The organism is Catellatospora tritici (assembly GCF_019083965.1).
Lineage (GTDB): Bacteria > Actinomycetota > Actinomycetes > Mycobacteriales > Micromonosporaceae > Catellatospora > Catellatospora tritici.
This window is the reverse complement of the sequence record NZ_JAHRCY010000005.1, coordinates 482,201-539,871: the sequence shown is the minus strand read 5'-3', so window position 1 is coordinate 539,871 and position 57,671 is coordinate 482,201. Positions and strand designations below refer to the sequence as shown.

45 protein-coding genes (2 of these 45 running past the window's edge) are annotated in these 57,671 nt (G+C 70.4%); 26 read left to right on the top strand and 19 right to left on the bottom strand.

Features of this window, described 5'->3' with window-relative positions:
* Window positions 1–812, bottom strand: partial view of a polysaccharide lyase family 7 protein gene (locus KUA19_RS14705; RefSeq protein WP_217396595.1) — the 5' portion only. The gene continues 307 nt to the left of window position 1, outside the view; 812 of the gene's 1,119 nt are visible here — the first part of the coding sequence; the start codon lies at window positions 810–812; its stop codon lies off the left edge, out of view.
* Window positions 813–1,284: 472 nt separating this feature from the next.
* Between KUA19_RS14705 and KUA19_RS14700 the strand changes: the two genes are divergently transcribed.
* The gene (locus KUA19_RS14700) at window positions 1,285–4,998 is read left to right on the top strand and encodes a family 78 glycoside hydrolase catalytic domain (protein ID WP_254549332.1); all 3,714 of its coding nucleotides are present in this window, start codon (window positions 1,285–1,287) and stop codon (window positions 4,996–4,998) included.
* Between the two features lie 646 nt (window positions 4,999–5,644).
* Here KUA19_RS14700 and KUA19_RS14695 read toward each other — a convergent pair.
* Window positions 5,645–7,078: an L-fucose/L-arabinose isomerase family protein gene (locus tag KUA19_RS14695; RefSeq protein WP_217396594.1), complete on the bottom strand. Its 1,434-nt coding sequence runs from the start codon at window positions 7,076–7,078 to the stop codon at window positions 5,645–5,647.
* Between the two features lie 233 nt (window positions 7,079–7,311).
* Between KUA19_RS14695 and KUA19_RS14690 the strand changes: the two genes are divergently transcribed.
* Complete coding sequence (locus tag KUA19_RS14690; protein ID WP_217396593.1) at window positions 7,312–9,675, top strand: family 43 glycosylhydrolase; 2,364 nt, start codon at window positions 7,312–7,314, stop codon at window positions 9,673–9,675.
* A gap of 47 nt (window positions 9,676–9,722) precedes the next feature.
* Window positions 9,723–11,642, top strand: a complete 1,920-nt coding sequence (locus KUA19_RS14685) for a family 43 glycosylhydrolase (protein ID WP_217396592.1) — start codon at window positions 9,723–9,725, stop codon at window positions 11,640–11,642.
* 89 nt (window positions 11,643–11,731) lie between these two features.
* On the opposite strand, the gene KUA19_RS14680 is transcribed toward KUA19_RS14685, so the two are convergent.
* The 5 genes from KUA19_RS14680 to KUA19_RS14660 form a co-directional block, all read right to left on the bottom strand.
* On the bottom strand, window positions 11,732–12,418 hold the full coding sequence (locus KUA19_RS14680; protein ID WP_217396591.1) for a hypothetical protein: 687 nt from the start codon (window positions 12,416–12,418) through the stop codon (window positions 11,732–11,734).
* 77 nt (window positions 12,419–12,495) lie between these two features.
* On the bottom strand, window positions 12,496–13,122 hold the full coding sequence (locus KUA19_RS14675) for a LutC/YkgG family protein (protein WP_217396590.1): 627 nt from the start codon (window positions 13,120–13,122) through the stop codon (window positions 12,496–12,498).
* On the bottom strand, window positions 13,119–14,591 hold the full coding sequence (locus KUA19_RS14670) for a LutB/LldF family L-lactate oxidation iron-sulfur protein (RefSeq protein ID WP_217396589.1): 1,473 nt from the start codon (window positions 14,589–14,591) through the stop codon (window positions 13,119–13,121). Before KUA19_RS14670 ends, KUA19_RS14675 begins: the two co-directional genes overlap by 4 nt.
* The gene (locus KUA19_RS14665; RefSeq protein ID WP_217396588.1) at window positions 14,588–15,331 is read right to left on the bottom strand and encodes a (Fe-S)-binding protein; all 744 of its coding nucleotides are present in this window, start codon (window positions 15,329–15,331) and stop codon (window positions 14,588–14,590) included. Before KUA19_RS14665 ends, KUA19_RS14670 begins: the two co-directional genes overlap by 4 nt.
* A gap of 3 nt (window positions 15,332–15,334) precedes the next feature.
* On the bottom strand, window positions 15,335–16,360 hold the full coding sequence (locus KUA19_RS14660; RefSeq protein WP_217396587.1) for a LacI family DNA-binding transcriptional regulator: 1,026 nt from the start codon (window positions 16,358–16,360) through the stop codon (window positions 15,335–15,337).
* A gap of 244 nt (window positions 16,361–16,604) precedes the next feature.
* Here KUA19_RS14660 and KUA19_RS14655 point away from each other — a divergent pair, with 244 nt between their 5' ends.
* From KUA19_RS14655 to KUA19_RS14625, 7 genes are all read left to right on the top strand, one after another.
* Window positions 16,605–18,143: a sugar ABC transporter ATP-binding protein gene (locus tag KUA19_RS14655; protein WP_217396586.1), complete on the top strand. Its 1,539-nt coding sequence runs from the start codon at window positions 16,605–16,607 to the stop codon at window positions 18,141–18,143.
* Window positions 18,140–19,105 (top strand): ABC transporter permease, encoded by a 966-nt coding sequence (locus KUA19_RS14650; protein WP_217396585.1) that lies wholly within the window; start codon window positions 18,140–18,142, stop codon window positions 19,103–19,105. Before KUA19_RS14655 ends, KUA19_RS14650 begins: the two co-directional genes overlap by 4 nt.
* Window positions 19,102–20,118, top strand: coding sequence for an ABC transporter permease (locus tag KUA19_RS14645; RefSeq protein ID WP_217396584.1), 1,017 nt, complete (start codon window positions 19,102–19,104; stop codon window positions 20,116–20,118). Before KUA19_RS14650 ends, KUA19_RS14645 begins: the two co-directional genes overlap by 4 nt.
* A gap of 92 nt (window positions 20,119–20,210) precedes the next feature.
* Entirely contained in the window at window positions 20,211–21,188 is a 978-nt protein-coding gene (locus tag KUA19_RS14640; protein WP_217396583.1) for a substrate-binding domain-containing protein, read from the top strand.
* An 81-nt stretch (window positions 21,189–21,269) separates the two neighbouring features.
* Window positions 21,270–22,436 carry an L-rhamnose isomerase gene (gene rhaI, locus KUA19_RS14635; protein WP_217396582.1) on the top strand — a complete coding sequence of 389 codons (1,167 nt, stop codon included), beginning with the start codon at window positions 21,270–21,272 and terminating at the stop codon, window positions 22,434–22,436.
* 3 nt (window positions 22,437–22,439) lie between these two features.
* Window positions 22,440–24,482, top strand: coding sequence for a bifunctional aldolase/short-chain dehydrogenase (locus KUA19_RS14630; RefSeq protein WP_217396581.1), 2,043 nt, complete (start codon window positions 22,440–22,442; stop codon window positions 24,480–24,482).
* 3 nt (window positions 24,483–24,485) lie between these two features.
* Entirely contained in the window at window positions 24,486–25,955 is a 1,470-nt protein-coding gene (locus tag KUA19_RS14625) for a rhamnulokinase (RefSeq protein WP_217396580.1), read from the top strand.
* A gap of 18 nt (window positions 25,956–25,973) precedes the next feature.
* On the opposite strand, the gene KUA19_RS14620 is transcribed toward KUA19_RS14625, so the two are convergent.
* The 3 genes from KUA19_RS14620 to KUA19_RS14610 all read right to left on the bottom strand — a co-directional run bounded on the left by KUA19_RS14620 (window position 25,974) and on the right by KUA19_RS14610 (window position 30,517).
* Entirely contained in the window at window positions 25,974–26,636 is a 663-nt protein-coding gene (locus tag KUA19_RS14620; protein ID WP_217396579.1) for an MOSC domain-containing protein, read from the bottom strand.
* Between the two features lie 132 nt (window positions 26,637–26,768).
* On the bottom strand, window positions 26,769–28,082 hold the full coding sequence (locus tag KUA19_RS14615) for a family 43 glycosylhydrolase (protein WP_308167453.1): 1,314 nt from the start codon (window positions 28,080–28,082) through the stop codon (window positions 26,769–26,771).
* 311 nt (window positions 28,083–28,393) lie between these two features.
* Window positions 28,394–30,517, bottom strand: a complete 2,124-nt coding sequence (locus tag KUA19_RS14610; RefSeq protein WP_217396577.1) for a cellulase family glycosylhydrolase — start codon at window positions 30,515–30,517, stop codon at window positions 28,394–28,396.
* A 207-nt stretch (window positions 30,518–30,724) separates the two neighbouring features.
* Between KUA19_RS14610 and KUA19_RS14605 the strand changes: the two genes are divergently transcribed.
* Complete coding sequence (locus KUA19_RS14605) at window positions 30,725–31,741, top strand: LacI family DNA-binding transcriptional regulator (RefSeq protein WP_217396576.1); 1,017 nt, start codon at window positions 30,725–30,727, stop codon at window positions 31,739–31,741.
* A gap of 115 nt (window positions 31,742–31,856) precedes the next feature.
* Here the strand turns inward: KUA19_RS14605 and KUA19_RS14600 are convergent, their stop codons facing one another.
* A complete protein-coding gene (locus KUA19_RS14600) occupies window positions 31,857–32,921 on the bottom strand; it encodes a LacI family DNA-binding transcriptional regulator (protein WP_217396575.1) in 1,065 nt (354 codons plus the stop codon).
* Window positions 32,922–33,265: 344 nt separating this feature from the next.
* On the opposite strand from KUA19_RS14600, the gene KUA19_RS14595 reads away from it, so the two are divergent.
* From KUA19_RS14595 to KUA19_RS14565, 7 genes are all read left to right on the top strand, one after another.
* Window positions 33,266–34,585, top strand: coding sequence for an ABC transporter substrate-binding protein (locus tag KUA19_RS14595; RefSeq protein WP_217396574.1), 1,320 nt, complete (start codon window positions 33,266–33,268; stop codon window positions 34,583–34,585).
* 101 nt (window positions 34,586–34,686) lie between these two features.
* On the top strand, window positions 34,687–35,646 hold the full coding sequence (locus KUA19_RS14590; RefSeq protein ID WP_217396573.1) for a carbohydrate ABC transporter permease: 960 nt from the start codon (window positions 34,687–34,689) through the stop codon (window positions 35,644–35,646).
* On the top strand, window positions 35,643–36,524 hold the full coding sequence (locus KUA19_RS14585; RefSeq protein WP_217396572.1) for a carbohydrate ABC transporter permease: 882 nt from the start codon (window positions 35,643–35,645) through the stop codon (window positions 36,522–36,524). The genes KUA19_RS14590 and KUA19_RS14585 overlap by 4 nt, the downstream gene beginning before the upstream one ends.
* A gap of 198 nt (window positions 36,525–36,722) precedes the next feature.
* Complete coding sequence (locus tag KUA19_RS14580; protein ID WP_308167452.1) at window positions 36,723–39,092, top strand: glycoside hydrolase family 2 protein; 2,370 nt, start codon at window positions 36,723–36,725, stop codon at window positions 39,090–39,092.
* Window positions 39,089–39,973, top strand: coding sequence for an ROK family protein (locus KUA19_RS14575; RefSeq protein WP_217396570.1), 885 nt, complete (start codon window positions 39,089–39,091; stop codon window positions 39,971–39,973). The genes KUA19_RS14580 and KUA19_RS14575 overlap by 4 nt, the downstream gene beginning before the upstream one ends.
* Before the next feature lie 16 nt (window positions 39,974–39,989).
* On the top strand, window positions 39,990–41,090 hold the full coding sequence (manA, locus tag KUA19_RS14570) for a mannose-6-phosphate isomerase, class I (RefSeq protein WP_217396568.1): 1,101 nt from the start codon (window positions 39,990–39,992) through the stop codon (window positions 41,088–41,090).
* Between the two features lie 32 nt (window positions 41,091–41,122).
* The gene (locus KUA19_RS14565) at window positions 41,123–42,559 is read left to right on the top strand and encodes a glycosyl hydrolase (RefSeq protein WP_254549331.1); all 1,437 of its coding nucleotides are present in this window, start codon (window positions 41,123–41,125) and stop codon (window positions 42,557–42,559) included.
* A gap of 26 nt (window positions 42,560–42,585) precedes the next feature.
* On the opposite strand, the gene KUA19_RS14560 is transcribed toward KUA19_RS14565, so the two are convergent.
* Window positions 42,586–43,386 carry a class I SAM-dependent methyltransferase gene (locus KUA19_RS14560; RefSeq protein ID WP_217396567.1) on the bottom strand — a complete coding sequence of 267 codons (801 nt, stop codon included), beginning with the start codon at window positions 43,384–43,386 and terminating at the stop codon, window positions 42,586–42,588.
* A 233-nt stretch (window positions 43,387–43,619) separates the two neighbouring features.
* Between KUA19_RS14560 and KUA19_RS14555 the strand changes: the two genes are divergently transcribed.
* Both KUA19_RS14555 and KUA19_RS14550 read left to right on the top strand, forming a co-directional pair.
* Complete coding sequence (locus KUA19_RS14555) at window positions 43,620–44,879, top strand: cellulose binding domain-containing protein (RefSeq protein WP_217396566.1); 1,260 nt, start codon at window positions 43,620–43,622, stop codon at window positions 44,877–44,879.
* 106 nt (window positions 44,880–44,985) lie between these two features.
* A complete protein-coding gene (locus tag KUA19_RS14550; protein ID WP_217396565.1) occupies window positions 44,986–46,545 on the top strand; it encodes an SDR family oxidoreductase in 1,560 nt (519 codons plus the stop codon).
* On the opposite strand, the gene KUA19_RS14545 is transcribed toward KUA19_RS14550, so the two are convergent.
* A complete protein-coding gene (locus KUA19_RS14545) occupies window positions 46,464–47,375 on the bottom strand; it encodes an arginase family protein (RefSeq protein WP_217396564.1) in 912 nt (303 codons plus the stop codon). The two genes, KUA19_RS14550 and KUA19_RS14545, sit on opposite strands and share 82 nt — an antisense overlap.
* Before the next feature lie 144 nt (window positions 47,376–47,519).
* Between KUA19_RS14545 and KUA19_RS14540 the strand changes: the two genes are divergently transcribed.
* A complete protein-coding gene (locus tag KUA19_RS14540; RefSeq protein WP_217396562.1) occupies window positions 47,520–49,577 on the top strand; it encodes an FGLLP motif-containing membrane protein in 2,058 nt (685 codons plus the stop codon).
* A 57-nt stretch (window positions 49,578–49,634) separates the two neighbouring features.
* Here KUA19_RS14540 and KUA19_RS14535 read toward each other — a convergent pair whose 3' ends face one another.
* A complete protein-coding gene (locus KUA19_RS14535) occupies window positions 49,635–50,339 on the bottom strand; it encodes a Clp protease N-terminal domain-containing protein (RefSeq protein WP_217396560.1) in 705 nt (234 codons plus the stop codon).
* 106 nt (window positions 50,340–50,445) lie between these two features.
* Between KUA19_RS14535 and KUA19_RS14530 the strand changes: the two genes are divergently transcribed.
* The 3 genes from KUA19_RS14530 to KUA19_RS14520 all read left to right on the top strand — a co-directional run bounded on the left by KUA19_RS14530 (window position 50,446) and on the right by KUA19_RS14520 (window position 52,365).
* Window positions 50,446–50,859 (top strand): group III truncated hemoglobin, encoded by a 414-nt coding sequence (locus KUA19_RS14530; protein WP_217396559.1) that lies wholly within the window; start codon window positions 50,446–50,448, stop codon window positions 50,857–50,859.
* Between the two features lie 47 nt (window positions 50,860–50,906).
* Window positions 50,907–51,566, top strand: a complete 660-nt coding sequence (locus KUA19_RS14525; protein ID WP_217396558.1) for a TMEM175 family protein — start codon at window positions 50,907–50,909, stop codon at window positions 51,564–51,566.
* Between the two features lie 79 nt (window positions 51,567–51,645).
* The gene (locus KUA19_RS14520) at window positions 51,646–52,365 is read left to right on the top strand and encodes a sulfite exporter TauE/SafE family protein (protein ID WP_217396557.1); all 720 of its coding nucleotides are present in this window, start codon (window positions 51,646–51,648) and stop codon (window positions 52,363–52,365) included.
* Window positions 52,366–52,532: 167 nt separating this feature from the next.
* Here the strand turns inward: KUA19_RS14520 and KUA19_RS14515 are convergent, their stop codons facing one another.
* Window positions 52,533–52,817 (bottom strand): hypothetical protein, encoded by a 285-nt coding sequence (locus KUA19_RS14515; RefSeq protein ID WP_217396556.1) that lies wholly within the window; start codon window positions 52,815–52,817, stop codon window positions 52,533–52,535.
* Between the two features lie 133 nt (window positions 52,818–52,950).
* Window positions 52,951–53,256, bottom strand: a complete 306-nt coding sequence (locus tag KUA19_RS14510; protein WP_217396554.1) for an MTH1187 family thiamine-binding protein — start codon at window positions 53,254–53,256, stop codon at window positions 52,951–52,953.
* A 346-nt stretch (window positions 53,257–53,602) separates the two neighbouring features.
* Here KUA19_RS14510 and KUA19_RS14505 point away from each other — a divergent pair, with 346 nt between their 5' ends.
* Window positions 53,603–54,121, top strand: a complete 519-nt coding sequence (locus KUA19_RS14505) for a pyridoxamine 5'-phosphate oxidase family protein (protein ID WP_217396552.1) — start codon at window positions 53,603–53,605, stop codon at window positions 54,119–54,121.
* A 281-nt stretch (window positions 54,122–54,402) separates the two neighbouring features.
* Here KUA19_RS14505 and KUA19_RS14500 read toward each other — a convergent pair whose 3' ends face one another.
* Window positions 54,403–56,247 (bottom strand): arabinofuranosidase catalytic domain-containing protein, encoded by a 1,845-nt coding sequence (locus KUA19_RS14500; RefSeq protein WP_308167451.1) that lies wholly within the window; start codon window positions 56,245–56,247, stop codon window positions 54,403–54,405.
* A gap of 180 nt (window positions 56,248–56,427) precedes the next feature.
* On the opposite strand from KUA19_RS14500, the gene KUA19_RS14495 reads away from it, so the two are divergent.
* Entirely contained in the window at window positions 56,428–57,186 is a 759-nt protein-coding gene (locus KUA19_RS14495; protein ID WP_217396550.1) for a HEAT repeat domain-containing protein, read from the top strand.
* Window positions 57,187–57,191: 5 nt separating this feature from the next.
* On the opposite strand, the gene KUA19_RS14490 is transcribed toward KUA19_RS14495, so the two are convergent.
* Window positions 57,192–57,548 carry a hypothetical protein gene (locus KUA19_RS14490; RefSeq protein WP_217396549.1) on the bottom strand — a complete coding sequence of 119 codons (357 nt, stop codon included), beginning with the start codon at window positions 57,546–57,548 and terminating at the stop codon, window positions 57,192–57,194.
* A gap of 60 nt (window positions 57,549–57,608) precedes the next feature.
* Window positions 57,609–57,671: the final stretch of a hypothetical protein gene (locus tag KUA19_RS14485; RefSeq protein WP_217396548.1), read on the bottom strand. The gene runs 894 nt beyond the window's last position; the window shows 63 of its 957 coding nt (coding positions 895–957); its start codon lies beyond the right edge, outside the window; the stop codon is at window positions 57,609–57,611.

Sequence of the window (57,671 nt, the reverse complement as noted above, 5' to 3'; positions counted from 1 at the left end):
AGCGGCTTGGTGGACGTCCCGCCCGAGCCGAGATGGACCTGTCCCACGCAGACACTCTTGGTCACCGAGACGACCCGGAGTCTCGCGCTCAGCCGGTGGGTTCCGGTCAGCGCCCAGTCGGCGGCGCTGCCGTTCGGGTTCATCTCCCGCAGCTCGGTACGCGCGTAGTTCGAGTTCGGTGTGGTGACGCCCGCCTCGGGGTCCCAGAAGGTCATCGAGCCGTCGTTCTTGTCGGTCCAGAAGTACTGCGGGTTGGCGTAGCCGGTGGGTCCTTTGAGCTGCGCGGGCGGGATGGTGGTGGGTGAGCCCGGCGAGCCGATCGGCAGCTGGAGCGACCATACGGACAGATCGAAGTTGCCACCGGGGGCGACGTTCGGGTTCAGGCCGGTGACGTCGACGTCGATGTAGTCGATGTTGGGCGGGCCGTTGGCCGTGGTCGCGGTGACGCGTACCTTGCTGGTGCCGGCGTTGACCGAGGTGGTGACAGTCCGGTCGGCCCAGGTGTCCCAGTTGGCGGTGGCCGGGAAGGACAGCGCGGTGGCCACCGCGCTGCCGTTGACCGCCACGGTCGACGGCCGGTCCACGCCGGTGCCGTTGGCGTATCGGATGGTGATGGTGGCGGCACCGGCACTGGCGGCGGTGATGGTGAACTCGACGTAGCTGCCCACCACGTTGTCGGCGTTCACGTAGCCGGAGCCCGAGTAGCCCGGATGCAGCGTCTCCAGGATGCCCTGGGAGATCGTGGCGTTCTCAGCCTCGTAACGGGCGGCCGCCGCGGCGGCCGCGGCGACCGGTACGAACGTGGCGATCACGGCGACGACGAGACCCGCGCCCCAGCGCCTCGCCCGCGTGCCACCTGACGCACCACGCCCTGAGGGCGATGAGCTGCGCAACATCATGGATCCTCCTGTTCGACCGGCGCGGGTAGCCGCGACCGACCGTCAATGGATGAACTGGATGCCTGATCGCGCTGCGCTGCCGAAAGGTACGCGATCAGTTAGGAAAGTTACCTAACTGATAATAGATCGAGCCATCTATCTGTCAAGGTGTCCACATCTCCTCATGTGGACACTCTTGCAAACGTCATCCACATATGTGGATGACGTTGTGGTCCACCCAGGTTGCGAAATGTCGGCAGTTCGAAGGTATTGACTCTCGTCGAGGCGACATCTACGGTTGCTCCACTGGTAACCCAGTGAAACGTTTCAATACCCGGATATGCCATCTGGCCGTCCCAAGCCTCGCACATGGGATATCCGGGTCCTGTCGCCCTCAGGAGTTGGTATGCCGCATCAGTTGATGAAACGGCACTGGCGATGGTCTGCGGCCGCGATGGCCACCGCTGTCGCGATCTCCGCCGCCGTCGTCGCCTGGACCGTTCCCGCCCAGGCCGCAAGCCCCGTGAGCGTCTCGGGCGCCCATTGGATCTGGTACCCCGAAGGATCCCCCGCCAGCAGCGCGCCTGCCGCCGACCGCTACTTCCGGAAGGTGTTCACGGCACCGTCGGGCACCATCAGCGACGCCCAACTGGTCGTCACCGGCGATGACTCGGTCGACGTGTGGCTCAACGGGACTCCGCTGGCCGGGTCGCCCCGCATGACGGACTCGTGGAAGCAGGCGCTCTACGTCGACCTGCAGGCCGCGCTGCGTCCGGGCGCCGCCAACACCCTCGCGGTGGTGGCCCGCAACACCACGGCCGGACCGGCCGGAATGATCGGCCGGGTGCACGTCACCGGCTCCACCACGGTGGACTTCACGACCGACGGGTCGTGGAAGGCGTCCCAGAGCCCGGCCGCGGGCTGGGAGCAGCCGGGCTTCAACGACGGCGGTTGGCCCGCCGCCGCTGACCTGGGCACCTACGGCATGGGCCCGTGGAACTCCAGCGTGCTCGGCCCGGACACGGCCGCCGGTTCGCCGTTGAGCGTGGCGAGCGCGACCGTGGAGCGCCGCGCGAACCCCCTCGGCGTCGACGCGGCCAAACCCCGCCTGGGCTGGAAGCTCGGCGCGTCGGCCGTCCAGCAGCGCCAGGGCGCGTACCAGGTCATCGTCGCGAGCACCGCGGCGCTGGCCGGGGCGAACACCGGCGACGTCTGGGACAGCGGCCGGGTGGCCAGCGCGAAGTCCGTCGACGTTGCGTACGGCGGACCGGCGCTGGCCTCGATGCGCGGCTACTTCTGGCGGGTGCGCGTCTGGGACGGCCAGGGCCGGGTCGGCCCGTGGAGTGGCACCCAGACGTTCGAGACGGGCCTGCTCAACTCGGCTTCGGAATGGCAGGCCGCGTTCGTCGGGCAGCCCGGTTCCGCGGTGGGGCTGAACGGCTCGACCTGGATCTGGTACCCCGAGGGCGACCCGGTCGCCGGGCTGCCGCCGATGACCCGCTACTTCCGCAAGACCTTCAGCCTGTCCTCGGTTCCCGCCGGCGGCACGCTCGTGGTCACCGGCGACGACACCGCCGACGTGTGGGTCAACGGGGTGCAGGTCAGCACCTCGGCGCGGGTCACCGACTCGTGGAAGCAGGCCGCGGTGGTCGACCTGGCCGGCCGCCTGACCACGGGCACCAACGCCATCGCGATCGCCAGCCAGAACACCACGCAGTCGCCGACCGGGGTCATCGCCCAGCTCACCATCCCGGGCGTCTCGACGATCAACACCGACGCGTCGTGGAAGGCCTCGCAGACCAACCCGTCGGGCTGGCAGCAGGCCGGTTACAACGACAGCGGCTGGGTGGCCGCCCGTGCGCTGACCGCCTACGGCAGCGGGCCGTGGGGCGCCAACGTCGTGGTCCGCCGTGGGGCGCCCATCCTGCGCAAGTCGTTCACGGTGAGCAAGCCCGTGGCGTCGGCCCGTCTGCTGACCACCGCCCTGGGCCTGCACGAGACCCGGCTCAACGGGGCGAAGGTCGGCACCGACGTCCTCGCCCCGGGCTGGACCGACTACAACAAGCGCCTGCAGTACAAGGTGTACGACGTGACCGGGAAGATCACGCAGGGCACGAACGCGCTCGGGGCCTGGCTCGGCGACGGCTGGTACTCCGGCAGCATCGGCATGGCCGGCTCGCAGCGCTACGGCACCCAGCCGTGGTACTCGGCGAAGCTGCTGCTGACCTACACCGACGGCACGAGCAGCACGGTGGCCACCGACAGCAGCTGGCGGTACGCGCCGAGCCCGATCACCGCCGACGATCTGTACATGGGCGAACAGTACGACGCCCGCAAGGCGATCGCCGGCTGGGACACGGCCGGATACAACGACGCCGCCTGGGCGACCGTGGCCGTACGCTCGGGCACCCTGCCCGGGCTGGTGTCCCAGGTGGACCCCGGCGTGACCGTGCAGCGCCAGCTCACTCCGGTCTCGGTGACCCAGCCGCAGCCGGGAGTATGGATCTTCGACCTCGGCCAGAACTACGCCGGGTGGGACCAGCTGCGCGTGACCGGCCCCGCGGGGACTACCGTGACGCTGCGCCACGGTGAGGTCCTCAACGCCGACGGCACGCTCTACACCGCGAACCTGCGGGTCGCGGGCCTGGCCACCGACCGGTTCACCCTGGCCGGGACGGGCGGCGAGGAACTGTTCGAACCCCGGTTCACCGTGCACGGGTACCGGTATGTCGAGGTGACCGGATTCCCCGGAACGCCGACCGCACACGCGATCACCGGCCAGGCCGCGTGGACGTCCGGCGCTGCCCTGGGCACGCTGACGACCTCGAACAGCCTGATCAACCAGATGCAGAGCGCGATCGTGTGGGGACAGCGGTCCAACATGCTGTCCATCCCCACCGACTGCCCCAACCGCGACGAGCGTCTCGGCTGGACCGGTGACATCGCCAGCTTCGCGGCCACCTCGACGTTCAACGTGGACGTGACCGGGTTCCTGGACAAGTTCGCCGACGACCTGACCGACGCCCAGCAGTCCAACGGCGCTTTCACCGACACCGCGCCGTACGTGTGCTGCGGTGCCGGTACGGCCGGTTGGGGCGACGCCGGGGTGATCGTGCCCTACACGATGTGGCAGCGCTACGGCGACACGAAGGTCATCGAGGACCACTTCACGGCCATGACCCGCTGGGTGGACTACCTGCGCAGTACGGCCGCCGCGGACCTGATCCGGGACCAGGGCGGCTACGGCGACTGGCTCAACGTCAACGACGACACCGCCCGCAACATCATCTCGACGGCGTTCTTCGCCCATTCGGCGCGGATGGTGTCGCAGATGGCGGCGGCGACCGGGCACACGGCGGAGGCGTCGAGCTACGGCACCCTCGCCGACCAGGTCGCCGCGGCGTTCACCAGCCGATTCGTGGCCGGTGACGGCACCGTGTCGGGCAACACCCAGACCGGGTACGTGCTGGCGTTGGCCTTCGGGCTGCTCCCGTCGAACCTGGTCGGGCCCGCGGTGAACAAGCTGGTGGCGAAGGTGGCCGCGTCCGGCGGGCACCTGACCGTCGGGTTTCTGGGCGTGGAGAACCTGCTGCCGGTGCTGGCCGACAACGGCCGGGCCGACATCGCGTACCAGATCCTGCTGCAGACGTCGTATCCCGGCTGGGGATACATGCTCGGGCGGGGCGCGACCACGATCTGGGAGCGCTGGGACGGCATCCGCACCGACGGCAGCTTCCAGGACGTCGGGATGAACTCGTTCAACCACTACGGGCTCGGCTCGGCCGGCGACTTCCTCTACCGGCAGGTCGGCGGGCTCGGCCCGGCGAGCCCTGGCTACCAGTCGCTGCTGGTGGCACCGCGTCCCGGCGGCGGGCTCAGCTCGGCGAAGTCGGCGTACGAGACGCCGTACGGGCAGGCGGTCAGTGACTGGACCAGCAGCGGCGGGGTGTTCACCCTGCGGGTCACCGTGCCCGCCGGCGTGACGGCGCTGGTCAAGGTGCCGGCGACGTCGGCATCGGTGGTCAGCGCACCGGCACAGGCGGTGCCCTTCGGGTACGGGTCCGGCGCGGCGGCGTACTACCTGCCGTCGGGCAGCTACACCTTCACCGCACCCGCGTGATGAGCGAAACCGCGTCCAACCTGTTGAAGCCCGAGACCACCACACGGCTTGACCGAGTGTTCGGGCGTTGATTCCGAAGGTCCGATGGCCGCAGACCGGCCATCGGACCTTCGTCGTCTTCACTGTCAGGCATCGGATCGGCTACGGCGAATCCTCGTTCCGGGGAAAACCTGCGCCGCGTAGAGCGATGCGCGATCCGAGCCCAGCCGAGAACACCATGCTCAGGACCACGAGAAAGGCAGCCGAGATCCGGCCTTGGGCTAAGAAGAGGGCCACGGTCGGAAGAGCACAGACGACTGCACCTAGAGAGAGCAGCCAGATCGGGGTCCTGCTGAACGGCGTATACATCCCGCTGTTATACCGCCGGTAGTCAACGACCACTTGGCCGCTGGGACCATTGTCCCAACCCACTCTGTCCGTGCCACAGCGGACTGCCGCAGGAGCCGCAGGCGGGCACCAGCGGGCAGATGTCCACCGACGACGGGCCTACGCCGTGGTTCACGCAGCCAGCACACTACATACGCCTGGATCGGCTCGAAGCGGCAGCTGCGGTGCGGATCCGGCCGGCAAGCGTTTCGGGCAAGCCGACCGGCTCTCGGTGGTCCTCCAAAGCGGTGGTCTCGGGCCTCTGCGGGCAGATGCGCTCTCAGACGACGGTGATGGGCAGGTTGAGCAGTTCGGCGACCGCACGCAGCTCGGCGACGCGGTGGCCGGTGCCCAGCGCCCAGTGGTGGGCGATGCCGCTGGCGGACCAGTCGTCGGTCCATTCGCCAGGGTCGCGGCCGAAGTCGATACGCGACGACGTGTTGCCGATGGCCAGCAGCGGGCCGGGCACCGCGCGGCCCTCCGAGGCGACCAGCGAGAACTGACCGTGCCGGTCCTGTGCCAGCCCGCACAGCGTCACCGGGCCGTGGCTGACGTCGAACTCGACCGACACGCCCCAGCCGCGCTTGCCGTGGAAGACGCCCAGCCCGCGCAGCATCGGCTTACCGGAGCTGATCGCCAGGTGCGCCGGACCGTCATGGCCCATCTCCACCACGTTGTCGGTGAAGTTGAGCGCCTGCAACTCGGTGAACGAGCCGCCCGCACCGAGGCGGTCCATCAGCAGCATCGCCAGCGACGTGCGCAGCTCGAACTCGCCGCACGCGGGGATGCCGCGCGCGGTGAGCAGCGAGGCGCCGAGGATGAGCCCGGCACCGACGCGTTCGTGAGTCTCCCCGTCCAGGCCGCGATGGTAGTAGGCCAGGGAGTCCAGCTCGAAGTCCTCGACCAGGCGGTCCAAAGCCACCGAGACCGTGGCGGCCCAGCGGAAGTCGTCGTCGGCCACGGTGTCGTCGAGCTGGAATATCTCACGAGCCAGGTCCATCCGGGCCAGCGTCTCGTGCTCGGTGACCTTCTCGGTGCGTACCCGCAGATCATCGATCTCCAGGATTTCGACATGGCCGCCGAGCTGTGCGGAGACCAGGGTGGGGTCGGTCGACACGTCCATCATGCCGGGGTAGAGGTGACCGAGCAGCCCGTGCCGCCCGTGCCGGAACGCCGCTCGCACGCCCGCCGCCTTGACCCATCGTCCGATGCGCAGCCAGGCGGCGTCGGATTCGAGGTATCCGGAGACCGAGCGCACGTCGATGCCGCAGCGGCGGAAGGCGTTGGTCATCTCCGGCAGGGGACAGGCGCCGCAGTAGGCGAGCCACGCGCCGGTGTCGAAGGTGGCGTGGTCCATCGCCTCGGTGGGCTGCAGGTTGAGCAGCAGCACCGGGGCGCCGGTGCGCTGGGCGACGGGCACCAGCATGTTGGCGGTCATGTAAGTGGTGAGGAAGCCGATCACAAGGTCGCAGTCGGCCTGGCGCAGGGTCTCGGCGGCTGCGGCACCCTCCTGCGGGTCCGAGATGAACCCGGTGTCGATCACCTCGCAGTCCAGCTGCGACAGCCGCTGTGCCACGCGGCGGGCGGACTCCTTCAGCTGCGGCAGCAGTCGCGGGAACTGGGGCCAGTACGCGCCGAGGCCGCCCGAGACCAGGCCGACGCGGGTTTTGCGGGGAGCGATCCGGGTGAGGCCGGGATGCGGCTCGGTCAGCATGCTGGCTCCTGACGCAGCGTTGAAATGTTTCAAGTTTGAGCCACGACGCTAGGGCGACTCGATCGGGCTGTCAAGAAGATCCCTCGGATTTGGAGCATGACTGTTTCCGGCGTGTGCCCGTGGCCTTGACCCATTCACGTTTTTGACCTTAGGCTGAAAACATTCGCTACTGAAACGTTTCAAAAAATGTATGTGCTCTTCGTGGCTGTCCCACCACATCGAAGGAGTACCCCATGCGGCGACTACTGGCAGTGGCCTGCGCGGTCATGGCCATGATCTGGCTCGTGCCCGGTGCGGCACACGCCGATGTCACCGTCACCGTCGTCAACGGTGACAGTGCGGGCAACCAGATCAGCCGATTCGACACCGACGGCAACGCCCTCGACGCACACGACGGATCCCTGCTGCAGGTCGGCAACCTGTACTACCTCTACGGCACCAGCTACAGCTGTGGATACACCTACAACGCCGGTCCCAACAGCGGCGGGTTCTGCGGCTTCAAGGCCTACAGCTCGGCGGACCTGGTGCACTGGACCGACCGCGGCTACATCGTCGCCCCCGGCCAGTGCCAGTACTGCTTCCGCCCGCACGTGATCTACAACCAGTCCACCGCCACCTACGTCATGTGGGCGGACATGGGCATCGGCAACAGCTACGGCGTGTTCACCAGCCCGACCCCGACCGGGCTGTTCACCCGCCGGGCCAATCCGACCCTGGCCGTCGGTGGCGCGGTCGACGAGGCCCTGTTCGCCGACGCTGACGGCAGCGCGTACGTCATCCACAACACCACCATCGTCAGCGCCGGACTGACCGCCGACATGGTCGTCGAGAAGCTCACCCCCGACTACCTCAACACCACCGGGCAGTACGTCCGCCTCGGGCTCGGCAACGTCGAGGCGTTCGCGGCGTTCAAACGCGACGGGGTCTACCACGTCCTCATGTCCGACCCGACCTGCGCCTACTGCGCCGGGTCCACCGGCGAGGTCACCGCCACCTCGATGCTCGGACCCTGGTCGGGCGTGTGGTACGACCCCAATGGGTTCGACATCAACAACAACCGGCCGCAGCCGCGCAACCGGTCCCGCATCGTCAACGCCGACAACTGCGGCGGACAGCCGCTGGCAGTCCTGCCGATCACCCGGACCGGCGGCACCGACTACTACTTCGTCTCCGATCGGTGGGTGGCCAACCTGCCCGCGGGCAGCAACCCCAACCAGTCCCTGGCCAACCTCTACCTCGGCTCGCTGACCTTCGACGGCGCGGGCACGCTGCAGAACTTCACCTGCGCCAACACCACCGCCGTGACGCTGCCCGGCTCGCCGACCGGCGCCTACACCGCCGCGCCGGACCGGGACCAGCACAGCGGGTTCGCCGGATTCCGCCACTACTGCGACATCACCGGCAACGTGTGGCGCCAGCAGAGCTTCACTCCGTCGCGTACAGGTCTGCTGACCAGCGTCTCGGTCACCACGTTCCAGCGCAACCAGCCGACCCTGCCGCTGACCGTCGACATCGTCGACACCGCCACCGGGGTGCTGCTGCAATCGTCGTCGCTGGCACCTGCCACGGTCGCCTGGGCACCCGCAACGCTGGCCGTGCACCCCAACGTCGCGGTCACCGCCGGTCACAGCTACACCGCGCGGCTGCACAGCAGCACCACGCAGGGGTGCTACGGCTTCGAATACAACGATGCGAACCCGTACCCGGGCGGATCGGAAAGCTACAGCACCAACAGCGGCGGCGGCTTCACCAGCGAGCCCGCCCGCGACCTCAAGTTCACCACCGACGTGAACACCGCCGGGGCGTACGTGCCCGAAGGGCTGCCCGCGGGGTACACGTACTGCGCCGGGGAAGGCGGCACGTGCACGTTCACCGGCACCCGCACCGTCGCCTACGGCGCCGGGGGATACCGGTACGCGACCGTCACGGGTGCCACACCGTGCGGGATCGTGGCGTTCGGCGGCGACCCCGCTGTCGGAGTGCTGAAGTCCTGCTACGTCGCCCCAGCGGGCGGACCGTCCGGCTACGCCCAGTGCGCCACCGAAGGCGGCACCTGCTCGTTCGCCGGTACCCGCACCGTCGCGTACGGGTCCGGCGGCTCCTTCGCGTACACGGTGGCCAGCGGCGGCACCGCCTGCGGTATCAGCGCCTTCGGCCGCGATCCGCTGCCCGGCGTGCTCAAGGCCTGCTACCTTGCCAGCGCCGCGGCACCCGCGGGCGGCTGGCAGCAGTGCGCCGCCGAGGGCGCAACCTGCTCGGTCAGCGGACCCTCGACCGTCATGTACGGCGCCAGCGGCAGCTTCCACGCCCGCCAGGTCGGCGCACCGGTGCTGTGCACGGCTACCGCCTTCGGCGGCACCCCACCCGGCGACGGCGCCAAGGCCTGCTACGTGGCGACCGGCGGACCGGTCGGCTACGGCGCGGCCTGCGCGGCCGAGAACGGGACCTGCTCGTTCAGCGGATTCCGCACCGTCGCCTACGGCGCGGCCGGGCGCTTCACCTACCGGTCCCTCACCGGCGGAACGCCCTGCACGAACACGGCCTTCGGCCTCGATCCCGTCTACGGCATCGCCAAGAACTGCTACCTCGCCCCCTGAGTGGAGAACCCCCAATGCCCAGAACGCACGGAGCCAGGCTCGCCCACGTGGGCGCGCTGTTGGTGCTGATCGCAGCCCAGCTCCTCGCCGGGCCCGCCCCGCGGGCGAACGCGGCCTACACGACCACGATCACCAACTTCGACGCCGCCGGCAACCAGGCCATCCGCTTCGACACGGCCGGTAACGCGGTCGACGCCCACGACGGTGACCTGGCCCTGTTCGGCGGCGTCTACTACCTTTACGGCACCAGCTACGACTGCGGCTACCAGTGGAACGTCGCCGGGACGCCGTTCTGCGGGTTCAAGGTGTACTCCTCACCCGACCTGGTGCACTGGACCGACCGGGGCAAGCTCTTCGACGCCAGCTCCTCGACCTGGCAGACCCGATGCAACGGCAGCACCTACGGCTGCTACCGCCCGCACGTCGTCTACAACACCAGCACCGGCCAATACGTACTGTGGATCAACAGCTACGACAACGTCAGCGGGTTCCACGTCTTCACCAGCACCCAGCCGACCGGACCGTTCACGCAGACCACCGATCCGACCCTGGCGGTCAACAGCGGCGCACCCGCGAGCGGACTCAAGAACGGCGACCACGACACGTTCGTCGACGACGACGGCACGGCGTACCTGGCCTACACCGACTGGGTCAGCGGCGGCGGGATCGTTGTCGAGCGGCTCAACGCCGGCTATCTCTCCGGCACCGGCAGCTATGTCCGGGTGACGCCGAGTTCCACCGAGGCGCCGGCCCTGTTCAAGCGCAACGGCACCTACTACCTGACGTACTCCGACCCGAACTGCGGCTACTGCTCCGGTACGGGCACCTCCTACCGTACGGCGACCTCGGTGCTCGGCACCTGGTCCGGCGGCACGAACATCAGCACCAACTCGTGCGGCGGCCAGCCGTCGTTCGTCACGCCCATCAGCCTGACCAGCGGCACGGCCTACCTCTACGGCAGCGACCTGTGGAACAGCGCGGCGCCCAATGAGGCGCTCGCGAACTTCTACTGGGCGCCACTGACCTTCTCCGGTTCCGCGATCAGCGCCATGACCTGCCAGAACATGATCACGCTCGCACTGTCCACGGGCTCGGCGGGAGCGCAGGACCCCGTCACGGACCTGGACCAGCACGACGGGGTGGACGGATTCCGCCGCTGGGCCGACATCGGGCCGGTGTCGCGCATCCAGACCTTCGTACCCTCCCGCAGCGGCACGCTGACCAGCGCGTCGCTGACGACGTTCCAGACCGGCAACCCGAACGCCGGGCTGACCTTCGACATCTATACGGCCAACGCGTCGTTCCAGCCCACCGGGTCGGCGCTTTTCACCGTGACCGTCCCCGCCTCGTCGATCGGCTGGTCACCGCGCTCGGTCACCATCTATCCCAACATGTCCGTCACGGCGGGCACCCGCTACGGCATCGTGGCGCGCTCGACCACCACGTCGGGCCTGTACGGCTGGGCCTTCAACGAGAACGCGCCCTACCCGTCGGGCGGCAGCGCGTACAAGAACAGCAGCGTCAACTGGACGGCCGAAACCAACCGGAGCCTGAAGTTCCAGACGACCGTCAGCGCGAGCGGCGGCGGCTGGACCTACTGCGCCGCGGCCGAGAACGGCACCTGCACGGTCTCGGGCACGGCCGTGGTGCGCTACGGGGCGGGCAGCTCCTACCTGTACAAGGCGGTGACCGGCAGCATCGGCTGCAACCAGACCGCGTTCGGCGGTGACCCGATCTTCGGCACGGTCAAGCACTGCGACAGCTCGCCGCAGCCGCCGGTCAACGGCTGGACGTCCTGCGCGGTCGGCGAGACGGGCACCTGCGCGTTCACCGGCACGAAGACGGTCGCTTACGGCGCCAACGGCGCGTTCCTCTACAAGACCGCGACCGGCAGCATCGGCTGCAACCAGACCGCGTTCGGCGGTGACCCGATCTTCGGCACGGTCAAGTCCTGCTACTTCAAGTAGTCCGCGCGTCGATGCGCAGCCCAGGGGCCGAGCCTCACGTCACGTGAGACTCGGCCCCTGGGTTCTCCGCGTGCGGCAGGCGTGGACGGTCATCGGAGCAGGTCCAGCTCCGGTCCCCATGAGTCGAGCACGTCGCCGTAACCCTTGGCCCTTACCACCGTCTCGAGGTCGGGGAACAGGGCCGACGGCTGCTCGGTCAGGGCGGTGATGACATGGTCGGCGGTCCAGGGCGCCGGGAGCGGGTGGGTCTCCAGCTCCCAGCGCAGGTACTTGTTGTACGGGCGGACCCGGCCGTACAGGGCGAACAGCGTCCAGCCGAACCATGACGCCGCTTCGATCTCCTCCAGCCGGGCCAGGTCGGGCCGCCCGTCTCGGCGGTTCTTGGCGGCGCGGTAGATGAAGTTGACGTATCCGTCGAGCTCTTCGCGGACCCAGGCGTCAATCTCCGCCGGGCTCAACGCGGCCTGCGCGGTCACCAGTTCGGCCACCCGCCCGTCGAGGCGGTCCAGCAACACCCGGGCGCCGCGATAGGCGTAGCGCCCCCACCGGTCGGAGACGTCGCCCAGGTCCTTCAGCGAGGTCGGGATGGTGTCGAGTGCCGGAGTGCGGGTGACGGTGGTCCAGGCGCCGCCGTACTCGGCGACCACCACGATCACGTCGGCGTCGGAGTGGGCGGTCGCCATGCCCGCACGCGCCCGGGAACCGGTCAGCACGATGCCGAGCACGTCCGGGTCAGCCTCGGCGCGAGCAAGCAGTTCAGCGTAGGGATCGGTCACCGGGCCAGTATCGGTTCGCACGCAATCGAATTAGGACAACCGGCTCGTCGGCATCGGAAGAGCGACCTCGGCGATCGTCACTCATCCGCCACAAGCACCACGATGAGGGTACGGGGCCCGTGGACTCCCTCGACCCGTTGCAATTCGATGTCGCTGGTCGCCGACGGGCCGCTGATGAACGTCAGCGGCCGCCGGGGGTCGACCCGGGCCAGCAGCTCGGGCACGGTCTGCACCACCTGAGCCGCGTGGACGACACAGATGTGCCGGTCAGGGACCAGGGTGATGGCGCGCCGACCCTGGTCGGGGGAACCGTCCAGGACGATGGTGCCGGTGTCGGCCGCAGCCGCGGTGCACGCGGTGAGGACAGCGTCCACGCAGTCCAGTTCGGCGGGGGACAGGGTTCCGTTGTCGACGACGGCCTGCGCGGGCCGCCACCGCACCGGCAGACCTGGTGGCACGACGACCCGGTTCAGCCCACCCAGCACCGTGGCCAGCACGGACTCCAACGTCTGCGGTGACGCAGCGTGGACGGTCGCCCGGTAGTCGACGAGCCGGTCGGTCAGCAGGTGCAGCAACTCCGGCGCGCCGGGCGAATGCGCGCCGGTGCGCCGGTAGGCGCGGGGCACCTCGACGGGGACGGGGGCGCTGGACAGGGCATGGCCGATCCGGGCCAGCACCTCGTCGCGGGCAGATGAGGTCGTCACGACTTCCCCCTGTTGTGTCGCCACCAGTCGCGGAAGGTCTGCGGTGGTGGTGCGGGCGCGTCGCGGGCGGTGGTCCACGCCGACAGCGGTGGTGGCAGCCGGCGGATCCGGCCGCGCCGGGCGAGCAGCCGCCCGAGCCGGGCCATCCGGCCCGCCCACCCGAAGCGCCACGGCGAGGCCATCACCCAGGACGCGGCGGCCATCGCGACGGCCTCGGCCGAGGGCAGCGCGTGCGCCGCGGCACGCTCCTGCGTGGTACGGGCGCGCAGGTGCACCAGCAGCGACGGGATGTCGATGCGCACCGGGCACGCGTCGAAACACGCCCCGCACAGCGTCGACGCGTACGGCAGCGACGGGTTGCCCGGCGTGCCGGTGAGCAGCGGGGTCAGCACAGCCCCGATCGGACCTGGATACACCGACCCGTACGCGTGACCGCCCGTGCGCTCGTAGACCGGGCACACGTTCAGGCAGGCGCTGCACCGGATGCAGTGCAGCGCCTCGCGTCCCACCTCGTCGGCCAGCACGGCCGTACGCCCGTTGTCGAGCAGGACCAGGTGGAACTCCTGCGGCCCGTCCCCCGGGGTGACCCCGGTCCACGCCGACGTGTAGGGGTTCATCCGCTCGCCGGTGGACGAGCGGGGCAGCAGCTGCAGGAACACTTCCAGGTCCGACCAGGTGGGGACGACCTTCTCGATGCCCATGACCGTGATCAGGGTGTCCGGCAGGGTCAGGCACATCCGGCCGTTGCCCTCGGACTCGACCACGAGCAGGGTGCCGGTGTCGGCCACGGCGAAGTTGGCACCCGACACGGCGACCCTGGCGGTGAGGAACTTGCGGCGCAGGTGGGCGCGGGCGGCCATGGCCAGTTCGCGAGGGTTGTCGGTGAGCGCGGGGTCGGCGTCGGGCATCTCGCGCAGGAAGATCTCCCGGATCTCGGCGCGATTGCGGTGGATGGCCGGGACGAGGATGTGCGACGGCGTGTCGTGCCCGAGTTGGACGATCAGCTCGGCGAGGTCGGTCTCCCAGGCGGCGATCCCGGCGTCGGCGAGCGCCTCGTTGAGTCCGATCTCCTGCGTCACCATCGACTTGACCTTGACGACCTCGTCGGCGCCGGTCGCGCGCACGAGGCCGGTGATGATCCGGTTCGCCTCGGCGGCGTCGCGGGCCCAGTGCACCGTGCCGCCCCGTGCGGTGACCTCTTGTTCCAGCCGCCGCAGGTGTTCGTCCAGGCGGGACATGGTGGCGGCCTTGCTGGCCTGACCGGCCAGGCGCAGCTGCTCCCAGTCGTCGAGTTCGGCGACGACGCTGGCGCGTTTGCCCCTGATGGTGGCGGTGGCGGCACCGATGTTGCGGCGCAGCTGCGGGTCGGCCAGCGCGTCGCGGGCGGCGTCGGGAAACGGCCGCGACGCGTGCAGGGCGGACACGTCGGCGGGGGCGTGCACGGGCATGCCGACAAAGACCCGGCTCATGACCCGGCGCCCGTCTCCGTGGCGGCGAGGATCTCTGCGATGTGCAGCGTGCGCGTGCCGGAGGACAACCGGCCGAGCCCGCCGCCGATGTGCATGAGGCACGACGAGTCACCGGCGGTGAGGATCTCGGCGCGAGTGGACAGCACCCGGGTCATCTTGTCGGCCAGCATCGCGGTGGACGTGTCGGCGTTCTTCAGCGCGAACGTGCCGCCGAACCCGCAGCACTGCTCCCCGTCGGGCAGCTCGATCAGGTTCAGGCCCCGCACCTGGCGCAGCAGCCGCAGCGGTTTGTCGGCCACACGCAGCATCCGCAGCGAATGGCAGGTCGGGTGGTACGTCACCCGATGCGGGAAGTACGCACCGACATCGGTCACCCCCAGGACGTCGACGAGGAACTCGCACAGTTCGAAGGTCTTCGCCGCGACGGCGGCCGACCGCTCGGCGAGCCGGGAACGGCCCAGACTCCGGGCGACGGTGGCGTGCTGGTGGCGGACGGAGCCGACGCAGGAGCCAGAGGGGGCGACGATGACGTCGGCGTCGGCGAACACGTCGGCGTAGTGCTCGACCAGGGGCAGCGCCTGGCGCTGGTAGCCGGTGTTGACGTGCATCTGGCCGCAGCACGTTTGGCCCTGCGGGAAGACGACCTCGTGCCCGAGGCGTTCCAGCAGCGCCGTGGTCGCCTGTCCGACCTGCGGAAACAGCGTGTCGGACAGGCACGTCACGAACAGGGCGATGCGCATGCGCTACTTCCTGCGTTTGGCCGGCACGGGTTCGCTGGACTGGCGTACCACGAGTTCGGGACGGAACACGACGTGCCGGTGCTCGTGTCGGTCGGGTTCGTTGACCTCCTCCAGCAGCAGCTGGGTCGCCGCGCGGCCCAGCTGCTCGCGCGGCTGGCGCACGGAGGACAGGGGCACGGCGGCGGCGGAGGCGAACTCGATGTCGTCGTATCCGACGATCGCGACGTCGTGCGGCACGCGTACGCCACGGCTGGTCATCTCCTGGAGCAGGCCCAGGGCGAGCAGATCGTTGGCGCAGAACACCGCGGTCGGGCGCTCGGACACGGGCAGGTCGGCGATCTCCTGACCGGCGGTGCGCCCGGCGGCGACGGTGAGATTGGTGGTGGCGACCAGCCGGACCTCCGGCCCACCGGCCAGCGCGGCGGTGAATCCCGCGTACCGGTCGGACACCTGGCGGATCGACAACGGGCCGCCGACGAACGCGATGCGCGGGTGGCCCAGCTCGCGCAGGTGGTCTGCGGCGAGCTGGCCGCCGAGGACGTCGTCGACGGCGACGGAGCAGCGGTGATGGCTGCCCGAACCGCGGTCGACGAGCACCACCGGGATGCCGTGCTCGACCAGCTGGTCCAGGCGCGCGTCGTGGGTCTCGTTGACGGGGGTGATCAGCACCCCGAGGACGCGCTGCTCATTGAGGATGTCCAGGTGTCGGCGTTCGCGCGAGATGTCCTCGCCGCTGTTGAAGATCATGACGTTGACCCCGGCGGCCTCGGCGGCGATCTCGGCGCCGCGCATGACGTCGGTGAAGAAGGGGTTGCCGAGGTCGAGGGCGACCATCGCCACGGTGCGGCTGCGGCCGGCCCGCAGCTGTCGGGCGGAGTCGTTGCGCACGTAGCCGAGTTCGGCGATCACGTCGAGCACGCGACGGCGGGTGGCGACGGCCACGGCGTCGGGGTGGTTGAGCACATTGCTCACGGTCCCGATCGAGACCCCGGCCCGGCGGGCGACCTCCTTGATGCTGACGGTGGCCATGGCTCCTCGGTGGTGTGACGGTGGGCGGGCCGCCCCGGGGCCCGGAGCGGCTTCAGCGTACGCCGGAACTGAAACGTGTCAACCGCATCTGGATCATGCCGCAGGTTAACGAAATGGGCACTGCGAGCGGTTGTAGGTACTTGCCTGTTGACAGTCCGGCAACCGGATCGTAGCGTACGTGCCACCGAAGACCGAAACGATTCAATTTGATCTTAGCGCAGGTTCCGACGAAGGGAGGACGGCGGTGGCGGACACCGGAACACCGGCGCTGCTACAGGTCGACGGCCTGACCGTGGAGTTCCCCGGCGTACGGGCACTGGACGGGGTGCACTTCGACGTGGCGGCCGGTGAGGTCCACGCCCTCGTCGGCGAGAACGGTGCGGGCAAGTCCACGCTGCTGAAGGTCCTCGGCGGGCTGCACCGGCCCAGCGCCGGAGCGATCATCCTCGACGGGGTCACCTATCGGCCCCGGCGTCCCGCCGACGCCGTCCACGCCGGCATCGCGGTCATCTACCAGGAGTTCAACCTCTATCCCGACCTCACCGTCGCCGAGAACGTCTTCTCCGGACGGGAGCCGATCCACCCCCTCACCCGGGGCATCCGCTACGCCGAGATCAACCGCCGAGCCGCGGACCTGTTCGCCACCCTCGGCGTCAGCATCGACCCGACCGCGCCGGTGAGCAGCCTGACCGTCTCCGAGCAGCAGCTCGTCGAGATCGCCAAGGCGCTGTCGGTGGACGGCCGCATCATCGTCATGGACGAGCCGACCGCCGCGCTGTCGGCCGACGAGGTCACCCGGCTGCTGGACGTGGTGCGCCGCCTGCGCGCCGAGGGGCGCAGCGTCATCTACGTCAGCCACCGCCTGGACGAGGTGTTCGCGGTCGCCGATCGGGTCACCGTGCTGCGCGACGGCCGCCACGTGCGTACCGTGCCGCTGGCGCAGACGAGCACCGACGAGCTGGTGCGGTGGATGGTCGGGCGGGACATCGCGGCGCTGTTCCCGCGAGGCGACGCCGTCCGCGGCGACGTCGTGCTGGAACTCGACCAGGTCAGCGCGGGACGGCAGCTGCGCGAGGTGTCGCTCACCGTACGGGCGGGGGAGATCGTCGGGATCGGCGGCGTCGCCGGAGCCGGTCAGCCCGAACTGTCCCAAGTGATCTTCGGCGCCCTGCCGGTGACCGCGGGCCGGATGCTCCTGGGTGGCGAGCCCTACCGCCCGGACGGCCCCGCCGACGCGATGCGCGCGGGGATCGGGTTCCTGCACGAGGACCGCAAAGCGGCCGGGATCCTGCCCGACCTCACCGTACGCCACAACCTCACCATCTCCGTCCTGGACAAGGTGCGCGGCGCGCTCGGCCGCCTGCTGTCACCGGCGGCGGAGCTGGACGTCTTCGCCACCTACCGCGACCGCCTGGCCATCCGGACCACCGGCCCGGACCAGCTCATCGGGCAGCTGTCCGGCGGCAACCAGCAGAAGGTCCTGTTCGGGCGGGCCTTGGCCCCCGGCGGCCGGCTGCTGATCCTCAACGAACCCACCCGGGGCGTCGACATCGGCGCCAAGGTCGAGATCCACCAGCTCATCAACGAGATCACCGCGGAGGGAGCCGGCGTGATCATGATTTCCAGTGATCTGCCCGAGCTGCTCGGCATCAGCGACCGCGTCTACGTCCTGGCCGGTGGGCGCGTCGCCGGGCACCTGACCGGCGACGACCGCACGGAGGAGAACGTCATGACGTGTGCCAGCACCGGTCGGCGGATCTTCTCGCTGGAGCCGGTGTCGTGACCGCCCTGCTGCGCCGGGCACCACTCGTGCTGCCTCTGCTCACCGTGATCATCGCGCTCGCGGTCGCCACCGACAGCTTCCTGACCGGCGGAAACATAGAGAACGTGCTGGTCGCCGCGGGGATCGTGGCGCTGCCCGGCCTGGCGATGACCTTCTGCCTGGCGATGGGGGAGTTCGACCTGTCGATCGGCTCCACCGTCTCGCTGGCCGGAGTGGTCTGCTGCAGCGCCCTGATCGCCGGTCGGCCGCTGGCCGTCGCGATGGCACTCGCGCTCGCCGTCGGGGCCGCGATCGGCCTGGCCAACGGCCTGGTCGTGACGAAACTCGGGGTCACGCCGTTCATCGCCACCCTGGCCACGCTCGTCATCGTCCGGGGCGTCTCCCTGGCGTACTCCGGCGGGCACGACCAGATCATCAGCTCCGCCGGGTTGAAATACCTGGTCGGCGGGCGCCCGCTGGGCGTACCGATGCCGATCGTGCTGGTCGTCGTCGCGACCGCGGCGGCGTGGTGGGCCATGAACCGGACCCGGTTCGGCCGCTGGGTGTGCGCGATCGGGTCCAACCGCGAGGCGGCCCGCGTCTCCGGCCTGCCCGTCGACCGCATCCGCATCGCCGTCTACGTGCTGGTCGGCATCGCGGGCGGTGCCTGGGGCCTGCTGATCTCCAGCCAGCTGCAGAAGGGCAACGGGCAGCTGGGTCTGGGCTTCGAGCTCGACGCGATCACCGTCGTCGTCATCGGCGGGACCGCGCTGCTCGGCGGGCGGGCGTCCATCGTGGGCACCGTCCTGGGCGCGGTGCTCATCGAGACGATCCGCAACGGGCTCAACCTGCTCAACACCCCACCGGCGTACCAGCGGATCAGCGTCGGACTGCTGCTCATCGCCGCGCTCGCGCTCAAGGGCCTGCGCCGCGCCGAAACCACCGTCGTTCCGACCCCGGCCCGAGAGGCAGCGACATCATGAAGACCTCGCTGGGCAAGCTGTGGGACACCTGGGGCATCACCGCGATCCTGCTGCTGCTCCTCGCCGTCGCACCGGTGGTCACCCCCGACTTCTTCAGCCTCGACAACGCGCAGTCGGTGCTGCGCGAGAGCGCCTACCTCGGCATCGTCGCGGCCGGGATGACCTTCGCGATCGCCAGCGGCGCGTTCGACCTGTCCGTCGGCGGCCAACTGGCCCTGTGCAGCGTGGTGTCGCTGATGGGCTACGCCGCCGGTGGCACCGCGCTGGCCGTCGCGGCGGCACTGGCGACCGGGCTCGCGTGCGGGCTGGTCAACGCCGGCCTGATCACCCGGCTGCGGGTGCCGCCGTTCGTGGCCACCCTCGGCACCCTGTTCGTCTTCCGCGGCGTGGCCTACATCCTCACCCAGGACGGGCCCAAGACCCTGCCCTACGACCAGATCGGCTCACCGTTCGTGAAGATCGGCGGGCTGAACGTGGCCGGGCTGCCCCTGCCCTTCCTCATCATGCTGGCCGTCTACGCGGCGGCCTGGCTGCTGCTGCGGCGCACCGCCACCGGTCGCCGGGTGCTCGCCTACGGCTCCTCGCCGGAGGCCGCCCGGTTCTGCGGGATCTCGGCGACCCGGTTGCGCTTCTTCGTCTTCGCCCTGGTGGGAGTCAGCGTCGGGATCGCCGCGCTGACCTACATCACCCGGGTATGGACGGCCGACGGCTCGGCCCAGGACGGGTTCGAACTCAAGGTGATCGCCGCGGTCGTCCTCGGGGGTACCAGCCTCAAGGGCGGCAAGGGCACGCTGATCGGCACCTTCTCCGCGGTGCTGCTGGTCAGCGTGCTCAACGACATGCTCGTCAGCCAGGGGGTGCCGTCTGCCTACCAGCGCATCGTGCTGGGTGGCGTGCTCATCATCGCCCTGACCATCGACGGGCTCCGTACCCGCTTCGCCGCGCCCGGATCCCTGCGGCGCGCGGTGACCGGACTGGGCGGGCGAACGCCCAAACCGGGCCTGGCCCGGTGAACCACAGCGCGGCGCCGCGGCGTCGCGTGCACTGCGAAATTGAAACGTACTAACCAACGTATCCGTCCCATTTCGCACGGAAGGGGCATCGCATGATGCTCAAGAAGACCCTCGTCCCGCTCGTCGCGATCGGCGCGCTGGTCCTGGCGGGCTGCTCCGACTCCAACGCCGACAACCCCGGCGCCCCCAAGGACGACAAGATCGTCGTCGGTTTCTCGGTCTACGACATGCAGTACGAGTTCTTCCAGAAGATGGAGAAGGGCACCCGCGAGGCGGCCACCGCCAAGGGCTGGGAGTTCAAACTCCACGACGAGAAGAGCGACGAGAACGAGATGGTCACCGGCGCCCAGGCGCTCATCGACCAGGGCGTCGACGTGCTGATCATCAGCCCGTTCAAGCCCAGCGCGCTCGGCCCGATCATCGCCAAGGCCAAGGCCAAGGGCGTGCCGGTGATCGTGGACGACATCGGCGGCGGCGGTGCGCCGTACGACGCGATCGTCATCTCCGACAACGCCGGCGGCGGCAAGCTCGCCGCGGAGTACATGGCCAAGCAGATCGCGGCCAACGGCAAGACCAGCAAGAACGTCGCCTCGATCACCTGCGAGCCGTCGGCGGTCTACGCCGCCCGCCGCAACGCCGGGTTCAAGGAGGCCATCGAGGCCGCCGGGTTCAAGGTCGTCGCCGAGCTGTCCGGCAACTCCAAGGCCGAAGAGGGCTACAAGGTCATGAAGGACATCATGGCCAAGAACCCCGACGTCGCCGGCGTCTTCTCCTGCAACGACCCGATGGGTGTGGCCGCCGCCAACGCGGTCAAGGATGCCGGGAAGAACCCGGTCACCGACATCGTGACCGTCGGCTTCAACGCCGACCCGGAGGCGCTGACCGCGATCAAGGACGGCGGCCTGGCCGCCACCGTCGCGCAGGACCCCACCGCGATGGGCGCCCTGACCGTGAAGCTCGCCGGGCAGGCCCTGAACAAGGAGGCGATCACCTTCGGCAACGCGGCCGAGCGGGAGGTCTTCAACCCGGTCCTGCTGGTCACCAAGGACAACGTCGCCACCATCAAGTAACGCGGGCCGTGGTGCGGGCGGCGCGAGCCGCACCGCCCGCACCACCTCGTACCCCCGTTCGGCGTAGCACAGGAGACGAAGATGAACGACCACGCTGCCGTCAAAGCGGCCCTGCGGGCCATGCCGATCGAGACGCCGTCCTGGGCGTACGGCAACTCGGGCACCCGGTTCAAGGTGTTCGCCCAGCAGGGGGTGCCCCGCGACGCGTACGAGAAGATCGCCGACGCGGCGATGGTGCACCGGCTGACCGGCGCCGCGCCCAGCGTGGCGTTGCACATCCCCTGGGACCGGGTCGAAGACTTCTCTCACCTGGCCGGCTTCGCGGCCGACCAGGGGATCGCCATCGGCGCGATCAACCCGAACGTGTTCCAGGACAACGACTACAAGCTGGGCAGCGTCTGCCACCCCGACCCCCGGGTACGCCGCAAGGCCCTCGACCACCTGCTCGAATGCGTCGACATCATGGACGCCACCGGCTCGTCGATCCTGTCGCTGTGGTTCGCCGACGGCACCAACTACGCCGGCCAGGACTCGATCGCGGCCCGCCAGGACCGCCTCGCCGACGCGCTGTCGCAGACCTACGACCGGCTCGGCCCCGACCAGCGGATGCTCGTGGAGTACAAGCTGTTCGAGCCGCACTTCTACAGCATGGACCTGCCGGACTGGGGCACCTCCTACGCCCACTGCGTGGCCCTGGGCGACCGGGCGCAGGTGCTGGTCGACACCGGCCACCACGCGCCCGGCACCAACATCGAGTTCCTGGTCACCGTGCTGCGCCGCTTCGGCAAGCTGGGCGGCTTCCACTTCAACAGCCGCAACTACGCCGACGATGACCTGATGGTCGGCGCGGCCGACCCGTTCCAGCTGTTCCGGATCATGCACGAGCTGGTGCGCGCGGACGCGATCGCGCCCGAGGCGAACGTGGCGTTCATGCTCGACCAGTGCCACAACCTGGAAGCCAAGGTGCCCGCGCTGATCCGCTCGGTCCTCAACGTCCAGGAAGCCACCGCCAAGGCGCTGCTCGTGGACGCCGACGCGCTCGCCGCCGCGCAAAGCAACGGTGACGTCCTGGCCGCACACGCGGTGCTCATGGACGCCTACGCCACCGACGTGCGCCCGCTGCTGGCCGAGATGCGCGCCGAGGCGGGCCTGGACCCCGACCCCATCGCCGCCTACCACCGCAGCGGCTACCAGCAGCGGATCGAATCCGAGCGCGTCGGCGGCCAGCAGGCCGGATGGGGAGCCTGACCGATGTCACCGCACGACAGCACGCCCGCCGAACTCGTCGCCCGGTCCAACCGGCTCGGCGCCGACCCGCGCAACACCAACTACGCGGGCGGCAACACCTCCGCCAAGGGCACCGACCTCGACCCGGTCACCGGCACCGACGTCGACCTGCTCTGGGTGAAGGGTTCCGGCGGTGACCTGGGCACGCTCACCGAGGCCGGGCTCGCCGTCCTGCGGCTGGACCGGGTGCGCGCGCTCGCCGAGGTCTACCCCGGGGTCGAGCGCGAGGACGAGATGGTCGCCGCGTTCGACTACTGCCTGCACGGGCGCGGTGGCGCGGCACCGTCGATCGACACCGCGATGCACAGCCTCGTCGACGCGGCACACGTCGACCACCTGCACCCCGACGCCGGTATCGCCTTCGCCGCCGCCGCCGACGGCCAGGCGGTGACCGAGGAGTGCTTCGGCGACCGGGTGCTGTGGACGCCGTGGCGGCGGCCCGGTTTCCAGCTGGGCCTCGACATCGCCCAGCTGCACCGGGACAACCCGGAGGCCATCGGTGTGATCCTCGGCGGGCACGGCATCACCGCCTGGGGCGCCACCAGCGACGAGTGCGAGGCGAACACCCTCGAGATCATCACGCGGGCGCAGGCGTTCATCGAGGAGCGGGGCAAGCCGGAACCGTTCGGTGCCGTCCTGCCGGGATACGCGCCGCTGCCCGAGGACCAGCGGAGGGCACGCGCCGCCGCCCTCGCACCCGTCATCCGAGGCCTGGTCAGCACGGACCGGCCGCAGGTCGGGCACTTCACCGGCAGTGATGTCGTGCTGGACTTCCTGTCCCGGCAGGGGCACCCCCGGCTGGCCGACCTGGGCACGTCCTGCCCGGACCACTTCCTGCGTACCAAGGTGAAGCCGCTGGTCCTTGACCTGGCACCCACGGCATCCCTGGCGGAGATGACCACGCGGCTCACGGAGCTGCACGCCGACTACCGCCAGGAATACGCCCGCTACTACGCCCGCCACGCCGCACCCGACTCGCCGCCGATGCGTGGCGCCGACCCGGCGATCGTGCTGGTCCCGGGCGTGGGCATGTTCTCGTTCGGCGCCACCAAGCAGACCGCCCGCGTCGCCGGGGAGTTCTACGTCAACGCGATCAACGTGATGCGCGGCGCCGAAGCGATCTCCACCTACCAGCCGATCGACGAGGCGGAGAAGTTCCGCATCGAATACTGGGCGCTGGAGGAGGCCAAACTCGCCCGGCTGCCCAAGCCCGCACCGCTGGCCGCCCGGATCGCACTGGTCACCGGTGGCGGTTCCGGCATCGGCCGCGCCATCGCCCACCGGCTCGCCGCGCAGGGCGCCTGCGTCCTCATCGCCGACCGCGACGCCGACGCCGCCCACCGGGTCGCCGCCGAGATCGGCGGCACCGACACCGCCGTGGGCGTCGGTGCGGACGTCACCGACGTACAGGCCGTCACCGCGATGATCGAGGCATGCGCGCTGGCCTTCGGCGGCCTCGACCTGGTGGTGAACAACGCCGGGCTGTCGATCTCCAAGCCGCTGCTGGACACCACGGAGGCGGACTGGGACCTGCAGCACGACGTGATGGCGAAGGGATCGTTCCTCGTCGCCCGTGAAGCGGCCCGGACCATGATCGCCCAGGGCCTGGGCGGCGACATCGTCTACATCTCCAGCAAGAACTCGGTATTCGCCGGACCCAACAACATCGCCTACAGCGCGGCCAAGGCAGACCAGGCCCACCAGGTACGCCTGCTCGCCGCCGAACTCGGCGAGCACCGCATCCGCGTCAACGGCGTCAACCCCGACGGCGTCGTACGCGGCTCCGGGATCTTCGCCGGTGGCTGGGGCGCGCAACGGGCTGCCGTCTACGGCGTACCCGAGGCCGAACTCGGCGCCTTCTACGCTCAGCGAACCCTGCTCAAACGCGAGGTGCTGCCCGAGCACGTGGCCAACGCCGTGTTCGCCCTCGTCGCCGGGGACCTGTCGCACACCACCGGGCTGCACGTTCCCGTCGATGCCGGCGTCGCCGCCGCGTTCCTGCGCTGAGCCATGGCCACGGATACCGTCACCGTCGCGGCGGCCGACCTCGGCGCCTCCAGCGGCCGGGTCATGGTCGCCCGGGTCGGCCCGGACCGGCTCGACCTCACCGAGGTCCACCGCTTCCCCAACCGGCCCGTGCGCCTCGGCCCGACCCTGCACTGGGACGCTCTCGCCCTCTACCGGGGCGTCCTCGACGGGCTCACCGCGGCGGCCCGTACCGGGGGGCTCGACGGGATCGGCATCGACTCGTGGGCCGTCGACTACGGGCTGCTCGACGGCACCGGCGCCCTGATCGGCAACCCGATCAGCTACCGGGACCATCGCACCGACGGGGTGATGGCGGCGGTACACGCCCAGCTCGGCGCCCAGCACCTCTACCGCACCACCGGGCTGCAGAGCCTGCCGTTCAACACCATCTACCAGCTCGTGGCGGCACGGGACACCCCGTCCTTCGCCCAGGCCCGGCGGCTCCTGCTGCTGCCGGATCTGCTGGCCTACTGGCTGACGGGCAACGACGGCGCCGAGATCACCAACGCGTCCACGACGGGACTGTTGGACGCGACCTCGCGTACCTGGTCGGGGGCGCTACTGGCCGCGTTGGAGCTGGATCCGGCGCTGCTGGGGAAGCTGCGCCAACCCGGGGAGGAGATCGGGCGGCTGCTGCCCGCGGTGGCCGAGGAGACGGGGCTCTCCCACACGGTGCCGGTCATCGCGGTCGGGTCGCACGACACGGCGTCGGCGGTGGTGGCTGTGCCGGCGGCGACGCCGCGGTTCGCGTACGTGTCCTGCGGGACGTGGTCGCTGGTCGGGGTCGAGTTGCGGGCACCGGTGCTCGGCGAGGCCAGCCGGGCGGCGAACTTCACCAATGAGACCGGTGTGGACGGGACTGTTCGCTACCTGCGCAATGTCATGGGACTGTGGCTGCTCCAGGAGTCGGTACGCACCTGGAACACGTCGGGGTCCGCGACGGACCTCGACGCGCTCCTACGGGCGGCGGCGGGGGAGCCCGCCCTCGCTTCGGTGATCGACCCGGATGATCCGATGTTTCTGCCGCCGGGAGACATGCCAGCGCGGATCCGGCAAGCCTGCCGGCGTACGGGCCAGCCGGTACCCGAGTCGCCTGCCGCGGTGACCAGGTGCATCCTGGACAGCCTGGCCCTGGCGCAGGCACGGGCGGTGCGGCAGGCACGGGAGCTGTCGGGGCAGGACGTCGAGGTCGTGCACGTCGTCGGTGGTGGGGCGCGCAACGCGCTGCTGTGTCAGCTCACCGCCGACGCCTGCGGACTGCCGGTGCTGGCCGGGCCGGTGGAGGCGACGGCACTGGGCAACACGCTCGTCCAGGCCCGAGCGCTCGGCGCGGTGACCGGCGAGCTGGACGAGCTCCGTGGCCTGATTCGCGCACACACGTCAGTGCTGGCCTACTCGGCGAGCGGTGACGCGCGGGCCTGGCAGCTGGCCGAATCCAGGATCCACGGATAGCGACGGTCGCGGCCGGTGTCACCGCCGCCGGAGAAGCCGATCCGCAAGGGTGTCGCGCAGATCGTCAGGCAGCCCGGCGAGCTGTAGCAGTTCGGGCAGCAGTTCCGGTTCGGACGCGTACGCACGGAAAGCGCGCGCGATCGTCACCCCGTGCGCCGGACGGTCCTCAACGGTCACCGGATCGCCCGCCCGCACCTCGCCCTGCTCCAGCACTCGCAGGTACGCGCCCGGCCGGACCGATCGGGCGAAGGTCTTCGCCCAGCGGGGCTCACCCATGCTGCGCTGGAACGTCACGCCCGGGATACGGCCGAACACCGGCTGAAGGACCAGCCGCGGACCGACCCGCCACCGCTCACCGATGACCGCACCGTTGACGTCGAGGCCCTCTGTCGTCAGATTCTCGCCGAAGAGTCCATTTGCCAACCGGCGGCTCAGCCGCGCCTGCCACCAGTCGTAGTCCTCGCGGGCGTACGCGTAAACGGCTCGGTCGTCGCCGCCGTGGTGCTCGGTGTCGAAGATCTGGTCTCCGACCAGGCCACTGGGCAACCCCGTAGCCCTCGGCCCCGGTGCGCGTACGGTGACCAGGTGATTGACCGGCCGCTTGTTGATGCCCGTCAGGCCCACGCCCGTGGCGGGATTGCGGGTCGGCACAGCCAGGTTGACTGACAGGATCCTGCTCACGCCCGGAAACGTACCTGCGCGAGTCCCCGGTGTGCCTCTCATTTCGCGGTGCGGGCGGCCGCGACCCGCCTAACCTGCTGAGGGTTGATCGGGCGCACCGGCCCGCCGGTCGCGGAGCCGGTGCGCGCCGGGTCAGGCCACCTCGATGTAGTCCAGTTCGGCCCAGCGGGACAGGAAGGTCAGGCGGACCGTGTTCCAGCCTGCCACCAGGTTGACCCCGACCGGTGCCTGCCGCCAGGTCTCCCAGCCGGTGTTGGGGTAGTTCACGGTGGTCGGCGAGCCGCCGTTGACCGTGAGCGTGTGCTGGGCGTCGCCGTAGCCTGCCGAGTAGGCGACGGAGACGGTGTAGGCACCGGCCCGGGGTGCGAAGACGCTCAGCTCCACCCAACTGTCGGCGTAGTCGATATTGGCCACGACCTGCCCCTGTGAGGCGGTGGTGGTGTTGCGTACGACGCAGTGGTTCAGCGTGCCGCGTTCGGTCTCGGTGCGCACCCGGCTGCCCCGGACCACCGGGAACCCGCCTGCCCAGCCCAGCGCGGCGACGTACATGCCGCGGGCGGAGTAGTTGTTGATCCAGCCGTGGAACACGATGGCGTCCCCGGCGGCGTCGCGGACGATGTCGGCGCCGCCCGGCCCGCGTACGGTGCCGTTGACGCTGTCGGTGGTGATCAGCGACCGGTACGCCTTCGTGTACGGTCCGGTCAGCGCGGCCGAGGTGGCATAGCTGGTCTGGTAACCGTCACCGCCGTACCCGCCGAGGGAGTAGAACAGCACGTACTGCGTGCCGACCTTGGTCAGCACCGGGGCCTCGATGACACCGGCCTCCTCGGCCCAGCCGCTGCGCAGCAGCTCCACGCGGGCGCCCTGCAGGGTGACCCCGTCGGCCGCGACACCCTGCAGCCACAGGCTGGTGGGCTGGCCGATGGCGTTGCCGTCGTCCTTGTAGAGCAAGTACCGGGCGCCGGTGCTGTCGGTGAAGCTGGACGGGTCGATGTCGCCGCCCTCGGCGCCGTTGCAGACGAGCGGCTGGCTGCCGATCGGGGTGAACGGGCCGATGGGGGAGGTGGCGAGCGCCGCGCCGATGCACTGGCGGCCGACGCCGGTGCTGCGGGCGGTGTAGTAGAGCAGGTACTTGCCGTCGGCGCGGCGGGACACGTCGGGCGCCCAGGTGAGGCCGCCGCTGGCCCAGGCGCCGAGGGTGGGCAGGGCGTTGCCGCGCCGGGTCCACGCGCCGGTGAGCGAGGACGCCGACGCGACGGGCACGTTGCCGTAGCCGTTGTTGGTCGAGTAGGCGTAGTAGGTCCCGTCGAAGCGGGAGACGTCGGGGTCGGGGAAGTCGCTGCCGATGACCAGGGCGGGCGCTGTGGTCGCGGCGGTCGACGCGTCGGCTGCGGCGGGCGCGGCGCCTGCGAGCTGAACCGCGCCGAGCGTGACGGCGGCGGACACGAGCGCCAGGCACCTGGTGACAACTGATGGTCGGGAGCGGGACATCGAGCCTCCTCGGATCGGGGACGAAAGAAGCGCATCGATAAACGCGAGTGTATCGAAGGAATCGGGCCGTGTGGCCGGTCGTGCTCCCCACCCACCAGGAGAGGTTCGCCAGGCTCATCGGGTACCGGTGGCCGCTGCCCGGGGCGACGTCCTCGACGATCCCGTACGCCCCGGAGTTGGTGTAGCCGACGACGGCCAGGACTTCGGAGCGAGCGCATGGAAACGGCGGGCCGGACCGGTCCGACCCGCCGTTCGAGGTGCCCGGATCAGCTCACGGAGCCGGTCACGGTGCTGCCCGATTTGGTGACGTAGTACGTCACCAGGGTGCCGCTCCAGAAGTGCAGCGTCAGCGTCACCTTCGCGCCGTCGTTGACGTCGTTGAACAGCTCCGGCTTCAGCGTGATGGTGTTCGCGCCGTAGTTGGGCGTGAACGTGTAGTCGAACTCCTTGAACGAGGTCCAGTTCTGCGGACCGGCGTTGCTGCCGTCGGCGTACTTGGCCTCCATCGTGGCCAGCGTGTCCCCGCGGAACTGGGTCGGGATGGCGAACGAGCCCGTCGTCCCGCTCGCGTTGGACACCACCGGCGGGTCGTACGTGACGAAGTTGATGCGCCACGGCACACCCTGCGAGAACACCACCTGCACCGACGAGTTCACCCCGTACGCCCGGCTGCCGTACAGGCGGGTCAGCGCCGCGGCCGTGAACGTCAGCGTGCTGCCCGAGACCGTGTAGTCGCTGCCCAGGGCCAGGTTGGTGCTGCCCTGCCGGACCGCCGTCACCGTCGCCCCGTTGAGGTTCAGCGTCACCGACTTGGCGCTGATCGCCGCCGTCTTGGCGGTGAACACCTGGTCGGTGTCGGCGGTGCCGGAGCGGGTGGTCCAGCTCGACTTGAGCTGGGCGATCAGCTCCGGGTCGCTCCACGTGAACGAGGTGCGCCCGAAGTGCTGACCGTTGTCCCACAGCATGGTGGTCAGCTTGCGGGTCTTGGCCCAGTAGCCGAAGTACTCGAAGAACTTCAGCTTCTCGCCCTGCTCGATGGTGCCGGTGCTGCGGTCGAAGCCGAGCAGGCCGTACTCGCCGATGATCACCGGGATGTTGCGCGAGACGAACGCGTTGTAGACCCGGTCGAAGCTGTCGGTGACGTCCTGCTGCGTGGTGGCGTCGAACTTCGTGTACCCGGCGATGTTCACGCTGAACGGCCAGAACCCGTAGTAGTGCACCGTGGCGGCCAGGTTCGGGTCGTTCAGGCTGGTGAACGTGCTGACCAGCTCGTCGATGCGGGGCTGGTCGCTGGAGGTGTGCAGGGTGGGCAGCACCAGCAGCCGGGTGGCGTTGCCGCCGCCGGACTGCCGCACGATGGTGCGGAATGACGTGTTCAGCTCGCTCAGCAGGGTCGCGTTCTGCGCGTCACCGGAGCTGCCGGTGAACTGCGGCTCGTTGATGCTCTCCAGCACCAGCTTCGCCGAGGAGGCGCGGAACGTGCTCGCCAGCTGCGTCCAGATCGCCTTGTACCGGTTCAGCACGTTGTCGTGGTCGCCCGGCATGTTGGCGATCCATTCCCACGAGTCGTGGTGGATGTTCACCAGCACGTACAGGTCGGCGGCCAGCGCCCAGTCGACGACCTCCTTCACCCGCGCCAGGTAGGCGGCCTCGATCGTGTAACTCGGCGCCCCGCCCTGGTGGTGGCCCCAGGTGACCGGGATGCGGATGCTCTTGAAGCCCTGGGCCTTGATGTTGTTGATCAGGGCCTGGGTGATGAGCGGGTTGCCCCACGAGGTCTCGTCGGCGCCGGTCGCGTCCAGTGAGTTGCCCAGGTTCCAACCCGGCTGCATCGCGGCCACGGTCGACATCGCGGTGCCGGTCGGGGACGGGCTGGTGGACGGGGACGGGCTGGTCGACGGGCTGGTCGACGGTGACGGGCCGGCCGAGCGCGACACCGACGGCGACGGGCTCGGCGAACCGACCGCACCGGTGCAGGCCACGCCGTTGAGCGTGAACGCGGTCGGCGCGGTGTTGGTGCCCGACCAGGAGGCGTTGAAGCCGAACTGGACGGTGCCGTTGGTGGGGATGGCGGCGTTGTACGACATGTTCGTGGCGGCGACCGTGGCGGCGGGCTGCGTGTAGCTCGCGCTCCACATGCTGGTGACCTTCTGACCGTTGGCATACGTCCAGACCAGGTTCCAGTTGTTGATCGGGTCGCCGAGATTGGTGATGACGACGTTGGCGGTGAAGCCGCCGGGCCACTGGTTGGGGACGGTGTAGGCGACCCGGCACCCGGCGGCGGCGTACGCGCTGGTGCTCAGGGTGACGCCGACGGCGGCGAGCAGCGTCACGGCGCTGCTGAACAGGGCGACCTTCCATCGGGCAGATCGCGGTAGAGGTTGCGTCATGACCTTTCCTCGGTACGGGGACCGCGCGAGATGGCAGCCGCCCGGAGGCCGTCTCGCCGCGCAGTGACGATTGCGGATAGGTCAGACACTAAGTTGTGCTTCCAAACTATTCAACTCCGGAACGGTCCGCCGTGCCTGCTGTGCGGTCGCGGACCCGTCGGACGCGGTGACGGTATGCTCACCGGTGGTTTGGCATGGGGAGGGTCGATGGCACGTCAGCCCACGATGGCGGACATCGCCCGCCGGGCTGGTGTCTCCCGGGTGGCCGTGTCCTACGCGCTCAACGGGCGGCCCGGGGTCTCCGACGAGGTCCGCGAGCGGATCGTGCGGATCGCGCGGGAGGTCGGGTTCAGCGCGAACGGCCCCGCGCAGGCGATGCGCGGCGCGGCCGTCCCCGCAGTCGGGCTGACCATGCGCAGGCCGTCGGCGGCCTTCCACATCGAGGTGTTTCGCCGGGAGTTGATCAGCGGCGTCCAGTCGGAGCTGATGACGCGCGGCATCGGGCTGGCGCTGCAGTTCGTCGACAGCCTGGACGCCGAGATGCGGGTGTACCGCAGGTGGAGCGCCGACCGGCGGGTCAGTGGCGTGCTGCTGTGCGACCTGGTGGCCGACGATCCCAGGGTCGCGCTGATGGAGACGCTCGACCTGCCCGCCGTGGTCGTCGGCGGTCCGGTGACCGGGCCGCGCCTGAGCAGCGTATGGAGCGACGACGCCACGGCGGTGGCGGAGTCGGTGCACTACCTGGCGGCGCTCGGCCACCGCCGGATCACCAGGGTCGGCGGTCCGGCCGAGATGCTGCACACCAAGCTGCGCAACGAGACGTTCCTGGCCGCCTGCGCCGAGTCCGGCGTCGACGGCGCGGTCCTGGCCTCCGACTACACGGGGGAGGCGGGGGCGCAGGCCACCCGGCGCATCCTCAGCGCCCGGGCGCGGCCGACGGCGATCTGCTACGACAACGACGTGATGGCGGTGGCGGGTCTGGCCGTGGCCGCGGAGATGGGCCTCACCGTGCCGGGCGACCTGTCGCTGGTGGCGTACGAGGATTCGCCGCTGTGCCAGGTCGTCCATCCGCCGCTGACGGTGCTGCGCCGCGACATCGTCTCCTACGGCGCGCACGCCGCGCGGCTGCTGTTCGACGTGGTGGCGGGGCTGCCCGCGCGGACCGTGCTCGACCACGTGGCATCGCTGGTGGTGCGGGAGAGCACCGGCCCGATCCGGGGATAGCCGCCGCGGCACCCGTGCCCGCCACCCCGCCTTGAATCGACGCCGGCGCATCTGGAGACGATTATCGCGAAGCCGGTCCTCTGGATAGGTCGGCGTCGATCGATAAGGGGCGGGGTCAGGCGTCGGCCCGTGCCGCTCGCTTGCGCGCGGAAGTCGTCCGAGGTGCGGCCGGTGGGGGAGCGGTGCTGCCGCGCGGGCTCAGGTGCGCGGGCTCGTCGTGCACGTCGGTGACCGGTTTGCCGTCGATCGCGGCGAGCAGCAGCCGCGCCGCGTGCGTGCCGTACGCGGAGATATCGCGGGTCAGGGCGGTCAGGGGCGGATGCACCAGGCGGCAGATGGGTGAGTCGTCCCAGGCGATGATCGACAGGTCGCCCGGCACGGTCAGGCCCATCTCTTGGGCGACGGCCAGCCCGGCGATCGCCATGATGTCGTTGTCGTAGATCAGCGCGGTGGGGCGGTTGGCTGAGCTGAGCAGGCGCCGAGTGGCGCGCGCGCCGTCCTCGCCGGTGTAGTCGGTGGGCACGGTCACCGCGCTCTCCAGCCGCAGCTGCTCGGCGAGCCGGGCGAAGGTCTGGCTGCGGATCGCCGTGTGCGACAGCTCCGGCAGCCCCCCGACGCGGGCGATGCGCCGGTGCCCCAGCGCGGCGAGGTATTCGACCGCCTCGACCAGGGACACCCCGTCGTCGGACCAGATGCTGGCCAGGGTGCCGCTGGCGGCGGGCGGTCCGATGACGACCGCGGGCATGCCCAGTCGGGACAGGGCCTCGATGCGCGGGTCGCCGTCGCGTACGTCGCAGACCAGGACGCCGTCGACGCTTCGGTCGCTCCACCACCGCTGGTAGACGGCTATCTCCTGGTCGCTGCCCGAGACCATCTGCAGCAGCAGCGCGTAGGAGTGGATCGACAGCTCCGCCTCCAGGCCGCTGACCAGCTCCATGAAGAACGGCTCCACGCCGAGGGTCTTGGCCGGGCGGTGCAGGGTCAGCCCGACGACGTTGGAGGGTGCTCCGGCCAGTGCCCTGGCGGCGCTGTTGGCGCGGAAGCCGAGGGTGTCGGCCACGGCCAGGATGCGGGTGCGAGTGGCCTCCGAGACGCCGGGCTGGCCGTTGAGGGCGTAGGACACGGCGCCCTTGGACACGCCCGCCGCTTTGGCGACGTCGGCGATGGTCGGTCGTTTCACGAAGGCCCTCGTATCCCGTTGCGGCGCACCGCCTGAACTTTCTCGGTTCACTAATCGTACCGCAGTGGCGGCACTTGGAAAGATGTGCGGTCGCGCGGAGGTGCCCTCGCGCGCTGCGCATCCCGCCGTGGGTGGCCGTCGCGAAAGCGTTGGGGCAGCTGAGGGTCGGTGGTTCGGGTGGCGTCCGTGATGGCTTGGCGTCGTCGCGTTGACAGGTGTGAAACCCGGTCGTAAAGTCTGGGCACTTACTCGGTTCAGTAAGCGCGTAAGTTCGACTGACGAGCAGGGACGCCGTGGCCGCATCTCCGGCCCCAGCAGGCGTTTCCGGAGATGGAGTTGTGGACATGAAAAGACGTGCGCTCGCCGCGGTGCTGCTGGCCGCGGCGCTGCTGGCCGCGGGCTGCGGCGGTGGCGGCGATGCCGGTATGGCCGACAACAGCGCGCTCTCTCCGGCGGACCCGGCCAAGGTCTCCGGCGACATCACCGTGCTGACAAACCGCACCGACCTGGTCACCGACGGCACCATGCAGAAGTACGCGGACCTGTTCAAGAAGGACTACCCGAACGTCAACGTCAAGTTCGAGGGCGTGACGGACTACGAGGGTGAAGTCAAGATTCGGATGAACACCGACAAGTACGGTGACGTCCTGCTCATCCCGAACTCGGTGGTCACCACCGACTACCCGAAGTTCTTCGCCTCGTTGGGCGGCGCGGCGGACCTCGAGTCCAAGTACACCGCGGCGGGCACCGGCAAGGGCAAGGTCGGTGACCAGATCTACGGCCTGGCCGGTTTCTCGTTCATCAACGGCTTCGTCTACAACAAGGACGTCTGGACGGCGGCCGGGATCACCGAGTGGCCCAAGACGCCCACCGAGTTCCTGGCCGCCCTGCAGGCGATCAAGACCAAGACCGGCGCGACGCCGTACTACACCAACTACAAGGACGGCTGGCCGCTCAGCTCGTGGTCGTCGGTGCTCGGCTCGGCCACCTGCGACGCCAAGGCCAGCGACAACCTGCCCACGACCGACCCGTGGGCGGCCGGTGGCGACCTCAACACCGGGGACACCCTGCTGTTCGACATCGTGAAGAACAGGTTGTCGGAGTCCGACCCGACGACGACGAACTGGGAGGACTCGAAGGGTCTACTGGCGACCGGCAAGATCGCCACGATGTGGCTGGGCTCGTGGTCGCTGGTGCAGATGCAGGACGCGGCCAAGAAGGCGGGGAAGAACCCGGACAGCATCAGTTACATGCCCTTTCCGGCCCAGGTCGGCGGCAAGTTCTGCTCGGTGGTGGCGCCGGACTACCAGTCGGCGGTGAACATCCACTCCCCGAACAAGGCCGCCGCACGGGCGTGGATCGACTGGATCCTGGAGAAGTCCGACACCGCCGCGGTCAACCAGGCCGTGTCGGCGCTCAAGGGCGCTCCGCTGCCCAGCGCGCTGAAGCCGTTCACCGACGCCGGGGTGCAGTTCATCGACCTTGCCCAGGTCAACGCGGCCAAGGTCAGCGAGATCGACAACCTCTCCGAGGTCGGTATCGGCAAGCCCGAGTACCGCCAGCACCTGATCGACGTCGCGCGCGGTGCCGCCAAGGGCGACCTCGCGGCCATCTTCGCCGACCTCGCCAAGCGCTGGTCCGAAGCGGCCAAGAACGTCGGCTGACCGATCCCACACGTGGTGCGGGGCCGGTACGGCCGAAGCGGGGCCGACCGGTCCCCGCACCTCCTCAACCAGCGGGCAGAACTCGGAAGGGCGCAGACCGCATGACCGACCTCAAGACCGGACCCCGGGTCGACCCGGCACCGGCGGCGCCCGTCGACACGCGGCTGCCGACGGCCGCACCGCCGACGCACCGAGCCACCTGGGTCCGCCGACTGACCCCCTGGGCGTACCTGGCGGCGGCACTGGTGCTGCTGGTGGCCTTCACCTACGTCCCGGTCGCGAACATGATCTCCTACAGCTTCACCGACTGGGACGGCGTCAGCCCGGACAAGAGCTTCGTCGGCGTGGACAACTACGTGGAGCTGTTCACCCGGCCGGACCTGTTCCACGTCTTCTTCGTCAGCCTGTTCTACCTGGCCGCGGCAGCCGTGCAGATCGTCGTGGCGCTGTACTTCGCCACGATCCTGACGTTCAGGACGAGGATGCGGAACCTGTTCAAGGGGCTGCTGTTCTTCCCGTACCTGATCAACGGGGTCGCGGTCGCGTTCGTGTTCCTCTACTTCTTCAAGGAGGGCGGGACGCTGGATTCGGTGCTGGCGCTGGTCGGCGTACACCCGCAGCAGCTGTGGCTGGGCGACCCGGACCTGGTCAATGTGTCGCTGTCCGGGGTGTCGGTCTGGCGCTTCCTGGGCCTGAACTTCGTGCTGTTCCTGGGGGCGATGCAGTCGATCCCGGCCGAGCTGCACGAGGCGGCCGAGATCGACGGAGCCACAAAGTGGCAGGTGTTCCGCGGCATCATCGCGCCGAGCATCCGGCCCATCATCGGCCTCAGCGTCATCCTGGCGATCTCGGGCTCGCTGTCGGTCTTCGAGATCCCGTTCATCATGACCCGGGGGTTCGGCGAGAGTAAGACGTTCGTCATCCAGACCGTCAAGCTCGCCTTCGACTTCAACAAGATGGGGCTGGCCTCGGCCATGGCCGTGGTGCTGCTCGCCATCATCCTGCTGATCACCTGGGTGCAGCGGCGCCTGGTGCCGGACGAGAGGGCTGACCGGCCATGACCGAGTCGAGCACCGCACGGGCCGCCTTCGACCGCCGGGAGCGCCGGGCCGCGTTCCTGCGGCCGGTCGCGGTGACCCTCAAGTACCTGTCCCTGGTGGCCGCGTCGGCGGTGGTGCTGCTGCCGCTGCTGACCATCTTTCTCACCTCACTGAAGACCGAGCGGGAGATGGCCGGAGGCGACACGCTCTCGCCGCCCGGCGACTGGTTCAACTTCTCCAACTACGCCACCGCCTTCACCAAGGGCGAGATGCCGGCCGCGTTCGGGAACACGGCGTTCATCCTGCTGTTCTCGATCACCGGCACCGTCGTGATCGGCTCGATGGCCGCGTACGCGATCGAGCGGTTCAGCTTCCGGTTCAAGAAGCTGGTGGTGGCCGCGTTCCTGGTCGCCACGCTGGTGCCCGCGGTGACCACCCAGGTCGCCACGTTCAAGGTGGTGGACGCGCTGGGCCTGTTCGACACCCGCTGGGCGCCGATCCTGCTCTACATGGGCACCGACATCGTCGCGATCTACATTTTCCAGCAGTTCATCCGGGGCATCCCGGTGTCGCTGGACGAGGCGGCCCGCATCGACGGCGCGGGTAGTTTCAAGATCTACCGTACGGTGATCTTCCCGCTGCTCAAACCGGCCATCGCCACCGTCGTGATCATCAAGGGCATCACCGTCTACAACGACTTCTATATCCCGTTCCTCTACAACCCGTCGCCGGAGCTGGGCACCATCTCCACGTCGCTGTTCCGGTTCAAGGGGCCGTTCGGCGCCCACTGGGAGACCATCTCCGCCGGTGCGGTCCTGGTCATCGTGCCGACGCTGGTCATCTTCCTGTTGCTGCAGCGGTTCATCTACAACGGCTTCACCTCCGGGGCCGCGAAGTAGGCGCATTTCTCGGTTCAGTGGGTCGCCGCGGAGGCGGCGGCTCGGTTCCGGCTGCCTTTTTCGGGGTCTTTACCTCATAAAATCGCTAGACATCGATTATTGACACCGATGTGTCGTGGCTCTACATTCGATTCACTTACACGGTTTTGTAAACAAGCTTATCCGAACGGCCGGGGCGTTCGTCGAAGGAGTACAACTGTGAGCACCTACCGCCGCCTGCACGACGGCTGGACCCTGTCGGCCATCACGGGCGACCGTGACATCACCTCTGTCGCCGCGACCGTGCCCGGTTGCGTGCACACCGATCTGCTCGCGGCGGGACTCATCGACGACCCCTACCGCGACGACAACGAGACCAGGCTGACCTGGATCGGGCGCACCGACTGGAGCTACCGCACCGCCTTCGACTGGCGGCCGGACGGGGCGGTCCGCACCGACCTGGTCCTGGCGGGCCTGGACACGGTCGCCGCCGTCCACCTCAACGGCGTGCGTATCGCCGACACCGCCAACATGCACCGCCGCTACCGCCTCGACGTCGGTGCGCTGCTGGTCGAGGGCGCCAACACCCTCGAGGTGGTGTTCCGGGCGCCGTACGACTACACCGACGAGCGGCAGGCCGCATACGGGCCGCTGCCGGGGCCCTACGACGAGCCATACCAATTCATCCGCAAGATGGCCTGCAACTTCGGCTGGGATTGGGGCCCGACCCTGGTCACCTCCGGGATCTGGCGGCCGGTGAGCCTGCACTCGTGGTCCGGGACGCGGCTCGCCGAGGTTCGGCCGCAGGTACGGGCCGACGGAGTGGACCTGCACGTGCGTGTCGAGCGCACCGACGACGCCCCGGTCACCGTGACCGCCACCGTGGCGGGCCGGACCGCCGAGGCGGTGCTCCCGGCCGGGCAGGACGAGGCGGTGCTGCGGCTGGACGTGCCCGATGCCCGCCTCTGGTGGCCGCGCGGGTACGGCGAGCAGCCGCTCTACCCGCTGACCGTCACCGCCGGAGCCGACAGCTGGACCAGGAAGATCGGGTTCCGGACGGTGCAACTGGACCCCGACGCCTTCCGGCTGATCATCAACGGGCGGCCGGTGTTCGTGAAGGGCTTCAACTGGATCCCGGACGACTGCTTCCCGAACCGGGTCACCCCCGACCGCCTGGCGCGGCGGTTCGGCCAGGCGATCGACGCGGGCGCCAACACGCTGCGGGTCTGGGGCGGCGGCCTGTACGAAACCGACGACTTCTACGCCCTGGCCGACGAGCTGGGCCTGCTGATCTGGCAGGACTTCCCGTTCGCGTGCGCGGCCTACCCCGAGGACGACCTCATGCGGGCCGAGGTGGAGGCCGAGGCACGGGAGAACGTGGTGCGCCTGATGAGCCACCCCAGCCTGGTCATCTGGTGCGGCAACAACGAGAACATCGAGGGCTACCAGCACTGGGACTGGCGCGAGCCGCTGGCCGGGCGCGACTGGGGCGCCGGGTTCTACTTCGACCTGCTGCCGCGCGTGGTCGCGGAGCTGGACCCGACCCGGCCGTACTGGCCGGGCAGCCCGTACTCGGGCACCCCGGACCGGGACGTGCACGACCCGTCGACCGGCACCATCCACATCTGGACGGTGTGGGGTCGGGAGGACTACACGTTCTACGGCACCTACACGCCGAGATTCGTGGCGGAGTTCGGATTCCAGGGTCCGCCCACCTATGCCACGCTGCGGGCTTCGGTCTCCGACGAGCCGTTGGCACCAGACTCGCCGGGGATCACGCACCACCAGAAGGCCACCGACGGCAACACCAAGCTGCTGCGCGGCCTCGGCGAGCACCTGCCGCGCCCGGACAACTTCGCCGACTGGCACTACTACACCCAGCTCAACCAGGCCCGCGCCATCGCGTACGGGGTGAACCGGTTCCGGGCGCTGATGCCGTACTGCATGGGCACGATCGTGTGGCAGCTCAACGACTGCTGGCCGGTCACCTCATGGGCGGCCGTCGACGGCGACGCCCGCCGCAAACCGCTCTGGTACGAGCTGCGCCGCTCCTACGCCGACCGGCTGCTCACCTTCCACGACGACGGCCTGGCCGTGGTCAACGACACCGACCAGCCGTGGCGGACGGACCTGACCCTGGCCCGCCTGGACGTGCACGGCCAGCCCCTGGCAAAGGACGCCGTCGCGGTCGTGGTCGCCGCTCGCTCGGTCGTCCAGGTCCGCCTGGCCGACGCCGTCGCGGTGCCCGGCGACCCGTCCCGAGAGCTGCTGCTGGCCGAGGCCGACGGCCTGCGGGCGATGCGGATGTTCGCCGAGGATCCGGTCATGGACTATCCGGTCGCCGACTTCGACGCCACTGTCGAGCCGACCGCCGACGGCGTGGCCGTGCACATCACCGCGCTGACGCTGCTGCGCGAACTCGCCCTGTTCCCCGACCGCCTCGACCCGGCCGCCACCGTCGACGAGCAACTGGTCACACTGCTGCCGGGGGAGAGCGTCACCTTCCACGTCACCACCGACCGGCCCCTGGACCCGGCACTGCTGCTGGCGTACCCGGTGCTGCGGACCGTGAACGAGGCCAGACCATGAGCGCGGTGCTGGCCGTCGACATCGGCGGCACCACCTTCGCCGCCGCCACCGTGCGCGCCGACCGGAGCATCGCGGCCCGCGCCGAGGTGCCCCTGGGCGCCGATCCTTCGGCGACCCTGGCGAACCTGATCGACCGATTCGACCCGCACGGGCTGATCGGCGTCGGGATCGGTTCGGCCGGTCCGCTCGACGCCGCCGCCGGCACGGTCAGCCCGGTCAACATCGGCGCGTGGCGCAACTACCCGCTCACCTCCGTCGTCGGCGAGCTCACCGGGCTTCCGGTCGGGCTGGCCGGTGACGCCCAGTGCATGGCGCTGGGGGAGTACTGGCACGGCGCCGCCGCCCCGTCGATGCTCGGCGTGGTCGTGTCGACCGGCATCGGCGGCGGCCTGGTGCTGGACGGGGAGCCGTACTTCGGGCGGTCCGGCAACGCTGGGCACATCGGCCACATCAGCATCGACCCGGCCGGTCCGCTGTGCCGGTGCGGGGCGACCGGGTGCGTCGAGACGATCGCGTCCGGGCCGAGCATGACCGCGTTCGCCCGCTCCCATGGCTGGACCGGGCCCGACGCCAAGGCGCTCAGCGCCGCCGCGTCGGCCGGGCACCCGGTGGCGCGGCTGGCGTTCGCACGCGGCGCGGCGGCGCTGGCCACTGCGATCCGCACCACCGCCGCGCTGGTCGACATCGACACCGTCGTGGTCGGCGGCGGGGTCGCCGCCGCCGGCGAGGTCCTGTTCGGTCCGCTGCGCCGGGCGCTGGCGGAGCAGGCCGGACTGGGCTTCCTGCGCCACGTCACGGTCACCCCCACCACGCTCGACCGCGATGCCGGGCTGTACGGCGCCGCCGCGCTCGCCTTCGCCCTCGCGGGCGTACCCGTCTAGTCCGGAGGGAGGACCGATGGATCTGCTCACCAACCCCGTCAAGGACTATGACTGGGGCTCGACGACCGAGCTGCCCGCCCTGCTCGGGCTGCCGCCGGGACGGACGATGGCCGAGCTGTGGCTCGGCGCCCACCCGTCGGGGCCGTCCACCCTGGAACGCGGCGGCCGGACGTACACGCTGGCCGAGGTCATCGGCGCCGACCCGGTCGGCGAGCTCGGCGCGGCGACCGTGGACCGTTTCGGTCCCCGGCTGCCGTTCCTGCTCAAGCTGCTGTCCGCGAGCCGGGCGCTGTCCCTGCAGGTCCACCCATCGGACGAGCAGGCCCGCCAGGGGTACGCCCGCCGCGACCCGCACTATGCCGACGCGTCGGCCAAACCCGAGATGGTCGTCGCGCTGACCGAGTTCAGCGCGCTGGCCGGGATGCGCCAGGGACCGCAGGCCGCCGACCTGCTGGCCCGCCTGGGTCTGCCGGAGCTGGGCCCGGTCGTCGCCGCCCTCGCCCGAGGCGACCTGACCGGCGCGTTGGACACCGTGCTGACCTGGCCGCGACCCGCGCGGCACGGCCTGGTCGCCGCCGTCGCGGCGGCGGCACGCGGTCTGGGCGGACAGGACTTCGGCGCCACCGCCCGGCTGGCCGACCAGCACCCCGACGACCCGGCCGTGCTCGCCCCGCTGCTGCTGCGCCGCCACACTCTCGCTCCCGGGCAGGCGCTGTACCTGCCCGCCGGAGTCCTGCACACCTATCTCGGCGGGTTCGCGGTCGAGGTGATGGGCGCCTCCGACAACGTGCTGCGCGCCGGACTCACCGGCAAGCCCGTCGACGTCCCCGCGCTGCTGGCCGTCACCGACGTATCCGCCCAGCCCGAGCACGTCGTCGCGGACGAAACCGGTGCCTACCGGCCGCACTGCCCGCAGTTCCGGCTACACCGCCTCACCGGCGGCACGCTGCGACTGACCAGGGCGTTGCCGCGAATCCTGCTGTGCACGCGGGGCGCTGTCACCGCCGGGGACAGCATCACCCTGCACGCCGGGCAGTCGATCTTCCTGCCTGCCCGCCATGACTCCCTCACCGTCTCCGGTGAGGGCACGGCGTACTGCGCCGAACCCGGAATCTGATCCTCCCCGTCCCCCACAAGGAGGTACCACCCATGCGCGACCGTACGCACCGAACCGGACCGCCGGCCCTGCGCCGGGCGCTGGCCCTGTTCGGGGCCATGGCACTGGCTCTGGTCCTGGCCCCGACCGCCCCGGCCCAGGCGTTCCCCGCCTCGACCCGGGCCCAGCTGGTCAGCTTCCTGAATGGCATCTCCGGGCAGAACATGCTGTCCGGGCAGCACAACCGCGAACCGAACTCGGACCCGACCAAGTACACCCGGGTCGCGCAGTCGATCACCGGTCAGACCCCTGGTCTGTGGGGCGGTGACTTCCTGTTCGACTCCGCCGACGTCAACGCCCGCCAGACGATGGTCAACGAGGCGATCCGGCAGTGGCAGGGCGGTTCCGTCGTCGCGCTGACCTGGCACATGTGTCCGCCGACGATGGGGTCGACCTGCAACTGGGACAACAACATCAAGAGCCACCTGACCGACGCGCAGTGGAACGAGCTGGTCACCAACGGCAGCGGGCTCAACAACGCGTACAAGAACCGGCTCGCCGAGGCGCTGCCGTACCTGCGGCAGCTGCAGAGTGCCGGGGTGCCGGTGCTGTTCCGGCCGGTCCACGAGATGAACGAGGGCTGGTCGTGGTGGGGCGGGCGCCCGGGTGCCAACGGCAGCCGCAAGCTGTACCAGATCACCTACGACTACTTCACCGGTCAGGGCCTGAACAACCTGGTCTGGGTGTGGAACGTCAAAGACGTCAACATGGGCTCCATCGCCGACTACTGGCCCGGTGCGTCCTACGTCGACGTCGCGTCGCTGGACATCTGGGTGAAGCTGGAGCCGAGCCAGTCCGACTACCAGGCGATGCTCAACATCGCCGGGGGCAAGCCGATCGCGCTGGCCGAGGTCGGCCGGGTGCCCAGCCCGACGATCATGAACGCCCAGCCCCGGTGGGCCTGGTGGATGGTGTGGGCCGAGTGGCTCACCGACCCGGCGTACAACAACAACGCCGCCGTGCAGGCGTCGTACTTCCACTCGCGGGTGTTCAACCGGGGTGAGTTCAGCATCGGTGGCGGTGGTGGCGGCGGTTCCCGTACCGGTGCGATCACCGGAGTCGGTAGCGGCCGGTGCGTCGACGTGCCCAGCTCCAACAGCACCAACGGCACCCAGCTGCAGATCTGGACGTGCAACGGTACCGGCGCGCAGTCGTGGACCGTCGGGACCGACGGCACGATCCGTGCGCTGGGCAAGTGCCTGGACGTCAACGGTGGCATCAACGCCGACGGTACGAAGGTGCAGCTCTGGGACTGCACGGCGAACAACGCCAACCAGCAGTGGACCTACAACGCCACGACCCGGCGGCTGACCAACCCGGTGACGGGCAAGTGTCTGGACGCGACCGGGCAGGGCACCGCCGACGGCACCAAGCTGCAGGTCTGGACCTGCAACACCCAGACCAACCAGCAGTGGACCCTTCCTGCATAGCCGTCGGATCCCGGGTCCGGCCAGGTTCACGCCCGGTCGGACCCGGTCCGGCGCGCCAGACACAGGGCGGTCGTCAGCTTCTGCTCCACCACGCCGCCGCGCTCGTCGACCAGCTCGGCCAGCGCCTGGTGCAGGCGGTGCCGTCGCTGCTCGGGCAGCATGCGGTGGCCGGAGAACGTGGTCAGCAGGGTGAGGTAGCGGGCGGTCTCGTACGGCACCACGCTGACGACCAGTTGCTGCTCGACGTCGGTGAACAGCGGCGAGACGTGTAGTTCGGACAGGTGGAACGAGTCGGGGTGCTGCGCGTTGGCGGGCAGGCCGGGCTTGTCGGCGATCTCGGGCGCCAGCCGCTGGTAGACCGCGTCCATGGCGGTCTTCAGCTCGTCGTCGGCGAACCCGAAGTCGTGTCCGAAGGCGGCGAACACCCCGCCCGGGGCCAGCGCCGCGGCGGCCAGGCGGGTGCGTACGGTGCGGTCGACCCAGTGCCACGCCTGGGCGCTGGCCAGCAGTTCCACGCCGCCCGGCGGCGGCGTCCAGTCCTCGAACCGGCTGACCACGACCGACACCAGGTCGTCCCCGGCGAAGCGCCGGGCCAGCACCCCGGCCATGGCCGGGTCGGGCTCCACGCAGATCAAAGGCGTGTCGAGGGTACGCAGCAGCGCAGTTCCCTTGCCCGTGCCCGCCCCCGACTCCGCCACGCTCGTCGGCACGCCGCCCGCGTAGGCCACGATCCGGTCCAGTACCTCCGCCGGATAGCCGGGCCGTACGTCGTCATAGGCGTCGGCGACCTCGCCGAACACCCGTCGCTGGTCGCGTGGCGTCGTCATGACCGAACCCTAACCAGTGCCACCGATCACACGAAAGTGGATAAAGCATCGCTGGACGCTGCGCGTACTGACATTTACACTCATCCATCAGATCTGCTCGCTGCGGGTGCGGCGACGCGGATCCGGGAGCCGGGGCTGTTCCGCCCCAGCCGCGCACCGGGCGCCGGCTGGGCCACCAGCGCACCCCAGCCGCAGCGGCCCGCTTGCCGCGCGGCCTCCCGGAAGGACCATCCATGCATCTGTCCGCACGATGGCGCGCGTCCGCCGCCGCCATCCTCGCCGCGGTCACCGCCGCGGGCGTCGGGGCCGTGGTCGCCGCCGCACCCCCCGCCAGCGCGGCCGCCGCCTGCCAGGTCAGCTACCGCGCCGACCAGTGGACCGGCGGCTTCGTCGGATACGTCAAGCTCACGGCGGGCGACACCGCCATCCACGGCTGGACCATCGGCTGGACCTGGCCCGGCGACCAGAAGATCACCAACGCGTGGAACGCCACCGTCACCCAGTCCGGCACCGCCGTCGCCGCGGTCAACGCCGCCTACAACGGCGACCTGACGCCCGGGGCGTCGCTGGAGTTCGGCATGCAGGGCACCTGGACGAGCAACAACACCGCCCCGACCGCCTTCACCGTCAACGGCGCGCCCTGCGGCGCCACTCCGTCGCCCTCACCGAGCTCGGCCTCGCCCAGCCCGTCGCGCAGCGCTTCGCCGAGCCCCTCGGCCAGCCCCTCGCGCAGCGCGTCGCCCTCGCCGAGCAGCTCGCCCAGCCGTTCGGCGAGCCCGTCGCCGTCCGGGCCGCCGCCGACCGGCTGCACCGGTGCGCTGTGGTGTGACGGGTTCGAGGACCAGACCGGCACCGTCCCGGCCGGGGCGTGGACGCTGGCGTACCCGGACTGCCAGGGCACCGGCTCCGCGGTGGTCGACAGCACCGTCGCCCGGACCGGGAGCCGCTCGATCCGGGTCGACGGCGCCGAAGGGTACTGCAACCACGTGTTCCTGAAGTCGACCCGTGACTTCAGCGCGCTCGGCGGTGTCTGGTTCGGCCGCTTCTACGTCCGGCACACCACCGCGCTGCCTGCGTCGCACGTGACCTTCCTGGCCATGCGCGACGCGGCCGACGGCAACCGCGACCTGCGCGTGGGCGGCCAGAACGCGGCCCTGCAGTGGAATCGCCAGTCCGACGACGCGACCCTGCCCGAGCAGAGCCCGGCCGGGGTGGCGCAGAGTCGTCCGCTGCCGGTCGATCGCTGGGTCTGCGTGGAGATCCGCGTCGATGGCCCGGCCGGACAGGTGCAGACGTGGACCGACGGCGCCGAGGTGGCGGGCCTGCGCGTGGACGGCGTACCCACCGCCGACGTGGACCGCCAGTGGCTCAGCCGGGCCAACTGGCACCCGAGCCTGACCGACCTGCGCCTGGGCTGGGAGAGCTACGGCGTCGGCGCCGACCGCCTCTGGTTCGACGACATCGCCTGGGGCTCCACCCGCATCGGCTGCTAGCACTGAGGTAAGGAAGGGCGCCTTGTTAACCGACGTCCGTCAAGAAGGTGCCCTTCCTTGCCTGCAACCCGGGCGGGGGGCGTGGTGAAGCCCCTAGGCTGGGGTCATGTCCGAGCAGACACGCGTGCTCGTCACCGGGGCGACGGGCTACATCGGCGGGCGCCTGGCGCCGCGCCTCATCGAGGCGGGGCACCGCGTACGGTGCGTGACCCGGTCAGCCAACCGGCTGCGCGACGTGCCGTGGGCGGCCAAGGCCGAGATCGTCGAGGGTGATCTGCTGAAGTCCGACGACATGCGCGCCGCGCTCGACGGGATCGACGTCGCCTACTACCTGGTCCACTCGCTGGGCTCGCGCGACTTCGAGCAGACCGACCGGCGCGCCGCGCAGACGTTCGCCGCCGCCGCCCGCCGCGCGGGCGTCAAACGCATCGTCTACCTGGGCGGACCGGCACCACGCGGGATCGGCGAGGTGTCGCCGCATCTGCGCTCGCGCGAGGAGGTCGGGGCGATCCTGACCGCCTCCGGCGTGCCCACGGTGACGCTGCGCGCCGCGGTGATCATCGGGTCGGGTTCGGCGTCGTTTGAGATGCTGCGGTACCTGACCGAGCGGCTGCCGGTCATGGTCACCCCGCGCTGGGTCGACAACCGCATCCAGCCGATCGCCGTCCGCGACGTGCTGCACTACCTGGTCGCGTTCGCGAGCGTGCCCGACGACCTGAACCGCTCGTTCGACATCGGCGGCCCGGACGTGCTCACCTTCCGCGACATGATGCACCGCTACGCCCGCGTCGCCGGGCTGACCCCGCGCGTGATCATGGGCGTGCGCACGCTCTCGCCGTGGCTGAGCTCGCAGTGGGTCGGCCTGGTCACGCCGGTGCCGGGCGCGCTGGCCAAGCCGCTGGTGGCCAGCCTGGTCCACGAGGCGGTCTGCCACGAGCATGACATCGAGGCATACGTGCCACCGCCGCCCGGCGGCCTCAAGGGCTTCGACGAGGCCGTCGCGCTGGCACTGGTCAAAATCCGCGACGCGGGCGTGGAGACGCGCTGGTCAAACGCCGTCTGGACCGGCGCGCCCGCCGAACCGCTGCCCACCGACCCGGACTGGTCCGGCGGCAGCGTGTACCTGGACCACCGGTCGCGGCAGGTCGAGGCGCCGGCGAGCGCGCTGTGGTCGGTGATCACCGGAATCGGCGGCGAGACCGGCTGGTACTCCTACCCACTGGCGTGGGCGCTGCGGGGCTGGTTCGACCGGCTCATCGGCGGGGTCGGGCTGCGCCGCGGCCGCCGCGACCCGGTGGCCCTGTACGTCGGGGAGGCGCTGGACTTCTGGCGGGTCGAGGAGGTCGAACCGGGTCACCTGCTGCGACTGCGCGCCGAGATGCGGCTGCCCGGCCGGGCCTGGCTGGAGCTGCGGGTGACCCCGGACCCGGCCCGGGACGGGCACAGCCGCTACGACCAGCGGGCCGTGTTCATCCCGCGCGGGCTGGCCGGGCACGCCTACTGGTGGACCATCGTGCCGTTCCATGCCCTGATCTTCGGAGGCATGGCCCGCAACATCGCCCGTGCCGCCGAGCGGTCGGCCGATCAGTCCCGCGCGAGCGCCTGGGCCAGCATGTCCACCAGCTCCCGGCCGCCCGTGCCGTCGGGGTCCTTGTCCGGGTTGTAGCAGCCCAGCGACAGCCCGGCCAGCGCGGTGGTGCCCAGCAGCGGCCGCAGCAGCGCGCCGAGTTCGGCCAGGCTGAGTCCGCCGGGCATCAGGTAGTCGGTGGCGGGGAAGGCGGCCTGGTCGAGCACGTCCACGTCCAGGTGCACCCAGTAGCGGCCGGTCGCGGCCGACAGCTCGGCGCAGGTGTGCAGGCCCGCCGTGGCCATCCCGTCGGCGCGCAGCGCGTCAGGGGTCCGCTCCGGTTGGTGTCCGAGCTGCTCGGGCTGGGCGGTGGCGTAGGTCAGCGCCTCGGCTCGGTCGCGGGGGCCGAGCAGGGCGAGCTGGCCGGGGGACAGCAGCGGCCCACCGACGTCGGCCACCCAAGCGGCCGGGCCGACTCCGGTGACCACGGCGATCGGCATGTCGGCCGGTTCGCCGGTGGGGGAGGTGCGTCCGTCGTACAGGTCGAGGTGGCCGTCGAGGTAGGCCAGGGCGGTCGGGCCGAGCGCGTCGCGGGCACCGGCCAGGGCTCCGGGCAGCAGCGAGCAGCAGCCGCCGAGCACCAGCGGGATGCGGTCGGCGGCCAGCAGGTCGCGTACGGCGATGCGTACCGCCGAGGTCACCTCCCGCACCGACGCCCACGCCAGCACCCCGGTGTCGGGGTCGCGGTCCCGGCCGACCAGCCGCACCGGTAGGTCCCCGGCGTCGGCCGCGCCCACGGCGCGGACTAGCCCGGCGGCCCGCAGCGCGGCGGGGGACAGCTCGGTGCCGAACGGCGGGTCGCCCGCTTCGGGCACTCCCACGCAGTCGATCGGCACCCCGAGGACGGTGGGCCATCGCTCGTCGATCATGTCTGCCAGTGTGGACGCCCCCGCTGACCTGGGCAAGCGCGACGCGTGATCGAGCTCGCCAGGTCGCGCCGCGGCTCGCCGGGCCGGGCTGGGCGAATCCGGATCGCGGCGGAGGACGTTGACGCTCTCCCCACAATGGACGGAGTGACCGTCCGTCTCATCCGGTGCGCCCTCACTCTCGTACTGACACTGGCCGGGCTGATCGCCGCCGTCCCGGCGCGCGCGGCCGCGGCCGCCGACATCGCCGTCGTCGACGGTGCCGGCCGACGCGGTGGTGGTTCGCTGCTGCAGGCCCAGAACCTCGGCCCCGACTGCAAACCCGGCCAGCCCAATCCCGGCACCCGCATCCGGTTCACGTTCAACGGCCAGACCGTGGCGTTGCGCAACGTCCGCGACACCGCCGACGGCATGTACGCCGACTTCACCGTCCCCGCCTCGGCCCGCATCGGCTGGAACCCGATCTCCGTGTCGTGCCTGGACCCGGTCGGCAACACCTGGAAGGCAGAGGGCAGCAGCTCGGCACTGGTGGGCAGCCAGGGCCTGTCGACCGGGCAGGGACGCCGTGGCGCCGTCTTCCGGTTCACCGGCCGCTACATCGACTGGTCGGGCTGCGAAATGGTGCCCACGTACGCCGAGAACTGGCTGCTGGCGTGGGACGGGGTGACCATGCCGCCGCGCGTGGCGACGGTCGCCGAGGAGGCCGACGCCGCCTACTACCGCCGGTACACCATCGAGGTCACCGTGCCGTCCGGCGCCAAGCCCGGCATGCACACCGTGGCGTTCCGCTGCGGTGGTGACGAGGGCGCGCCGTGGGAGACCGTCTGGTCCACCACTTTCCGGGTTCTCGCCGACCCGGCCGCACCGTCCCCGGCGCAGGGCGGGGTGGTGTCGCCGCCGAGCCCGCCCGCCTCGCCGAGCCCGTCGCCGTCGCCGAGTCCCAGCCCGTCGCCGTCGGCCGCCGCCGCGCTGCCACCCAGCCCGGTGCTGACGCCGACTCCGTCGGCCACGACAGCGCGGCAGGGCGGCTGGCCCCGGCCGAAGGAGATCGAGAACCTGCCCCGGCTCGGGAAGGACCACTTCGACCTCGGCACCCTCGGCGGCTTCTGGCTGTTCCTGCTGATCGTCTGCCTGCTGCTGGTCGGTTTCCCGGCCGAGCTGTTCAACAGCACGTTCCAGCAGAACGAGCACCATATCCGGCGCTGGCTGCGGCTGCCGCCCAAGCGCGACCCGAAGCCGTCGGCGGCCGCCTGGCCGGTGGTGATCGGGTTCGCCGCGCTCAGCGCGGCCCTGATGACCTTCGGCGAGCGGGGGCAGATCTGGCCCGAGACCGCCCCGGTCACCGGCTTGGCGCTGCTGCTGGCGGTGCCGGTGACCGCCGTCGGCTACGCCTTCGCGACCGAGTCGTACCAGCGCCGCGTCAGCGCCCCCGGCACCGAGCCCGGCCGCCTGCGCATTGTGTACCCGGCCCTGGTGGTGGCCGCCGTCCTCGCCGTCGTGTCCCGGTTGGCCGAGTTCATACCCGGCTACGTCTACGGCCTGGTGCTCGCCTACGGCGCCGTACGCGGGCGCCGGCTCACCGGGCGGCAGGAGGCTGTCAGCCTGTTGCGTGGCGTGGCGGTGCTGCTCGGGCTGGGTGCCGGGGGTTGGCTGGCATGGCAGTTCGTCACCGCCGACCTGCCCGACCGCACCGCGTTCGGCCCACGGGTGTTCGACGCGACGTTCGGGTTCATGGCCATCATGTGCGCCGAGACCCTGGTCATCGGCCTGCTGCCGCTGCGGTTCCTGGAGGGGCGCAAGCTGTGGGACTGGGGCCGGGCGGGCAAGGTGCTGTGGACGCTGGTGTACGCCACCTCGGTGTGCCTGCTCGTGGTGGCCGTGTACGGCCTGAACAGCCGTACCGATGCGATCGCCGTGTTCATCCGCATGCTGTGGCTGTTCGGCGGCTTCGCGCTGGCGTCGGGCCTGTTCTGGCTGCTGTTCGTCGTCGTGAACCGGCGCGAGGCCCGCCGCGGCGTGCGGCCGCCGACTCCCGTTGCCGCCGAGCCCGTCGAGCCGGACGTCCAGCCCGGGGCAGGTGCGTCGGGTGATGGTGTCGACCGGGTGGCCGCGAGCACGACGTTGCCGCCCGCGCCTCGGCCCGCCGTACCGACCGAGGCGGCGGCAGAGCAGTCGACGGGACCGGAGCCTGCCGGGGGAGCCTGACCGATGCCGGTGTGCGGGCCAGGGCGGTCCGCACACCGGCATCGACACGACGGCGGGCTAAGCGTCGCCGCCGACCTCACGGCGCACCGTCGCCTCGGCCTGCTCGGCGGTGACGCCCGCCTCGGTCAGCAGCGCCACCACGTCGCCCTCGCCGAGGGCCAGCACGCCCAGCAGCAGGTGCTCCGTGCCGATGTGCTCGTGCCCGAGCCGCAGCGCCTCGCGGTGCCCGAGTTCCAACGCCTTCTTGCCCGGCCCCGAGAACGGCACCGGTCCGGCCGCCTCCTGCCCGGTCGAGGGGAATCGGGCGGCGATCGCCGCCTGCACCGCCCGCGGCGTGCTGCCCGCGTCGGTGATCGCCGCGGCGGCGGGGGTGCCGGGCTGGCTCAGCAGCGCGAGCAGGATGTGCTCGGGGCCGATGTGCTCGTGTCCGGCCAGGCGGGCCACCTCCTGCGCCTGCACCATGGTCTGGCGCGCGGCGTCGTTGTAGCGGGCGAAAACCCGCAGGTCGCTCTCGCCGCCCTCCTTGGGCACGAACCGCTTCTGCGCGGCCTGCTTGGTCACGCCCATGCTCTGGCCGATGTCGGTCCAGGAGGCGCCGGAGTGGCGGGCCCTGTCCACGAAGTGGCCGATCAGGTGGTCGGCCAGCTCGCCGAGGTGCTGCCCGAGCAGCACCGCGTCGCTGAGTTGCGACAGCGGGTCCCCGTCCGGGTGCCGCTGCCTGATGACGTTGATGAGGTCGTCGAGCCTGGGTGTGTCAGCCATGCGTCAACCATAGGTTGACGAAACCTCTTCGTCAACTCGTGGTTGACGATCGAGATCACACCACCGTGACCGGGCGAACCCAGGTCCGCGTCAGTACGGTCGAACCATGCGGGACATCGGCGGCAGGGACGACATCACCACCCTCGTGGAGACCTTCTACCAGCGCGCCTTCGCCGACCCGCTGCTCGGCCCGATCTTCGTGGACATCGCGCGGATGGACCTGGCCGCGCACCTGCCGACCATGGTCGACTTCTGGGAGACGGTGCTGCTGCACGCCAAGAGCTACCGGGGCAACACCCTGCAGGTGCACGTGGCGTTGCACGAGCGGGCACCGCTGGGCGGCGACCACTTCCTGCGCTGGCGCCAGCTCTGGCACGCCACCCTCGACGATCTGTTCACCGGGCCCGTGGCGGAGCTGGCCAAGACCCAGTCCACGCGGATGGCCTGGTCGCTGCAGCGGCGCCTGGGCGGCGGCACGGGCAGCGAGTTCGCCACCATCGGCGTACGCGCGAAGGCCTGACCGCCCGAAATCCGGTCCCCGCCTCGCCACGGCCGTAGGGTGATCTCGTGGGCCGGGGCGTCGGGGTCACGAACAGGTTCCATCCACGCGACAGCGTGGAGTTCGGACGCGTGCTCAGTTTCAGCGACGGTCTGTTCGCCATCGCCATGACGCTGCTGGTCGTCGAGGTCGGAGTGCCCAAGCTGGTGCACGAGGGCGACATCCGCGAGCTGGCGCGCGACCTCAGCGACCTCATCCCCAACTTCGTCGGGTTCTTCCTGTCCTTCGCCGTCATCGGCCGGTACTGGATCGCCCACCACCAGATGTTCAGCCTGCTGCGCGGCGTCGACCTCGGCATGATCATGCGCAACCTCGTCTACCTGGCCTTCGTGGCGTTCCTGCCCTTCCCGACCGCGCTGCTGGGCGACTACTTCAGCAACCCGCTGGCCATCAGCGTGTACGCGGTCGTCGCCGCGATCGTCAGCGGCCTGGAGGTCGTCCTGCTGCGCCACGCGTACCGCGCGGACCTGCTGCGGGTGCGGATCAGGCCCGAGGTCCTGCGGTGGGGCACCATGGCGTCGCTGTCACCGGTGGTGCTGTTCGCACTGTCCATCCCGGTGGCGTACTGGAACACCGGCGCCGCGGTCGCGGTGTGGTTCCTTTCCATCCCGGTCGGCATCTACCTCAACCGCATCCGCCCGCCCGGCGCCGAAATCCTCGAAGGCTGAACCGACCGACCCGGGCGGCGTGCGGGTCCGCCCACAAACCGGGGTGACGGGCGGCGGTGCGTCCTGGCACGCTGAGCCGGTGCTGGGGACCCTGCTCGCCGCGTCGGCCGCCGCGTTCGCGCTCGCGGTCCTGTCGGCGGTGGCGGGCTTCGGTGGCGGGGTGCTGCTGCTGCCGGTGTTCGGTGCCCTGTTCGGACTGCGCGTCGCGGTGCCGGTGCTCACCCTGACCCAGCTGTCCAGCAACGCGTCGCGGGTCTGGCTCAACCGTCGGGAGCTGCGGTCCAGCCTGGTCGGCTGGTTCGCGGTGGGCGCGGTGCCCTGCGCGGTCATGGGCGGGCTGCTGCTGGCACACGCTCCGCTCGGAGCGCTGAAGCGGCTGCTGGGCGTGTTCCTGATCGTCACCGTGGTGTGGCGGCGGCTGCGCCCACGCGTGGGCAGGCCCTCGGCGCGGGCGTTCGCCTGGGTCGGGGCCGCGTCCGGGCTCGGGTCGGCGCTGCTGGGCTCGGTGGGTCCCCTCACCGCCCCGTTCTTCCTCGCGTACGGGCTGACGCGCGCGGCCTACATCGGCACCGAGGCGGCCGCCGCGCTGACCATGCATGGCGCCAAGCTCGCCGGGTACGGCGCGGGCGATCTGCTCACGGGGCGGGTTCTGCTGCTCGGTGCGGCGCTGACACCCGCGACGCTGGCGGGGGCCTGGGTCGGCCGACGGATCGTCGACCGGGTCAGCGAGCGTACCTTCGTGCGTCTGGTCGAGGCGGGCCTGCTGGTCGCCGGGTCGCTGTTGCTCATCGGACTGTGACCGGTGCCGCTCGGCACGGCTCGGGGGCTGGGGCGCCGCCCGTGCCGCGTCCTACCATCCGCCCTCCGGCAGCTACCTGTTCACCGTCCTCGCCTAGCCGTCGCCAGGTGACACAGTGCGGCCCGCACCGGCCTCCAGCTGGTGCGGGCCATCCGCCACGCCCGCGCTCAGGTGGTCACGAACGCGTGCGGAGGGTAGAGCACCGCCTGGTCGGTGACGCCGACCTCGGCCAGGATCGGCTTGAGGACCTCGGCGAACTGCCGGCACGCCGCTTCGGACTCCCACACGTCGACGACCCGGAAGCCGGTCGGGCTCTGCCCGGCGACATGCATGAGCAGGCCGTCGACAGGCCAGTCCGACGTGCTCTCCAGGCGACCGCTGCCGCCGGAGAGCCGACGGACGATCTCGTCGTACCGCTCCTGTGTCAGCGTCGGTCCCTCATGAATCAGCACGACCGCCATGGCGATCCCCCGTTCGATCTTGATTGGTGGGATCAGCATAGTTGCGGAGATGTCCGGGTGAGCCCGCGAACGCGCCGATATGCACAGGTTGGCCGCTTTCGAGTGCGGTATCGCGGCGGGAACGTCAGTCCGCGGCGAGGAAGCGTTCGACGGAGGCCACCTTCGCGTCCAAGGCTCCGCTGACGCCGTCGCGCCAGTCCAGCTTGAGCACCAGGCCCACCCGGGGCGACTTCGCCTTGACCGCCTCGGTCGCGGCCTTGACCACGGCCATGACCTCGTCCCAGGACTCGCCCTCGACGGTGGTGAACATCGCGTCGGTGCGGTTGGGCAGACCGGAGGCCCGGACGACCCGGACCGCCTCGGCGACCAGCGCGCCGACGTCCTCCCCGGCGCCGACGGGCGAGACGCTGAACGCGACCAGAACCGACATGGCCGCGACGCTACCACCGCGACACCCTGTGGGGCGGCACGCTGAGCCGTGCCCACCCTGCTCTCCAGGCCGGTGAGCTTCTCGGACTTTCGTCGAACCAGATCCTGTTTGTTCAGATTTGGCAGTATTTTGTCCAGATTTTGGCAGGATGAGGGGGACCCGATGGAAGGCTTTACCTGACACGAACCGTGACGACGTGGTCGCCGGTGCGCAAGACCCTCGTGGCAGCCGGTGTCGCGGCACCATGCCCCGACGCTTCGACGGTCCGGTAACACGTCCGTTCGAGGCGGCCCCGGTGCGGGCGGACTCCAACGGATCTCGGGAAAGCAGCACTTAGGGTGGTCCGATGCGGGAAACGAGTCAGGAACTCGACGAACTCCAGGCCCTGCTCGACGACTCGCTGTCGGGCGCCACGGCGCACCTGCGCTCCATCTTCGTCGCGCGTACGGTGACGGCGGCGCAGCTCACCCAGCTCCTGACCGGCATGTGCACGCTGGCGCTGTCGACCGTCACGGCCAAGGGCGAGCCGAGGATCAGCGGGGTGGACGGGCACTTCCTGCACGGTAGATGGCACTTCGGCACCGCCCGCACGGCCGCGAAGGCCCGGCATCTCGCCGCCCGGCCTGCCGCCAGCGCCGCGCACCTGCGGGGCGAGGACCTGGGCGTGTTCACCCACGGCACGGTCGAGATCCTCAACCCGCACGGTGGCGAGCCCGCACCGGACTGGCCGGACCTGCTCGCCTACTTCAAGGATTTCTATGGCGAGAACGCTTTCGACTGGGATGAGGAGGTCGTCTACTACCGACTCCACCCGCACTGGATGACCGTCTACGCTCCTGACTTCGCCAAACTCACCGCGAAGTGACCCGGGCCGGTGCGGTTCGCCGAGAAGCCGTTCTCGGCGAACCGCACTCAGGTTGAGCTGTGCTGTGCGTCAGAGCGCGGCGGAGCCGAGCACCCACGGTGTGGTCTGGGAGATGAAGTCGGCCGGGAAGCCGAGGTGAACCCGGTCGCGGCTTCCAGACGCGTCACCTGTTCCTGCGGCAGAGTGACCGCTGTGCAGCCCAGGTTGTCCTGCAGTTGGGCGACGGTGCGCGCGCCGATGATCGGGAGCACTCCGTTGCGTAGGCGAGCGCGTGACGGAACCTAGGCAAACTTCTGGGAGGCGCTGCCGTTGCAGTCCCAGATCTGCAGCCGGGTGCCGTTGGCGGTGTTGCCGTTGGGCACGTCGAGGCAGCGCCCGGACTGGGGGTTGAGCAGGCTGCCGTCGGCGCGCAGCTGCCAGGTCTGGCCGCCGACGCCGTTGCAGTCGTATAGCTCGACCAGGGTGCCGTTGGCGGTGCCGTTGCCGGCGATGTCCAGGCAGCGGCCCAGCGTGCGCAGCGAGCCGTTCACGCCGAAGGCCCAGTGCTGGTCGAGGGCGTACGACTGGCAGTCCCAGAGCTGGACCGCGGCGAGGTTCACGCCGAAGTCGTCCCCGGCCACGTCCGCGCACTTGCCGCCGACGCCGACCAGGGGCACGCCGCCGTTCAGGGCGAACTTCTGGGCGGCGCTGCCGTTGCAGTCCCAGATCTGCAGCCGGGTGCCGTTGGCGGTGGCGCCACTGGGCGAGTCCAGGCAGCGGCCGGACTGCGGGTTGCGCAGCGAGCCGTCGGACTGCTGGACCCACTTCTGGCCGCCGACGCCGTTGCAGTCCCAGAGCTCCACCTGGGCTCCGTTGGCGGTGCCGTTGCCCACGATGTCCAGGCACCGGCCGATCGTCCGCACCGACCGGTCGGCGTACTGCTCCCAGTGCTGGTCCTCGGCGTAGGTCTGGCAGTCCCACAGCTGTACGCCCGTGCCGTTGACACCGGTGTCGTCGGCCGCCACGTCCACGCATTTGCCACCGGGCCCGGTCACCGTCCCCTGCGGACCGTTGGGCACGTTGGTCTGCCCGGCGTAGCCGACGGAGACGATGTTGGCCTGCACCGAGTTCTCGGCCGCGTCGGTGGGGTAGCCGTAGGTCATGACGCCTTCGAAGAAGGTGCCCATGTTCCAGTTGCTGTTGTCACCGCCGGTCCCCAGGATGATGCCGCCCTCCTGCTTCATCGGGATGTACCCGCCGCGGTTGGGCAGCGCGCCGTTCCACCACGTGGTCAGGCCGCCGGACTGGGCGTTGCCGCCCTTGAGGGCGTACGTGGTCTGGCCGTTGTTCTTCAACATCGCGGTGACGTACGTGGACTTGTTGCCGAGGTTGGCGGTGTTGCTGCCGTTGGCGCCCTGGAACATGCCGTTCTCCAGGTCCGCTTCGATCCACGGTCCGGTGCCCGAACACGGCGCGAAGTAGCAGGTCGTCGCGATACTGACCGCGTCCATGTGCCCGTTGCCGGTGTCGGCGGGGGTGCGTTCGGCGTTGCCGTAGTCGAAGCAGCAGGCCGAACCGACGTGCGTGCCGCTGGCGACCATGTAGACGCCCTCGGGTTGTCCGTTGATCGCGACTCCGCTCGCGACACCGGTGTACCGGTAGCCGACGCCGGGCGAGATCCAGATGCCGTACACCTTGTGGCCGCCCGCGACAACCGCGATCTCGCTCGCGTCCGCGCCGCGGTCGGCGCCCATGCCCGCGGTGCCCGCTGGGCCCGGGGTCACGTCGTTGTGCCGGGTGGTCTGGTCGTAGACCTTGCTGATGGAGCAGGTGGTGCCGTTGCAGAAGGCGTCGTGGTCGGCGGCGTTGGCGTATCCGCCCACGGCCAGCAGGCCGACGTTGTGCGTGGCCCGGTCGGAGGCCCGGGTCAGCTGGTAGAGCGGGCCGTTGTATGCGGCGAACAGGGCCCGGGTGGTGCTGTGGGCGGCGACGCAGGGCGTGCCCGCCGCGCCGTAGATGTCACAGGGCAGCGACGTTGCCGCCTGCGAGGTGCCGGGCGCGATCACCAGCGCGCCCAGCAGGGTGAGTATCGACGTGACGGCGCGCGCGCCGAGGCGCCGATGGTGGGGGAGGGGCGGACGGACCACGGTGAACCTCTTTCGGATCGGGACGGCGACGTTCACGGTCGTCGATGGAATTATGGTGGAGGTTGTTTGATCACGAAAGAAGATGTTTGATCTGTGGGGTGGCATTCTTCCGCCATGTTTTGCGGACTCGAGCCGAAACTCGTGCGCGTCGCCGTCGCCGGTCTGGCTACCATTCCCGGCGTGGCGGAGTTTGTGCACATCACCGGGGCCGGGTCGGCTCGGCGCATCGAGCGCGCGGGAATCTCCGCGCGCAGCAGGGGTCGCGACGGCGACCGGGGCGTGTACTGCATGCCGGTGCTGCCGTCGTTCACCCTCACCCACCAGTGGGTGCGTGAACTTCGGCGCTGGCACCCGGGGGTGTTGGTGGCCGTTCACGTGCGGCTGCCCGACGCCGAGCCGGTGACCGTCGGGCACTACGCCGAGTCGCCGCGACGGGTCACCGCCGCGCAGGCGGTCGCGGCGATCCGCGAGCTGGATGATCCGCGCGGCCAGGAGGTGTTCGTGCCTCGCCCGATCACCGCCGGCGAAGTGCGCCGGGTCCGCGACGTCCCGCAGGGAGTCGGCTGGCGGTACCTGCCCGCGGCGCACGGGCGGCGACCGTGTCTGTGCCCGGTCTGCGCGTCGCGAGGTGCGTACAAGGGGGCCAGGCTGCGGCAGCGGTTCCCGTACGACGAGCCGCCGAGGCCGAAGAGCGAACTGATGCCGCTGCTGCGGGCGGCCACCACCGCCGAGGAGATCGTTGACGTGCTCTGGGAACTGGGCCGGGGGCGGCGCGGCGGTGCCGAGGAGCTGGCGTACCTGGCCGACCACCCCGACCCCGAGGTGCGCGAAACGCTGGAGAGCGTGCTGCGGAGGTACCGGGGCCGCGAGGCGCGACGGCTGGGCGAGCGGCTGCGGCAGCTCCATGAGTCGGCCTCAGCTGCGCCGACCGCCGACTGAGCCTGCTAACGGACGAGCCGCACCAGCATCTCGGTGTCGTTGTGGTGCCCTTCGTACTCCGCGAAGTCGCCCGCCACGAAGGTCCAGCCGCCCTCGGCGATGAACGCGCGAAGCCTGTCCATGGGCGCCCGCGCGGCGGCCGCGGGCATCTCCCACTCTCCTGCCAGGACCTCCTCGACCCGCTGGGCCAGGGCGTCGGCCGAGTCGAACTCCTCCGGCTCGTCGGCGTCGACGGCCTCCTGCCACCGGCCTTCCGTGCCGCGCCGGAGCAGCTCGGCCTCGGCGCCTTCCGGCCAGTCGACGGCCCCGGTCCAGTCGTGCTCGAAGTAGGAGAAGCGGAGCAGGAGCCTCTGCGCGGTCACCGGGGCATCCTACCGACGTGCGCCCGGCGGCGCGGTCCGCGCCGCCGGGCTCCGGGCCGGTCACAGGTGCGAGATGACCAGGTGTCCGGTGGGGTCGAAGTAGGTGTAGTAGTGAGAGTCGCC

What these genes read in the sequence shown, in the direction of transcription:
- KUA19_RS14670 (WP_217396589.1), bottom strand. Translation starts at nt 14,591, where the DNA reads ATGAGCCGGGTCTTTGTCGGCATGCCCGTGCACGCCCCCGCCGACGTG.
- KUA19_RS14610 (WP_217396577.1), bottom strand. Translation starts at nt 30,517, where the DNA reads ATGACGCAACCTCTACCGCGATCTGCCCGATGGAAGGTCGCCCTGTTC.
- KUA19_RS14505 (WP_217396552.1), top strand. Translation starts at nt 53,603, where the DNA reads ATGCGGGAAACGAGTCAGGAACTCGACGAACTCCAGGCCCTGCTCGAC.
- KUA19_RS14560 (WP_217396567.1), bottom strand. Translation starts at nt 43,386, where the DNA reads ATGACGACGCCACGCGACCAGCGACGGGTGTTCGGCGAGGTCGCCGAC.
- rhaI (WP_217396582.1), top strand. Translation starts at nt 21,270, where the DNA reads ATGAACGACCACGCTGCCGTCAAAGCGGCCCTGCGGGCCATGCCGATC.
- KUA19_RS14605 (WP_217396576.1), top strand. Translation starts at nt 30,725, where the DNA reads ATGGCACGTCAGCCCACGATGGCGGACATCGCCCGCCGGGCTGGTGTC.
- KUA19_RS14510 (WP_217396554.1), bottom strand. Translation starts at nt 53,256, where the DNA reads ATGTCGGTTCTGGTCGCGTTCAGCGTCTCGCCCGTCGGCGCCGGGGAG.
- KUA19_RS14700 (WP_254549332.1), top strand. Translation starts at nt 1,285, where the DNA reads ATGCCGCATCAGTTGATGAAACGGCACTGGCGATGGTCTGCGGCCGCG.
- KUA19_RS14585 (WP_217396572.1), top strand. Translation starts at nt 35,643, where the DNA reads ATGACCGAGTCGAGCACCGCACGGGCCGCCTTCGACCGCCGGGAGCGC.
- KUA19_RS14545 (WP_217396564.1), bottom strand. Translation starts at nt 47,375, where the DNA reads ATGATCGACGAGCGATGGCCCACCGTCCTCGGGGTGCCGATCGACTGC.
- KUA19_RS14555 (WP_217396566.1), top strand. Translation starts at nt 43,620, where the DNA reads ATGCATCTGTCCGCACGATGGCGCGCGTCCGCCGCCGCCATCCTCGCC.
- KUA19_RS14660 (WP_217396587.1), bottom strand. Translation starts at nt 16,360, where the DNA reads ATGGCCACCGTCAGCATCAAGGAGGTCGCCCGCCGGGCCGGGGTCTCG.
- KUA19_RS14535 (WP_217396560.1), bottom strand. Translation starts at nt 50,339, where the DNA reads ATGGCTGACACACCCAGGCTCGACGACCTCATCAACGTCATCAGGCAG.
- KUA19_RS14695 (WP_217396594.1), bottom strand. Translation starts at nt 7,078, where the DNA reads ATGCTGACCGAGCCGCATCCCGGCCTCACCCGGATCGCTCCCCGCAAA.
- KUA19_RS14645 (WP_217396584.1), top strand. Translation starts at nt 19,102, where the DNA reads ATGAAGACCTCGCTGGGCAAGCTGTGGGACACCTGGGGCATCACCGCG.
- KUA19_RS14530 (WP_217396559.1), top strand. Translation starts at nt 50,446, where the DNA reads ATGCGGGACATCGGCGGCAGGGACGACATCACCACCCTCGTGGAGACC.
- KUA19_RS14565 (WP_254549331.1), top strand. Translation starts at nt 41,123, where the DNA reads ATGCGCGACCGTACGCACCGAACCGGACCGCCGGCCCTGCGCCGGGCG.
- KUA19_RS14625 (WP_217396580.1), top strand. Translation starts at nt 24,486, where the DNA reads ATGGCCACGGATACCGTCACCGTCGCGGCGGCCGACCTCGGCGCCTCC.
- KUA19_RS14550 (WP_217396565.1), top strand. Translation starts at nt 44,986, where the DNA reads ATGTCCGAGCAGACACGCGTGCTCGTCACCGGGGCGACGGGCTACATC.
- manA (WP_217396568.1), top strand. Translation starts at nt 39,990, where the DNA reads ATGGATCTGCTCACCAACCCCGTCAAGGACTATGACTGGGGCTCGACG.
- KUA19_RS14690 (WP_217396593.1), top strand. Translation starts at nt 7,312, where the DNA reads ATGCGGCGACTACTGGCAGTGGCCTGCGCGGTCATGGCCATGATCTGG.
- KUA19_RS14595 (WP_217396574.1), top strand. Translation starts at nt 33,266, where the DNA reads ATGAAAAGACGTGCGCTCGCCGCGGTGCTGCTGGCCGCGGCGCTGCTG.
- KUA19_RS14590 (WP_217396573.1), top strand. Translation starts at nt 34,687, where the DNA reads ATGACCGACCTCAAGACCGGACCCCGGGTCGACCCGGCACCGGCGGCG.
- KUA19_RS14665 (WP_217396588.1), bottom strand. Translation starts at nt 15,331, where the DNA reads ATGCGCATCGCCCTGTTCGTGACGTGCCTGTCCGACACGCTGTTTCCG.
- KUA19_RS14575 (WP_217396570.1), top strand. Translation starts at nt 39,089, where the DNA reads ATGAGCGCGGTGCTGGCCGTCGACATCGGCGGCACCACCTTCGCCGCC.
- KUA19_RS14640 (WP_217396583.1), top strand. Translation starts at nt 20,211, where the DNA reads ATGATGCTCAAGAAGACCCTCGTCCCGCTCGTCGCGATCGGCGCGCTG.
- KUA19_RS14630 (WP_217396581.1), top strand. Translation starts at nt 22,440, where the DNA reads ATGTCACCGCACGACAGCACGCCCGCCGAACTCGTCGCCCGGTCCAAC.